37 protein-coding genes are annotated in these 45,569 nt (G+C 73.4%); 17 read left to right on the top strand and 20 right to left on the bottom strand.

Going from position 1 to position 45,569, the window contains the following annotated elements; all coding sequences use genetic code 11:
• A partial coding sequence (locus C229_RS0128025; RefSeq protein ID WP_476692139.1) for a DNA-directed RNA polymerase subunit beta occupies positions 1–414 on the top strand: 414 nt, incomplete at its 5' end.
• Here the strand turns inward: C229_RS0128025 and C229_RS0128020 are convergent.
• Genes C229_RS0128020 through C229_RS0127980 form a run of 9 tightly spaced genes read right to left on the bottom strand, consistent with a single transcriptional unit; the run spans position 415 to position 9,395 of the window.
• A complete protein-coding gene (locus C229_RS0128020; RefSeq protein ID WP_018658444.1) occupies positions 415–1,515 on the bottom strand; it encodes an alcohol dehydrogenase catalytic domain-containing protein in 1,101 nt (366 codons plus the stop codon).
• On the bottom strand, positions 1,512–2,231 hold the full coding sequence (locus C229_RS0128015; protein WP_018658443.1) for a dienelactone hydrolase family protein: 720 nt from the start codon (positions 2,229–2,231) through the stop codon (positions 1,512–1,514). Before C229_RS0128015 ends, C229_RS0128020 begins: the two co-directional genes overlap by 4 nt.
• 13 nt (positions 2,232–2,244) lie before the next feature.
• Entirely contained in the window at positions 2,245–3,201 is a 957-nt protein-coding gene (locus C229_RS0128010; RefSeq protein WP_018658442.1) for a TAXI family TRAP transporter solute-binding subunit, read from the bottom strand.
• Positions 3,198–4,814: a bifunctional 3-(3-hydroxy-phenyl)propionate/3-hydroxycinnamic acid hydroxylase gene (locus C229_RS0128005; protein ID WP_018658441.1), complete on the bottom strand. Its 1,617-nt coding sequence runs from the start codon at positions 4,812–4,814 to the stop codon at positions 3,198–3,200. Before C229_RS0128005 ends, C229_RS0128010 begins: the two co-directional genes overlap by 4 nt.
• A 1-nt stretch (position 4,815) precedes the next feature.
• Entirely contained in the window at positions 4,816–5,505 is a 690-nt protein-coding gene (locus C229_RS0128000) for a class II aldolase/adducin family protein (protein WP_018658440.1), read from the bottom strand.
• The gene (locus C229_RS0127995) at positions 5,502–6,599 is read right to left on the bottom strand and encodes an alcohol dehydrogenase catalytic domain-containing protein (protein ID WP_018658439.1); all 1,098 of its coding nucleotides are present in this window, start codon (positions 6,597–6,599) and stop codon (positions 5,502–5,504) included. The genes C229_RS0128000 and C229_RS0127995 overlap by 4 nt, the downstream gene beginning before the upstream one ends.
• Positions 6,596–7,576 carry a hypothetical protein gene (locus C229_RS0127990; RefSeq protein WP_018658438.1) on the bottom strand — a complete coding sequence of 327 codons (981 nt, stop codon included), beginning with the start codon at positions 7,574–7,576 and terminating at the stop codon, positions 6,596–6,598. The genes C229_RS0127995 and C229_RS0127990 overlap by 4 nt, the downstream gene beginning before the upstream one ends.
• A gap of 2 nt (positions 7,577–7,578) precedes the next feature.
• Complete coding sequence (locus C229_RS0127985; RefSeq protein WP_026314232.1) at positions 7,579–8,559, bottom strand: TAXI family TRAP transporter solute-binding subunit; 981 nt, start codon at positions 8,557–8,559, stop codon at positions 7,579–7,581.
• 14 nt (positions 8,560–8,573) lie between these two features.
• Positions 8,574–9,395 carry a fumarylacetoacetate hydrolase family protein gene (locus tag C229_RS0127980; RefSeq protein ID WP_018658436.1) on the bottom strand — a complete coding sequence of 274 codons (822 nt, stop codon included), beginning with the start codon at positions 9,393–9,395 and terminating at the stop codon, positions 8,574–8,576.
• Positions 9,396–9,547: 152 nt separating this feature from the next.
• On the opposite strand from C229_RS0127980, the gene C229_RS0127975 reads away from it, so the two are divergent.
• Positions 9,548–10,042 (top strand): VOC family protein, encoded by a 495-nt coding sequence (locus tag C229_RS0127975; RefSeq protein ID WP_018658435.1) that lies wholly within the window; start codon positions 9,548–9,550, stop codon positions 10,040–10,042.
• A gap of 68 nt (positions 10,043–10,110) precedes the next feature.
• Here the strand turns inward: C229_RS0127975 and C229_RS0127970 are convergent, their stop codons facing one another.
• The 4 genes from C229_RS0127970 to C229_RS0127955 form a co-directional block, all read right to left on the bottom strand.
• A complete protein-coding gene (locus tag C229_RS0127970; RefSeq protein WP_018658434.1) occupies positions 10,111–11,190 on the bottom strand; it encodes an ABC transporter ATP-binding protein in 1,080 nt (359 codons plus the stop codon).
• Positions 11,187–12,953 (bottom strand): ABC transporter permease, encoded by a 1,767-nt coding sequence (locus tag C229_RS0127965; protein WP_018658433.1) that lies wholly within the window; start codon positions 12,951–12,953, stop codon positions 11,187–11,189. The genes C229_RS0127970 and C229_RS0127965 overlap by 4 nt, the downstream gene beginning before the upstream one ends.
• A complete protein-coding gene (locus tag C229_RS0127960) occupies positions 12,950–14,101 on the bottom strand; it encodes an ABC transporter substrate-binding protein (RefSeq protein ID WP_240487409.1) in 1,152 nt (383 codons plus the stop codon). Before C229_RS0127960 ends, C229_RS0127965 begins: the two co-directional genes overlap by 4 nt.
• A 258-nt stretch (positions 14,102–14,359) precedes the next feature.
• Positions 14,360–15,145 carry an IclR family transcriptional regulator gene (locus C229_RS0127955; RefSeq protein WP_026314231.1) on the bottom strand — a complete coding sequence of 262 codons (786 nt, stop codon included), beginning with the start codon at positions 15,143–15,145 and terminating at the stop codon, positions 14,360–14,362.
• Positions 15,146–15,333: 188 nt separating this feature from the next.
• Between C229_RS0127955 and C229_RS0127950 the strand changes: the two genes are divergently transcribed.
• Complete coding sequence (locus tag C229_RS0127950) at positions 15,334–16,572, top strand: lipase family protein (RefSeq protein ID WP_018658430.1); 1,239 nt, start codon at positions 15,334–15,336, stop codon at positions 16,570–16,572.
• Positions 16,573–16,785: 213 nt separating this feature from the next.
• Positions 16,786–17,619, top strand: coding sequence for a sugar phosphate isomerase/epimerase family protein (locus C229_RS0127945; RefSeq protein WP_018658429.1), 834 nt, complete (start codon positions 16,786–16,788; stop codon positions 17,617–17,619).
• Here the strand turns inward: C229_RS0127945 and C229_RS0127940 are convergent.
• A complete protein-coding gene (locus C229_RS0127940; RefSeq protein WP_018658428.1) occupies positions 17,610–18,374 on the bottom strand; it encodes an AraC family transcriptional regulator in 765 nt (254 codons plus the stop codon). The two genes, C229_RS0127945 and C229_RS0127940, sit on opposite strands and share 10 nt — an antisense overlap.
• 149 nt (positions 18,375–18,523) lie before the next feature.
• On the opposite strand from C229_RS0127940, the gene C229_RS0127935 reads away from it, so the two are divergent.
• The 8 genes from C229_RS0127935 (at position 18,524) to C229_RS0127900 (ending at position 27,514) form a co-directional block, all read left to right on the top strand.
• On the top strand, positions 18,524–19,609 hold the full coding sequence (locus C229_RS0127935) for an ABC transporter substrate-binding protein (RefSeq protein WP_018658427.1): 1,086 nt from the start codon (positions 18,524–18,526) through the stop codon (positions 19,607–19,609).
• A gap of 85 nt (positions 19,610–19,694) precedes the next feature.
• Positions 19,695–20,762: a FecCD family ABC transporter permease gene (locus C229_RS0127930; protein WP_155885094.1), complete on the top strand. Its 1,068-nt coding sequence runs from the start codon at positions 19,695–19,697 to the stop codon at positions 20,760–20,762.
• Positions 20,759–21,832: a FecCD family ABC transporter permease gene (locus C229_RS0127925; protein WP_018658425.1), complete on the top strand. Its 1,074-nt coding sequence runs from the start codon at positions 20,759–20,761 to the stop codon at positions 21,830–21,832. The genes C229_RS0127930 and C229_RS0127925 overlap by 4 nt, the downstream gene beginning before the upstream one ends.
• A 26-nt stretch (positions 21,833–21,858) precedes the next feature.
• On the top strand, positions 21,859–22,764 hold the full coding sequence (locus tag C229_RS0127920; RefSeq protein ID WP_018658424.1) for an ABC transporter ATP-binding protein: 906 nt from the start codon (positions 21,859–21,861) through the stop codon (positions 22,762–22,764).
• Entirely contained in the window at positions 22,761–23,642 is an 882-nt protein-coding gene (locus tag C229_RS0127915) for a siderophore-interacting protein (protein ID WP_018658423.1), read from the top strand. Before C229_RS0127920 ends, C229_RS0127915 begins: the two co-directional genes overlap by 4 nt.
• The gene (locus C229_RS32070) at positions 23,632–25,377 is read left to right on the top strand and encodes an ABC transporter transmembrane domain-containing protein (RefSeq protein ID WP_018658422.1); all 1,746 of its coding nucleotides are present in this window, start codon (positions 23,632–23,634) and stop codon (positions 25,375–25,377) included. Before C229_RS0127915 ends, C229_RS32070 begins: the two co-directional genes overlap by 11 nt.
• Positions 25,370–27,124, top strand: a complete 1,755-nt coding sequence (locus C229_RS0127905) for an ABC transporter ATP-binding protein (protein WP_018658421.1) — start codon at positions 25,370–25,372, stop codon at positions 27,122–27,124. Before C229_RS32070 ends, C229_RS0127905 begins: the two co-directional genes overlap by 8 nt.
• 24 nt (positions 27,125–27,148) lie before the next feature.
• Entirely contained in the window at positions 27,149–27,514 is a 366-nt protein-coding gene (locus C229_RS0127900; RefSeq protein WP_018658420.1) for a VOC family protein, read from the top strand.
• A gap of 31 nt (positions 27,515–27,545) precedes the next feature.
• Here C229_RS0127900 and C229_RS0127895 read toward each other — a convergent pair whose 3' ends face one another.
• From C229_RS0127895 to C229_RS0127880, 4 genes are read right to left on the bottom strand one after another with little or no spacing between them, the layout of a single operon-like run.
• Positions 27,546–28,142, bottom strand: a complete 597-nt coding sequence (locus C229_RS0127895; RefSeq protein ID WP_155885093.1) for a hypothetical protein — start codon at positions 28,140–28,142, stop codon at positions 27,546–27,548.
• The gene (locus C229_RS32065; protein ID WP_051109161.1) at positions 28,139–29,029 is read right to left on the bottom strand and encodes a DUF6286 domain-containing Asp23/Gls24 family envelope stress response protein; all 891 of its coding nucleotides are present in this window, start codon (positions 29,027–29,029) and stop codon (positions 28,139–28,141) included. Before C229_RS32065 ends, C229_RS0127895 begins: the two co-directional genes overlap by 4 nt.
• Entirely contained in the window at positions 29,026–29,217 is a 192-nt protein-coding gene (locus C229_RS32060) for a hypothetical protein (protein ID WP_018658418.1), read from the bottom strand. Before C229_RS32060 ends, C229_RS32065 begins: the two co-directional genes overlap by 4 nt.
• Entirely contained in the window at positions 29,217–29,717 is a 501-nt protein-coding gene (locus C229_RS0127880) for an Asp23/Gls24 family envelope stress response protein (RefSeq protein WP_018658417.1), read from the bottom strand. Before C229_RS0127880 ends, C229_RS32060 begins: the two co-directional genes overlap by 1 nt.
• 114 nt (positions 29,718–29,831) lie before the next feature.
• On the opposite strand from C229_RS0127880, the gene C229_RS0127875 reads away from it, so the two are divergent.
• The 5 genes from C229_RS0127875 (at position 29,832) to C229_RS0127855 (ending at position 33,642) form a co-directional block, all read left to right on the top strand.
• Positions 29,832–30,446, top strand: a complete 615-nt coding sequence (locus C229_RS0127875) for an RNA polymerase sigma factor (protein WP_240487408.1) — start codon at positions 29,832–29,834, stop codon at positions 30,444–30,446.
• Entirely contained in the window at positions 30,443–31,030 is a 588-nt protein-coding gene (locus C229_RS0127870) for an Asp23/Gls24 family envelope stress response protein (RefSeq protein WP_018658415.1), read from the top strand. The genes C229_RS0127875 and C229_RS0127870 overlap by 4 nt, the downstream gene beginning before the upstream one ends.
• Positions 31,027–31,326, top strand: a complete 300-nt coding sequence (locus C229_RS0127865) for a hypothetical protein (RefSeq protein WP_018658414.1) — start codon at positions 31,027–31,029, stop codon at positions 31,324–31,326. The genes C229_RS0127870 and C229_RS0127865 overlap by 4 nt, the downstream gene beginning before the upstream one ends.
• A gap of 134 nt (positions 31,327–31,460) precedes the next feature.
• Positions 31,461–32,399 (top strand): RNA polymerase sigma factor SigJ, encoded by a 939-nt coding sequence (gene sigJ, locus C229_RS0127860; protein ID WP_018658413.1) that lies wholly within the window; start codon positions 31,461–31,463, stop codon positions 32,397–32,399.
• A 4-nt stretch (positions 32,400–32,403) separates the two neighbouring features.
• The gene (locus C229_RS0127855) at positions 32,404–33,642 is read left to right on the top strand and encodes an NAD(P)-binding protein (RefSeq protein WP_018658412.1); all 1,239 of its coding nucleotides are present in this window, start codon (positions 32,404–32,406) and stop codon (positions 33,640–33,642) included.
• A 99-nt stretch (positions 33,643–33,741) separates the two neighbouring features.
• Here the strand turns inward: C229_RS0127855 and C229_RS0127850 are convergent, their stop codons facing one another.
• Together C229_RS0127850 and C229_RS32055 are read right to left on the bottom strand one after the other, a co-directional pair.
• Positions 33,742–33,978: a phosphopantetheine-binding protein gene (locus C229_RS0127850; RefSeq protein ID WP_018658411.1), complete on the bottom strand. Its 237-nt coding sequence runs from the start codon at positions 33,976–33,978 to the stop codon at positions 33,742–33,744.
• Positions 33,975–45,569, bottom strand: an 11,595-nt coding sequence (locus C229_RS32055; RefSeq protein WP_018658410.1) for a non-ribosomal peptide synthetase, incomplete at its 5' end; no start/stop codon positions are given. The genes C229_RS0127850 and C229_RS32055, both read right to left, overlap by 4 nt.

Raw genomic sequence — 45,569 nt, 5'->3', positions numbered from 1 at the left:
GCGCGTTCGACGGGTCCGTACTCGATGATCACGCAGCAGCCGCTGGGCGGTAAGGCCCAGTTCGGCGGCCAGCGGTTCGGCGAGATGGAGGTGTGGGCGCTGGAGGCATATGGCGCCGCCTACGCCCTCCAGGAGCTGCTCACCATCAAGTCCGACGACGTCCTGGGCCGCGTGAAGGTGTACGAGGCCATCGTCAAGGGCGAGAACATCCCCGAGCCCGGCATTCCCGAGTCCTTCAAGGTGCTCATCAAGGAGATGCAGTCGCTGTGCCTCAACGTCGAGGTGCTCTCCAGCGACGGCATGTCCATCGAGATGCGCGACACCGACGAGGACGTCTTCCGCGCCGCCGAAGAACTCGGCATCGACCTGTCCCGCCGCCCCAACGAGGGGACGATGAGCGTCGACGAGGTCTGATCAGGGATTGACCACCGCCATCCAGATCGGCTCGTCGCGGGAGCGCATCGCCGCGACGGCCCGGTCGGCCTCGGCCAGCGGGAAGCGGTGGGTGATCAGGTCGTCGGCGTGCAGCGTGCCGCGTCCCAGCAGGTCCAGGACCTGCTGGGCGTCGGCGCGCGTGCAGGAGCGGGTGCCGACGAAACGCCAGCACTTCGCCATCCAGACGCGCGCCGGGACGGGCAGCGGTGCCGGGTTGGCGCCCATATGGACGAGGGTGCCGCCCGTCGCCATCGCCGCCGTCGCCTGCGTCAGGACGGGGCCCTCCGGGACGAAGTCCAGCACGGCGTGCGCGCCGTCCGGGACGAGCGCGCGCAGCCGCCGGGTGAGGCCCTGCGTCTGCGCCCAGTCGTCCGGCAGTTCGTCCAGCGCGACCGTCTCGACGGGCACGCCGCCCGCCAGCGGCGCGACGGCGGCGAGCCGGTCCGCGCTGCGGCCCACCAGGACGAGCCGCGCGACGCCGAAGTGCGCCGCGAGCCGGATCGTGGCGGTGCCCATCGTGCCGGTCGCGGCGGTGACGACGAGCGTCGCGCCCAGCGGCAGATCGGCGCACTTGAGCGCCCGCACGGCGTTGGCCAGGTCGTGCACCTTCGCGCCGACGTCGAAGCCGACCCGGTCCGGCAGCGGGTCGAGCAGCCAGTGCGGGACGCGCACGTACTCCGCGAGGCCGCCGTCGTGGTAGGCGTCGTAGAGCGGCATCGGCACGTCACCGAACGCCGCGTGCCCGATCATGGCCTGCTGCGCGCACATCATCTCGCGGTCGGTGCGGCAGTACACGCAGCTCCGGCACGTCAGGTTGGGATGCACCCGCACCCGGTCGCCGGCCGCGAACCCGGGCACGTCCGCGCCGACGGCCGCGACCGTCCCGGCGGCCTCGTGCCCGAGCGTGGTCGGCAGCCGGGTGAACGCGCCGAGTTCGAGCAGCTTCATCATGCCGGGCGCGAGCCCGGCCGACGCCACCCTGACCAGGACGTCGGCCGGACCCGGCTCGGGCACCGGCGTCTCCACCAGGTGCAGCGCGGCCGAACCCTCCAGCGCCCGCGCGGCGAGCATGCCGGTCATGGCGCCGTCACGCCCAGGTGACGGTCCAGGAACGCGTGCGTGCGGCCCCAGGCGGCGGTGGCCGCGTCCGCGCGGAACATGTTCGGGCGCGCGTCGCAGGCGAACGCGTGCCCGGCCCCCGCGTACACGTGCTGCTCGAACGCGACGCCCGCCTTGCCGAGGGTCTCGTCGATCGCCGCGACCTGGTCGGCCGGGATGGTCGGGTCCTCGCCGCCGACGTGCAGCAGCAGCGGCGCGTCGATGGACCCGGCGCGGTCCAGCACGGCGTGCGGTCCGGCGGCGATGCCCGGCCCGTAGAAGACGACCGTCGCCGCGAGCCCCGGAATCGCGGTGGCGGCCGTGAACGCGGCCCGTCCGCCGAAGCAGAAGCCGACGACGGCGGTGCGCGCGGCGCCGACGCCCTCCTCGACGGCCAGGTGGTCCAGGACGGCGCGGACGTCGGTGGTGATCGCGTCCGGTCCGATGGCGCCGATCAGCGGCATCGCCTCGGCGTGCTGGTCGTAGCCGAGCGTCCCGGCGCCGGTGCGGTGGAAGAGGTCGGGGGCGAGCGCGAGGAACCCGCGCGCCGCGAACCGCCGCGCGATGTCCTGGATGTGCTCGTTGACGCCGAACGCCTCCTGGAGCACGACGACGGCGCGGTCGGCCGGGGACGCGGGCCGCGCCGCGTACACGCGCATCGGCCCGTCGCCGGTCTCCACGGTGATCCAGTCCTGCATGGGTGGTCCTCCTTCAGCCGTTGGTCAGCGCGTCGTAGTAGCGGGCGGCGCCCGGGTGCAGCGGAATGGGCGCGCGGCCCATCGCCACCGGGTCGAGCGGATAGGTGATCGGGCTGCGCTCGGGCGGGATGTGGCGGTACTGACGTTCGATGAGGTCGCGGGTCTCGCCGAGCACCCAGGCGATGGCGTAGGCGACGTCGTCGGGCAGGTCGGCCCGCGTCACCAGCAGGAAGTCGGAGAAGTCGAGCGTGGTGAAGCGCGGGCAGCCGGGGAAGAAGCCCTCCTCGACGACGGCGGACGGCCACCCGAGGTCGTTGCGCAGCCCGGTCAGGACGTCCGGCTCGACCTCCAGGAAGTGCAGGTCGCCGCCGAACTCCTGCCAGTACGGCAGCATGACGGCCTCGTGCACGATCGCGTCGGCGCGTCCGGCGAGCACGTGCCCGAAGCTCTCGAACGGCCGCTCGTCCGCCAGGAACGTGCCGCCCCACGCGCGGACGTCCACGCCGGACCGTTCCAGCAGGGCGTGCGCGGCGACCCCGACGTGGTTGACGCCGTCGTTCACCGACGTCGCCACCGTCAGCGCGGGCGCGGCGGCGCGCAGCTCGGCGAACGAGGTGACGCCGAGCGAGCGCCGCACGCCGACGACGAGCCGGTCGCGCTGCGGGACGACGCCGAGCGCCCGCAGGTCGGGGTAGTGCTCATCGGCGTAGACGCCGCGTCCGTCCAGCGCGGCGGCGGCGAACGCGGCGGGCGTCGTCAGCGCGGCGTGCACCTCGCCCCGGCCGACCGCGCGGACGGAGTCGGAGAAGCCCCGGCCGGTCCACGTCGCGACGCGGGTGTGCGGGCCGCACCGGTCGGTCAGCTCCTGGGAGATCCAGCCGCAGACGCGGTGCAGGTTGGCCATGCCCCAGTCGCCGCGCAGGTGCAGGGTGAGCGACCGTTCGATCCTCGGTTCGGGCGGGCGGGTCATGCGGTCTCCTCTCGTGGCCGCGACGGCGCGACGCCGTGACGGCCCAGGACGGTTCCGACGCGGGCGGCGTCGGCGGCGGCGAAGACCGCCGCGACGTAGCGGTCGGGTTTCACCAGGACGAACCGGCCCCGCGCCCCGGCCAGGGCGGCCTCCAGCCGCCCGTCGGCGTCCGCGACGGCCTGCCGGGACGCGTGCGGCCGGGGAAGCCGTTCACCGAGCCGCACGTCCACGTGCGTCAGGTGCGCGGACGCCGGGAGCGCCGCCGCCGCGCGCTCCCAGTCGGCGGCGCCGACGTCCACGCCGAGCAGCGCCAGGCCGGTGCCGAGCACGTCGTCGAGCAGGCGCGGGTGCAGGCTCGGCGGCACGAGCACGCGCGGCTGGGGGAACTGGGCGCCGGTGAGCCGTTCGTCGCCGGAGCCGGTCCGGACGACGAGCCCGGCGGCGTGCACGGCGCGGGGCCGGAACCGCATCTCCGCGAGGTAGCGCCGCCCCCACGGGGTGAGCAGCAGCGTCCGGACGGCGGCGTCGCGGAGCCGTCCCCGCATCGGGTCGACGGTCATGACGACCCGGCCGAGCCGCTCGGAGAACGCGACCATCGCGGTGGCGTGCGGGCGGCGCTCGGGCTCGTAGGTGTCCAGCAGGGACGCGGCGGCGCGGCCGTGCCACACCTCGGCCAGCTTCCAGGCGAGGTTGGCGGCGTCGCGGACGCCGGAGTTGAGGCCCTGCCCGGCGAACGGCGGCATCATGTGGGCGGCGTCGCCGAGCAGGAAGCAGCGTCCGTCGCGCCACCGGTCCGCGACGACCGCGTTGAACGTGTAGTTGGTGCAGCGTTCGACCTGGTCGGGGGTGATGTCCCGGTACGGGGCGACGAGCCGCTGGATCGTCGCGAAGTCGGGCCGGGTGCCGCCCGCGCCCTCGCCGGGCCGGAGCCGGAACTCGTAGCGGCACCGCCCGTCGCGGCCGGGCACGATCACGGTGGGCCGGTCGGGGCGGCCCAGGTGCATGCCGTAGCGCTCGTCGTGGTCGTCGCCCACGGTGTCCGCGACGAGCCACACGTCGCGGTGGCTGGTGCCGGTCATGTCGATGCGCCGCAGCTCGCGGACGGTGCTGCGCCCGCCGTCGCAGCCGAGCACCCAGCTCACCCGCAGGTCGGTGACGTCGCCGTCGGCGCCGCGCAGGTGGGCGAGCGCGCCGTCGGCGGTGTCCGCGACGGCGACCAGCTCGGTCGCGAACCGCACGTCCACGCCGTCGCGCTCCTTGAGCGACTGGAGCAGCAGGCGTTCCAGCTCGGGCTGGGCGAACTGGTTCTTGAAGGTGTAGCCGAGCCGGTAGGGCTCGGGGCCGCGCGCGTGGAACAGCGGACGGCCCTTGCGGTCGTAGTAGCGGGTGCCGGTGCCCGGCACGACGATGCCGAGCACGGCCTCGGCCAGCCCGGCGGCCTGGAGGGTGCGCAGCGACTCGTCGTCGAGGCTGATGGCCTTGGCCTCGTCGCTGGTGGTCGCGTTGCGCTCGACGAGGACGACGGGCACGTCCCGGGCGGCGAGCAGGTTCGCCATCGTCAGCCCCACGGGACCGGCGCCGACGATGAGAACGGGGAGGACGGGGAGGGGCATGTCAGACGTCCTTCCGCGCGAGGTGGTCGAACCCCGCGTCGAGCTGGGCGGGGGGCCAGCACTCGGTCCGCTTGGCGGCGGCCTCGGCGGCGTCGGACCACACCCGCACCGGCCCGGCCGCCATCGCGGCGAGCTGCACCTGGCAGGCGCGGTCGAGCAGCACGGCGTGCATCACCGCGGCCTGGACGGTCGCGCCCGCCGCGACCAGGCCGTGCTTGGGCAGCAGCGCGGCGGGCGCGTCGCCGAGCGTCTCGGCCAGCGCGGCGCCGAGCGCGGGCGTCCGCACGAGGCGGCCGGTCAGCGTGAAGCGCGGGACGTCGGCGCCGCCGAACAGCGCGCCCTCGTGCGAGATCGGCAGCAGCGGCGTGCCGAGCGCGGCGAACGCGACGGCCGCCTGCGCGTGGGTGTGGACCGAGGCGTGCAGGGCGGGGTTCCGGCGCAGGATCTCCAGGTGGATGTGGCACTCCTTGTGCGGGGCGCCCTCGCCCTCCAGGACCTCGGCGTCGAACGAGACGAGCTGCGTCCGGTCGTCGTCCACCTCCGCGAAGCCCCAGCCCGGCGCCTTGGTCCAGACGCCGCGGCCGCCGGGGTCGCGGACGGCGGCGTGCCCCCACACCAGGTCGGACTGGCCCGCGGCGGCCAGCGCGCGGTGCGCCCGCACGGCGAGGGCCCTGGCCTCTTCCGGCGTCACGGCCGCACCACCGCCATCCAGATCGGCTCGCCGCGCCGGTCGAGCGCGGTCAGTGCGTCGTTGACGTCGGCGAGGGCGTACCGGTGCGTGACCAGGTCGGACGCCTCCAGCGCGCCGGACGCGAGCAGGTCCAGCACGGCGCCGGTGTCGCGGCGGGTGCAGCCCCGGGTGCCGGCGACGCGCCAGCAGTGGTGCTGGAGGTCGCGGGCCGAGTAGGGGAGCGGCGTCCGGTTGCCGCCCATGTGGACGAGCGTCCCGCCGGGAGCCAGCGCCGCCAGCGCCTGGGCGGTGCCCGCGCCGTGCGGGAGGAAGTCCAGGACGGCGTCGGCGCCGTCCGGGACGAGCGCCCGCAGCCGCGCGGTCAGCGCGTGCGCGCTCTCCCAGTCGCGGCCCAGCTCCTCCAGCGCGACGGTCTCGGCGGGCAGCGTGCTGAGCGCGCGCACCGGGGCCAGCCGCTCGGCCGAGCGGCCGACGAGCACGAGCCGTCCCGCGCCGAAGAACGGCGCGAGCCGGACGGTCGCGGTGCCCATCGTCCCGGTCGCGGCCGTGACGACGAGCGTGCCGCCGGGCGGCAGGTCGGCGCAGCGCAGCGCGCGGACGGCGTTGCCGAGGTCGTGGACCTTGGCGCCGACGTCGAAACCGACGCCGTCCGGCAGCACGTCCACCAGCCACGACGGCACCCGCGCGTACTCGGCGAGGCCGCCGTCGTGGTACCGCTCGTACAGCGGCATCGCGCCGTCGCCGTGCGCGCCGTGGCCGATCATCGCGGCCGACCGGCACATCTGCTCGCGGTCGGTGCGGCAGAACCGGCACGTCCGGCAGGCCAGCACCGCGTGCACCCGCACCCGCGCGCCGAGCAGCGCGGCGTCGGCCGCCGCGCCGACCTCGGCGACCGTGCCGGCGATCTCGTGCCCGGGGACGGTCGGCAGGTGCCGGAACGACCCGCGCGCGAGGAGCTTGGTCAGGCTCGGCGCCAGCCCGGCCGCCGCGACCTTGACGAGCACGTCGTCCGGGCCGGGCGCCGGGACGGGCACCTTCTCCAGCCGCAGCGGCCCGGTCCGGCCGTGCGCGCGGGCCGCGAGCATGAGCGTCATCGCAGTTGCTCGATCTCGTCGGCCGACAGCCGCTCGGCCTTCTTGGTGGTCTCGGAGACCTGCGGCGCCTCCCGCGCGGACACGACCGTGATGTGCGCGCTCGGCTCGTGGTGAACGCTGGTGAACGCCAGGCCGACCGGGACGCGGACGAAGTCGCCGGGCTCCAGCAGCACGGTGCCGCGCTGGGTGACCAGCGTCCGCTGCCCGCTGATCTGGTACTGGATCTCCTCGGCGTTGCGGATGCGCCGGTACACGCGGCCGTCGGACGCCTCGGCGAACGTCCGCCCGATGAAGACGTGCGACGACCGGTAGAGCCAGGTCGTGCCGGGGGTGTCGTCCGGCTTGAGGACGCGCAGCCGCTCGGGCTCCTGCTTGGCGTGCTCCAGCAGCGCCAGTTCGTCGGTGGGGGCCATGACGACGTCGTGGCCGGGCCCGCCGAGGCACTCGGTGATCAGCTCGTTGGTGATGACCGGCTCCCAGCCGTCGAACGGCGGGATGACGACCTCCGACGTCCGGTACTCCGCGTACGCCTCGGTGACCGGGGCGGGCACGTAGAACAGGATGTGGATGTCCTCGCGGCCGAAGTTGTCGTGCGCGACGCCGACGGGCAGCCGGGAGAAGTCGCCCGGCTGAAGGTCGACGCTGCCGAGGTCGGTCATCAGCGACCGCACCCCGGTGACCTGGAAGGACATCTCGTCCACGTCGCAGTTGCGGTGGTAGAACGGCTGCCGGTTGTTCATCGTCTGCCACTCCAGCCGGATGAACTCGCTCTCGTAGACGCCGCGCGGGTGCGCGAAGGGCTGCTCGACGTAGTGCGGCGGGAAGTGGACGACCTGGATCTCGGGGTGGTCGCGCCAGCGCTTGCGCCCGTCGGGCGGCAGCAGCGGTTCGCTGAGCAGCAGGTCCTCGCGGCGCTCGAAGACGCGCGGCGGCGCGTCGAACGGGAAGGTCTCGAAGTGCTCGTGGACGGTGCCCATGGTCAGTCCTCCTCGATAACGGCGGTGTCGTCCAGGTGGCCCTGTTCGCGGTAGTACGCCGCGGCCCCGGGGTGCAGGGGCACGGGCAGGTCGCGGCCGGTCGCGCGCAGGTCGACCGGGGCGGTCATGGCGCGGGTCGGGCCGGTGAAGCGGGCGGAGATGGTCTCGCGCTGCTCGTCGATGGCGCGGACGGCGAGGTGGGCCAGCTCGTCGGGCAGGTCGGCGGCGCAGTAGAGGATCCAGCCGGAGAAGTCGAGGGTGGGGACGTCGCGGTCCAGGCCGCGCAGCCGTCCCTTCTCCAGCACCCCGGCGGGCATGCCCAGGGCGGCGCAGTGCGCCAGGACGTGCTCCTCCAGCGGCAGGAACCGCAGGTCGTACTGCGTGGTGAGCTTCCGCCAGCGGTGCGTCATGATCGCCTCGTCGAAGACCGCGTCGAACGAGGGGTCGGCGGGGACCGCGTCGGGGGAGTTCTGCGAGCGCGGCCGGTCGCGCAGCACCTCGCCGCCCCAGCTCTCCAGGTCCTCCTGGGAGAAGCCGTGGCAGGCCAGGATCTCGTCCATGACCCAGCGGGCCGGGTGCCCCATCTCCCGCGTCGGCATCGAGATCTTCAGCGGGAGCCGCCGGGCGGCGATGTCGGACAGGCTCGTGATGCCGGTCTCCGCGCGGACGGCGAGCGCGAGCCGGTCGTCGTGCGGGAACGCCGCGACGGCGCGCAGCGGCAGCGGCTCGGTGTAGGGGCCCTTGCCCGCGCAGGCCAGGGCGAGCGCCCAGTTCGGCGTGGTGATGCCGAAGTGGTAGCGGCCCCGGGCGACCAGCCGGGGGCCGTCCATGCCGAGCGCGGCGGGCGGCGTGCCGGTGACGGCCGCGATCGTGGAGCCGTCCGGCAGCGGGCTGCCGTAGCCGCCCATGCCGTTCGCGATCAGGCTGCCGATGTTCATCCAGTTCTGGCCCGGACACAAGATCCGGACGTCCACTGCCCGCATGTCCCGTCCCCTCCTCATGCCTCGGCGCGCACGGGGTTGCGCAGCGTGCCGATGCCGTCGATCTCCACCTCGACGATGTCACCGTCGGTGAGGAAGACCTGGGGATCGCGACGGTACCCGACGCCGCCGGGGGTGCCGGTCAGGATCACGTCGCCGGCCTCCAGCCGGGTGAACTCCGAGGTCACCCGGATCAGCTCGGCGACGTCGAAGATGAGCCGGTCGGTGGTGGACGACTGGAGCTCGCGGCCGTTGAGCCGGAGCGCGATGCCGAGCTCGGCGGGGTCGATCTCGTCGGGGGTCACCAGGACGGGGCCGAGCGGCGTGCAGGCGTCCCACGCCTTGCCCTGCATCCACTGGTGGGTCCGGTACTGGAAGTCGCGCATGGTGACGTCGTTGCAGATCGTGTAGCCGAGGACGTGGCCGAGCGCGTCCGCGCGGGAGATGCGGCGGCCCGGAGTGCCGATGACGACGGCGAGCTCGGCCTCGTAGTCCACCTGGTGCGACTCGGGCGGCAGCGTGATGGGGGCGCCGTGGCCGATCAGGCCGGAGGCGAACTTGGGGAACAGGACCGGGTACGTGGGCAGGTCGCGGCCGGTCTCGTCCACGTGCGAGCGGTAGTTGAGCCCGACGCAGAAGATCTTCTCCGGGCGGGCGACGGGCAGCAGTTCCAGGTCGTCCAGCTCGACGCCCGCGCCGTCCGCGCCGGCCTCAGCGAGCGCGCCGGGGGCGAGGTCCCGGTCGATCCGGGCGACGTCGCGCAGCCGGTGGACGCGCGTGCCGTCGAGCCTGCCGACCGCCTCGGCGCCGTTCTCGTCCCGATAGGCGACGAACCGCATCCCGGGCCCCCGTTCTCGTTGGTGTCCTGTTTTGCAGGGCGAGCATCCTGTATATCGAAACAGCTTAGGTCTGGAGGCCGCCCGGGTCAATGCGTTAGCCTTGTTTCAGAAATCAGGATTTGACTCCTGAAATTCAGGACAAGGAGGGTTCCATGGCCATCGCCGAACTGGGACACACCGGCCTGTGGGTCGACGACCTCCCGCTGATGCGGGACTTCTACGAGCGCGTGCTCGGCCTCACCGTCACCGACGAGGACGCCGGCCTCGGCATCGTGTTCTTCAGCTCCCGCCCCGAGGAGGAGCACCACGAGTTCGTCCTCCAGAAGGGCCGGACCGCCGCGCCCGGCGCCAAGCAGCAGCACCAGATCTCCTGGCGGGTGGAGTCCCTGGAGGACATCCGCGCCTTCCACCGGGCGTTCCAGGAGCAGGGCATCGAGGTCCAGCAGGAGGTCACCCACGGCAACGCCTTCGGGATCTACTTCTTCGACCCCGAGGGCAACCGCAACGAGGTCTACCTGCGCCTCGACCGCGACGTCCGGCAGCCGTTCCGCAAGAGCATCGACTTCGGCCTGCCCGCCGAGCAGATCTACGCCGAGGCCGACCGGCTGCTCGCCGACGACGGGCCGGCGTACCAGCCCGTCCAGTGAGCCACCGGAACTGAAGGCGCGGTGCCACCGGCACCGCGCCTTCCGCCTTTCCGGCACCGTCCGGCCCGTCAGGCGATGACCGAGATCCGGTCGGCGGGCAGCTCCAGCCACACGCCGTCCCCGCTGCGGGCGGCCAGCCCCGGGTCCTGGCGCGTCACCCACACCGCGTCCCCGACGCGGACGTGGCAGTCCACGCACTCGCCCACGAACATCACCCGCTCGACCTCGCCCTTCACCACGTTCGGCGTGCCGACCGGCTCGTCGGTGTGCAGCCGGACGGACTCGGGACGGACCGCGAGCACGACGTCCGCGCCCGCCCGCCCGCCGTCCCCGGCGACGTCGAACGCGCCCACGGTCGTCTCGACCCGGCCGCCCGCCGCGCAGGTGCCGTCCAGGAAGTTCGTCGTCCCGACGAAGTCGGCCACGAACCGCGTCGCCGGACGCTGGTAGACGTCGCGCGGCGTGCCCTCCTGGACGATCCGTCCGGCCTGCATCACCGCGATCCGGCTGGACATGCTCAGCGCCTCGTCCTGGTCGTGCGTGACGAACAGCGTCGTGACGCCCAGCTCCTGCTGGAGCGTGGCCAGTTCGGCGCGCATCGCCTGGCGCAGCTTGGCGTCCAGGTTCGACAGCGGCTCGTCCAGCAGCAGCAGCTTCGGGCGGCGGACGAGCGCGCGGGCGAGCGCGAGGCGCTGCTGCTGCCCGCCGGAGAGCTGCGTCGCCATCCGGCCCTCGTAGCCCGCCAGGTGCACGGCCGCCAGCGCGCTCTCCACGCGCTGCCGGACCTCCTTCTTCGGCACCTTGGCGCGGCCGACCTTGAGCGGGAACGCCGCGTTCTCGAAGACGTTCATGTGCGGCCAGATGCCGTAGCTCTGGAACACCATGCCGATGTCGCGCCGCTCGGGCGGCACGAAGCAGCCCGTCTCGGTCACGACCGTGCCGTCGATGACGATGCGGCCCTCGTCCGGGCGCTCCAGCCCGGCGACGGCGCGCAGCGTCGAGGTCTTGCCGCAGCCGGACGGGCCGAGCAGCGTGTAGATCTCGCCCTCGCGGACGTCGAACCCGACGTCGTCGATGGCCTGGACGGTCGTGCCGCGGTCGGCGAACCCCTTGCGCAGCCCGTGGACCGCCAGCGGCGTCCCCGTCATGAGATCGCCTTCCCTTCGTTCTTGCGCGTGAGCAGCAGGAACAGCACCACGACCGGGGTCATGAGACCGATCATCAGCAGGGTCAGGGCGGACGAGGCGCCCACCTGACCGGTGTTGAAGAGCGTCCACGACGCCACCGAGAGCGTGAGCGTGTCCTGCCCGCCGATCAGTGTCGGCACGGTCAGGTCGCGGAGGCTGAGCAGGGCCAGCCACAGCCACGTGTAGGTCACGACGGGCCGCAGCAGCGGCAGCGTGATGCGGCGGACGGCCGTCCAGGTGGACGCGCCCGACATCGCGGCGGCCTCCTCCAGCTCGGTGTGGATCTGGAGCAGCCCGGCGTTGAACATGCGGGTGCCGAACGCGAGCTGGATCAGCGCGGTGACCACGACGAGCAGCGTCAGCGTGCCGTACAGGCCGTACCAGCCCTGCGTCCAGTACAGCGCCGCGATCATCGCGCCGAACGCGAAGACCGTGCTCGGCACCGCCTGCGGCAGGAACGCGACCAGGTCGTAGACGAACCGGCCGCGCGACCGCGACCGGACGACGACGAACGCGAACGCCAGGCTCATCAGCACCGCCAGCGTCGGCGCCAGCACCATCAGCTTGATCGACGTGGTGAGCCCGCGCCCGACGAACGACCAGTCCAGGTTCGCGTAGTTGTCCAGCGACACCACGTTCATCGCGGCGGCCGACGGCTTCTGCACGAACGGCAGCAGCGAGATCCAGACGACCATGAGCATCGGCAGCACGATCGACCAGAGCACGTAGCCGCCGACGAGCAGCCACGCGGCCCAGCGCCACCGGCCGAGCCGGACGCGGGCCGGGCGGTAGCCCTTGCCGGAGACGACCTGGTACTTGCGGCCCGCGCGCAGCGTCCGCTGGTACCAGAGGCTGAACCCCAGCGCGAGCAGGATCATCACGGCGCTGAACGCCGCCGGGACGCCGTACTCCGGCTGGCCCGCCGAGGGGTTCGTCGCGACGTACAGGTAGCTGCTGAACACGTAGATCCGGTTGGACAGGCCCATGATCAGCGGGATGTCCAGCGACGAGATCGCGATGGTCCCGGCGAACAGCCCGGCGCCGAGCAGGCTCGGGTAGATCAGCGGCAGCGTGACGCGGCGCAGGACCGTCCACGGCCGGGCGCCGGACGCGCGCGCCGCCTCCTCCAGCGACCCGTCCAGCGAGCGCAGCCCGGACGACACCATGGTGAAGACGAGCGCCGACAGCGCCAGCCCCTCGACGACGCCCATGCCGACGAGCGAGACGATGTTGATCGGCGCGCTCGCCAGCCCGAGCCCGTCCATGGCCCACTGGTTGATCGCGCCGATGCGCGGGTGGAACAGGAAGATCCAGCCCATCGCGGTGAAGAAGCCGGGGATGAGCAGGCGCAGCACCATGATGGTGCCGATCGTGCGCTCCCAGCCGAAGTCGGTGCGCTCCACCAGCAGGGCGATGGCGGTGCCGAAGAACAGCGCCACGACGAGCGTCACGCCGACGTAGACGACCGTGTTCTGCACGACGTCCCACACCTGCGCGTTCCCGAACAGCGCGCGGTAGTTTCCCAGCGTGAACGCGCCGTCGGGCGAGCCCTGGACGCGGAAGCCGAGGTAGCCGACGAGCGCGAGCAGGCCGACGACGCACAGCGCCGGGATGCTGATGAGCGCGGTGAGGACGCCCAGGGCGCCGGGGCGCCGCCGGGACGGCCGGGTGTCCGGCGGTTCCGGCGGCGCCGCGGGAGCGGGGGCGGTGGTGAGCTGCGTCATTTGACCGTCAGGAGTTTGACCAGCTCACCCTTGAACTTCGGGTTGTACACCTTGGGGTGGGACAGGGCGAACTCGTAGTCGACCCGGGTGAACTTCACGCCCTGCGCCTCGTACTCGGCGAACTGCTGGGCGGTCCGGCTGCCGGGGATCCGGGTGTTGTCGGCGAAGTCGTGCTCGAAGACGATCTTCTGCGCCTCGGGCGTCAGCAGCCACGTCACCCACAGCTTGGCGGCGTTCGGGTGCTGGGCGTGCTTCGGCACGGCGACGTACCGGGTGGAGGTGATCCCCGCGTCCTTGAGCACGGCCGTCTTGAGCGGCGCCCCCTGCGCGGCGAAGACCTCCGCGATGTTCTTGCCGCACGAGATCCACATCGCGGCGAACTCGCCGGAGGCGATCCGGTTCAGCTCGCCGCAGCCGAGGAACCCGGCGGCCTTGTAGTTCCTGAGGTAGGTCCGCAGCTTGTCCGGGCCCATGATCTCGTCGGTGGCGAGCACGTTGAACTGCGCGGCGTAGGGGGTGCTGGCGACGGGCTTGGTGACCTTGAGGACGTCCTGCGCGGTGGCGGGCACCTCGTTCTCGGGGAGCTGCGTGGTGTTGTAGGTGAAGCCGGGGATCAGGTCCACGAACGTCAGCGCGGCGCCGTTGTCGCTCGCCAGGCCCTTGGTCCAAGGGGCGAACGACGCCCAGTCGACCTTCTCCAGGACGTCGTCGTTCTCCGGGCCGAGGCCGAGGACCAGTTCGGGGCTGCCGACGTAGGCGTCGGTGGAGGCGGGCGACTTGGCCTTGTACTCCTGGGAGAGCTTGGCGGCGTTGCCCGGCTGGTTCTGGTTGGGCGTCAGCGTGACCTTGATGTCCAGGCCGTACGCCTTCTTGAACATGTCGATCAGGACCTTGCCGGTGTCGCGGCCGTCGAAGCCCCAGTTGAGGTTGAGCGCGCCCTCCTTCTTGGCGGCCTCGACGAGTTCGGCGAGGGCGGGGTTGTCGGCGAGCCGCGCCTTGGCGGCGTCGGCCGCCTTGGCGATGGCGGCCTCGTCCCCGCCGTCCGAGCCGCAGGCGGCCGTGGCCCCCGCGAGCAACGTCAGCAGTGTCGCCGCGACGACGGGCTTCCACGGCCGGCGCGTGCCCGGCCGCATGGGGTGGAGCCTCATCCGATCCCTCCTCCTCGGACGTGTCTCGCTTTGCGGGACACTGGTCCTGAATTATGCAACTGGGATGAGGTCGCGACAAGGGGTCGCTGTTGTCCGCGTCACATGACCATGTGACGGGGGACACGCGTCCAAAATAGGCGATAAGCCGCTGAGCTGGTAAGACGTGCCCTTCGCGCTGGTCCGGAGGGGGTCGGCGCGAGGACCGAAAAAAAGACCCCGGAGAGGGCTCTCCGGGGTCTCGGCGGGGGTGCCCGCAGGTCAGGACGCGACGACGGCCAGCCGCTCGGTGATCGTCGCGGCGGCGGCGCGGACGGCCGCCGCGACCTCCGGCACCCGCTCCTCGGGCACCCGGTGCGACAGCGCGGCGATGCTCACCGCCGCGACGACGTCGCCCCGCTCGTCCCGGATGGGCGCGGCGACGCCGAGCACGTCGGCGTCCAGCTCGCCCCGGGTGACGGCGACGCCGGACGCCCGGATCTCCGCGAGGCGTTCGCGCAGCACGTCGGCGTCCGTCACGGTGGCGCCGGTGAAGCGCGGCAGCCCGCTCTGCTCGATGACGTCCGCGACCTCCTTCTCGGGCGCCCAGGCCAGCAGCACGAGCGCCGCCGCGCCCGCGTTGATCGGCAGGACGTGGCCGCGCTCGTAGGAGAGACGCACCGGATGGTCGGTCTCCTCCCGTTCGAGGCAGACGACCGTGGCGCCCGCGCGCCGGGTGAGCAGCGCCGCCTCGCCCACCGTCTCGACCAGGTCGCGCATCACCGGACGGGCGATCTCCGACAGCCCGACCCCCTTGCGGGCCAGCCGCGCCAGCTCGAACACCCGCGGCCCCAGCCGGTATCCGGCGGGCCGCTGTTCCTCGATGAACCCCGACGCCACCAGGCTCTGGAGATACCGGTACGCCGTCGAGCGCGCGACGCCGAGCTGGTCGGCGACCTCCTGCCCGCCGACCACGAGCCGTCCGTCGTCGAAGAGCAGGAGGATGTCGAGGGCGCGATCGGCCGTCGAATTGCGCTCTCGGTACCCGCTCGCCCGCTGTCCTGTCATGCAGGAGACTTTACACGCGGGTCAGGTCAGGGGAGGTGGGGCGGGAAACTTCGTCGCCGTATTATTAGAGGCACGTCCAATTTGGTTCCTGTGTGCCTAGTCACACCGCGAGGGATGCCCGAGAGTACGTCTGCGTCTCTGGTGCCCGGCCGTTCCCGGGTGCTCCCTCCCCCGAAGGGCCGAGTTCCATGAGCAACCACCCCGTGCGGCGCCGCCGCGTCTCCCGTCTGGTGCAGGCGGCCGTCCTGGCCTTCGGCACGGCGGCGGCCGTGCTGCCCGCGACCTCCGCGTCCGCGGCGCCGGAGCCCGTCCTGCCCCAGGACGACCCGTTCTACCAGCCGCCGTCCCCGCTCCCGGCGGGCAAGCCCGGCGACGTCATCCGGTCGCGTCAGGCCAAGTTCGCGCTCGCGCCCTCGGTCAAGTCGTGGCAGGTCCTCTACCGCTCCGAGGACGCCAAGGGCGCGCCGACCGCCGTGTCCGGAACCGTCCTGGTGCCCGACAAGCCGTGGACGGGCAAGGGCAAGCGGCCCGTCGTCTCGTACACGGTCGGCACGCGCGGCATCGGCGACCAGTGTGCCCCGTCCTACACGATGACGACCGGCCTGGACTACGAGCAGTTCACCATCAACGACCTGGTCAACAAGGGCTGGGCCGTCGTCGTCACCGACATGCAGGGCCTCGGCACCCCCGGCCCGCACCCCTACATCGTGGGCCGCGCCGCCGGACGCAACGCGCTGGACGTCGTGCGCGCCGCGCAGCGCCTGCCCGAGGCCGGGCTCGACCCGGCCGGGCCGGTCGCGGTCGCGGGCTACTCCCAGGGCGGCAGCACCGCCGGATGGGCCGCCGAGCTGGCGGGCAGCTACGCGCCCGAACTGAACCTCAAGGGCGTCTCGGCGGGCGGCGTCCCCGCCGACCCGGTCGCCATGGGCAAGTTCCTCGACGGCGGTCTGGGCGCGGGCCTGATGTTCATGGCCGGTCTCGGCTTCGACGCCGCCTACCCCGAGCTGAACATCGACGGCGCCCTCAACGACGCCGGCAAGAAGCTGAAGCAGGACTTCCAGAACCTCTGCCTGGTCAGCTTCGACGTCGTCCCGGCCCTCGGCGCCACGGTCTTCCGCCGCATCGCGGACTTCTCCACCCGCGACATCCTCAACGACCCGGCCTGGAAGGCGCGGTTCAACGAGAACAAGCTCGGCACCGTCAAGCCCACCGTGCCGGTCTTCCAGAGCCACGCGTTCGTGGACCAGCTCGTCGGCTTCGAGCAGGGCGACGCCCTGCACCGCGACTGGTGCAAGCTCGGCACCAACCTCACCTGGAAGACCTACGGCGCCGCCGAGCACGCCACCGGCTTCCTCCGGGCGTGGCCGGACGCCGTCAACTTCCTGACCGACCGCTTCCAGGACAAGCCCGCCAAGAGCAACTGCTAGTCCGCCCGGCCAGAGCCCGCCTCCACCGCAGCCCGGTGGGGGCGGGCTCTTCTCATGCCCGCCTTCGTCCGCTCGGCCTCTGGACATCCGGCGCAGTTAGGTTAGGTTAACCTCTGTTAGGTTAACCTAACCTAACTGCGCCAGCATCCGTCGGGCACTCGTGGAAACCCCCCGTTCCGTGACAAGTGAGGCTGAGAAACGATGAAGTTGTGCGTGGCGACCGTGTCCCTCGGCGGAAGTCTCCTTGAGAAGATCGACGCCATCGGGGCGGCGGGCTTCGACGGCCTGGAACTCCTCGACGACGACCTGCGCAAATCCGGCATGACGCCGCGCGAGTGCGCCCGCCGCTGCGCCGACCAGGGCCTCACCATCGACCTCTACCAGCCGTTCCGGCGCGCCGAGGGCGTGTCCGCGCAGGAGTTCCGCGGCGTCCTGACCCGCTTCCGGGGCGAGCTGGACGTGATGCGCGCACTCGGCGCCGACGCGATCTTGGTGGTGTCCAACACCGACGCGGACGCCGACCCCAGCCGCGACCTGACGGCGGGCCAGCTCGCCGCCCTGGGCGACGCGGCGGCCGAGCACGGCATGACGGTGATGTTCGAGGCGCTGGCCTGGGGCACCCACATCAGCCGGGTCGCCGACGCCTGGGACGCCGTCCGGCGCGCGGACCACCCGAACGTCACCCTCGTCGTGGACACCTTCCACCTGTACGCGGCGGGGGAGGACGCGTCGGTGCTGACGGGCCTGCCGCGCGACGCCGTGAGCTTCCTCCAGGTGGCCGACGCGCCGTGGCTGGAGATGGACGTCCTCCAGTGGAGCCGCAACCATCGCTGCTTCCCCGGCGAGGGGGAGTTCGACGTGCTCGGCCCGGTCGCGGCGGTGGTCGCGTCCGGCTATCGCGGGCCGCTGTCGCTGGAGATCTTCAACCCCGGCTACCGGGAGCGTCCGGCGGCCGAGATCGCCAAGCTCGGCGCCGACTCCCTGCGCCACCTCGTCGGCGAACTGGAGCGGGCCGGGACGATCGTTCCCGGCGACGCTCACCGCTGAGCCCGGTAGCGGTCGAGGTATTCGGCCGGCGAGATGCCGAAGTGGCTCTTGAACACGCGGCGGAACGCGTTCGCGTTCGTGTAGCCGACCCGGTGCGCGACCGCGCCGGGGGAGGCGTTCGAGCGCAGCAGGATGGCGGCGGCCTCCATCCGGTTGCGGATGCGCCACTGCCGGAGCGTCATGCCGGTCTCGGCCTGGAACATCCGCTCGACGGTGCGCACGGACGTGTGCACCGACTCGGCCAGCTTCTCCACGCTGCGGATGTCGCCCGGGTTGAAGCGCAGCGCCTCGGCGATGGTCCGCGCCGGTTCACCCGACGGCATCGGGAGCACGGCGGACAGCACCGGGCTCTCCTCGATCAGGGCGAGGATCTGCCGGGCCAGGTTCGGCGTGGGTTTGATGATCGTGTTCCACGACACCGTATACGCCAGCATGAGCGTCTGGAGGTCGCGGTCGACGGTCACCAGCGTGGGCTCGGTCAGCGTGGTGGCGGTGTTGGCGGCCTCGAAGAACAGCGGCATCGTCACCGAGTTGGCCGCGACCGTGAACTCGTGCCGCACGCCGACCGGAATCCACAGCGCGTGCCCGGCCGTCAGCGCGTGACCACGGCCTCCGACGACGAGATCGGCGTCACCGCACACCTGCCACAGCAGGACGTGCAACTGCTTCTCGTGCTGCTCGGGGACGGCGACCGCCGGCATCCAGATGCGCCAGGGCGCGGCCGAGTCCCCGTAGGTGCGCTGAAACACGTCCACCCGCCTCTGGATCGGTCCTGTCGCATTCTGCGCGACGTCTGTCGGAATCGGTGCACCGGAGAAGTTAGGTTCGCCTAACCTTAGACGGGCGCATGTCGCGTGCGTACACCCCGCCCCCGCTGCCCGACCCCGAGAGGACACATCCCCCCATGCACAGCTCCACCCTGCGCCGCGGCAGACGATGGCGACTGGCCCCGGCCGTCGCGCTGACGGCCCTCCTCGCGCTCACCGGCTGCGCCTCGACCGACGACGGCCCGGCCGCCGCCAAGAGCAGCGGACCGCAGGGACCGGTCCCGGCGGCCGAGGGCACCACGACGTACCCGCTCAAGCTGACGACGTGGGCGGGGGAGACGACCCTTCCGAAGCGCCCCGAGCGGATCGCCGTCATCGGCATGTCGCCCAACGCCGACGCGCTCCAGGCGCTCCAGGTGACCCCGGTCTACGCCCTCACCGACGAGCCCCGCGTCGGGTGGCGCGACGCGGCCTGGGTGAAGAAGATCGAGAAGGTGGACGAGGCCACCCGCAAGGACCCGATCAACTTCGAGGGCATCGCCGCGGTGAAGCCCGACCTGATCGTCGCCCTGGGCGCGATCTTCGAGAAGCCCGAGTTCAAGAAGCTGGCCGACATCGCGCCGGTGCTGGACGCCCCGAAGAACGAGGAACTGCCCTGGCAGGAGGTGCAGCGCCTGGTCGGCAAGACCCTGGACCTCGGCGCCGCCGCCGACAAGGCCGTCACGACGGCGGAGCAGGCGCTCGCCGACGCCGCCAAGGCGCACCCGCAGTTCGCCGGGAAGACCATCACCATCGCCAACGACTACGGCGCCAACGGCGGCCTGTCCTACTACACCGTGGCGGGCAGCATCACCGAGGGCGTCATGACCAAGCTGGGCTTCACGCCCAACCCCAACGCGAAGAAGTTCGTCGACGAGGACGTCGTCCCGGACGAGAACCTGAGCCTGCTGGACGCCGACCTGCTCGTGGTCACCTACAGCAGCGAGGCGGTCCGCAAGGCCCGCGAGGCCAAGCCCCTCTTCAAGGCGCTCAAGCCGGTCACCGAGGGCCGCTACATCGCGCTCACCCTGGTGGAGAACGACCCGACCAAGCTCACGACCGCCGACGGCAAGCAGGTCGAGAACGCGGTCTGGATGCTGCGGATGGGCGCGAGCCCGGCCAGCCTGACCTGGGGCGCCAAGGTCCTCAGCGAGCAGTGGCTGGCGGGCGCCAAGCTGTCCTGACCGCAGCCCGCCGCCGAGGACGCGGGGACCGGGGCCGCGCGCGGCCCCGGTCCCGGCGCCCGTCCACGATCCGTAGAGGAAGTCCGTGCCGCCAACCCCCACCCGGCAGCAGCAGCCCGCGCGGGCCGTTCGCGCCGACGCCCCGTCCGGGAGCGTGCTGTACCGCCGCCGCGCGGCGGGGCTGCTGGTCATCCTGGCGGCGCTCGCGATCGTCGCGCTGTTCAGCGTCTCGTTCGGCGCCAACCCGCTGTCCCCGGCGGAGGCGTGGCGGGTGCTGTGGGAGCGGGACGGGAGCGAGGCGTCCGACATCGTGTGGACCGTCCGGCTGCCCCGCACCCTGCTCGGCGTCCTCGTCGGCGCGGCGTTCGGGGTGGCGGGCGCGCTCATCCAGGCGCTGACCCGCAACCCGCTGGCCGACACCGGCGTCCTCGGCATCAACTCCGGCGCCGGGTTCGTCATCACCGTCGGCGTCGGGATCTTCAGCCTGTCCAGCATCCAGGGCTACATCTGGTTCGCCTTCCTCGGCGCGGCGGCGGCGACCGTCCTGGTCTACCTGATCGGCTCCGCCGGGCGGGCCTCGGCCGCGCCGGAGACGCTGGTGCTGGCGGGCGTCGCGCTGAGCGCCGTCCTGGACGGGGTCTCGACGTTCCTCATGCTGATCGACGAGGAGACGTTCCGGGCCCTGCGCGCCTGGGGGCTCGGCTCGATCGCCCGCACCGGCGCGGACGAGACCCTCGCCGTGCTGCCGTTCATCGCCCTCGGGCTGGTGCTCGCGATCCTGCTCTCCGGATCGCTGAACTCCATCGCGCTCGGCGACGATCTGGCGGCCTCGCTGGGCACCCGGGTCGTCCGGGTCCGCGTCCTCGGCATCACCGCGGTCGCCCTGCTCGCCGGGGGCGCGACGGCGCTGACGGGCGGGATCGTGTTCGTCGGGCTGATGGTGCCGCACGTCGTCCGCTGGTTCACCGGCCCGGACCAGCGGTGGATCATCCTGTACTCGGCCCTGGCCTCGCCGGTCCTGGTGCTGGCGGCGGACGTCCTCGGGCGGGTGATCGTCCGTCCCGGGGAGATCGAGGCGGGCATCATCACGGCGGTGATCGGGGCTCCGGTGCTGATCGTGCTGGTACGGCGACGGAATGCGAGCGGCCTGTGAACAAGGAGAGCGTCGCCTTCGGGTACCGCACCCGGACCCTGCGGTTCCGCTGGGGCTCCGGCCGCGTGGGCGTCCGGCTGCTGACGGTCTCGGCCGTCCTGTTCCTGACGGCCGTGGTCCTGGCCACGGTCTCCCTGACCTACGGCGACTATCCGCTCACCCTCCAGCAGGTGTTCGCGACGCTCACCGGCGGCGAGCAGGGCTTCGAGCGCACCATCGTCGTCAAGTGGCGGCTGCCGATCGCGATCGCCGCCGTCGTCTTCGGGGCGCTGCTCGGGATCGGCGGCGCGATCTTCCAGTCGCTGACGCGCAACCCCCTCGGTTCCCCCGACGTGATCGGGTTCGACTCCGGCTCGTTCACCGCCGTCGTGCTCGCCATCATCGTGGTCGGGACGAACAGCTACTGGTGGCTCGCCTTCGCGGCGATCGCCGGTGGGCTGGTGACCGCGTTCGCGGTCTACGTCCTGTCCTACCGGCGCGGCATCCAGGGCTTCCGGATGATCATCATCGGCATCGCCGTCTCGGCCATGCTCGTGTCGGTGAACCACTACCTGATCTCCCGCGCCGAGATCAAGGACGCGATGACGGTCGGCCTCTGGAAGGCCGGCACCATCTCCCGCGTCACCTGGCCCCCGATGATCCCCGCCCTGGCGGTCGCCGCGCTGATCGTCGTCGCGGCGGCCCTGCTCGCCCCCGCGATGCGGCGGCTGGAGCTGGGCGACGACGCCGCCGTCACGCTCGGCACCCGGTCCGGGCCGGTCCGGCTGGGGCTGATCGTGGCGGGCGTCTCGACGGTCGCGGTCGTCACCGCCGCCGCCGGGCCGATCAGCTTCATCGCCCTGGCGGCCCCCCAGCTCGCCCGGCGGCTGACCCGCTCGGCCGGGGAGAGCCTGCTCGCGTCGGCCGGGATGGGCGCCGCCCTGCTGGCCGGCGCCCACCTGCTCTCCCTGTACATCGCCCAGTTGTACCGGCCGGTGCCCGTGGGGCTGATCACGGTGTGCCTGGGCGGCGGCTACATGATCTGGCTGTTGCTCCGCGAGGCCCGCCAACGGTACGGGCTCGTCCGATGAACCCCGCGAAACCTGTGAGGGACGAGATGAAGGACCCATCCGGAACGGCGGACCCCGCGCCCGGCCGTCCCCGCGTCGTCGTCGAGGACGCCACCATCGGCTACGACCGGCGCACCATCTCCGAGCGGCTGTCCGTGGCGATCCCGGACGGCTCGTTCACCGCGATCATCGGCCCCAACGGCTGCGGCAAGTCGACCCTGCTGCGGGCGCTCGCCCGCGTGCTCACGCCCAGCACCGGGACGGTGCTGCTCGACGGCAAGGAGATCGGCGCCTACAAGCCCAAGGAGGTCGCCCGGCGCATGGGGCTGCTGCCGCAGACGTCGCTGGCCCCGGACGGCATCCGCGTGGCCGACCTGGTGGCCCGGGGCCGCGCGCCGTACCAGAACCTCATCCACCAGTGGCGTCCGTCCGACGAGGCCGCCGTGGTCGCGGCGCTGGCGGCGACGCGCCTGACCGAGCTGTCCGGACGGCTGGTGGACGAGCTGTCGGGCGGCCAGCGGCAGCGGGTGTGGGTGGCGATGCTGCTGGCCCAGGACACCCCGATCATGCTGCTCGACGAGCCCACCACGTTCCTGGACATCGCCCACCAGTACGAGCTGATGGAACTGCTCCGCACGTTCCACGACGAGGGCAAGACCGTCGTCTGCGTGCTGCACGACCTCAACCAGGCCGCCCGCTACGCCGACCACCTGATCGTCATGCGCGACGGGCGGATCATCACCGCCGGGGCGCCGCACGACGTCATCACCGCCGAACTCGTCGAGGACGTGTTCGGGCTGCGGGCGCTGGTCACCCCCGACCCGGTCACCGGCACGCCCAGCGTCATCCCCCTCGACCCCCGCACGGCGGCGGTCCGCCCGGTGGAGCCCGACGACGATCCGCACGGCGAACCGGCACTGCCGCGCCGACACGAGAAGGAGAACATCCGTTGAACCGCGACAAGCTCCCGAGGTTCACCGGCCCGAACCGGACCGGTGAACTCCAGTTCAACTACATGGACCGGCTCGTCCGCCGCGACCTGCGGGTGGCGCGCACCGAGGACATCACGCCCCGGTACCGGCGCGTCGTCCTGGTGGGCGACGACCTGGCCGACGGGTTCCCGCTCGCCAACTTCGCGCCCGACCACGTCCGCTGCTTCTTCCCCAACCCCGAGACCGGGGAGCTGGTCGCGCCGCGCGAGCAGCCCGACGGGAGCTGGCCCAACGAGGGCGGCACCGGCGACCCCATCCACCGCGACTACACGGTGCGCGGCTGGGACCCGGCGACGCGCGAGCTGTCGCTGGACTTCGTCCTGCACGGGCACGGGTTCGCGAGCCGGTGGGCGAGCCGGGCGACGGCCGGTGACCCGCTGGTGGTGAACGGCCCCAGCTCGAACTGGCTTCTCCCCGAGGACTACCCGCGCTACCTGGCGCTCGGTGACGAGACCGCCCTGCCCGCCATCGCGCGGATCATCGCCGAGGCGCCCGCAGAAGCCCACGTCACGGCGCTGATCGAGATCCCGGACGCCACCGAGGAGCAGAAGCTGACCGGCGCCGCCGACCTCGACCTGCACTGGATTCACCGCGACTCCGCCCCGGTGGGCGACGGGCACCTCAGCGCCCTGGAGACCGCGCTGCGGGCGTGGGAGCCCCCGGCGGACCCGGCCACGCTGTTCGTGTTCGCGGCGGGGGAGACCGAGTCGATGAAGCCGATCCGGCGGTTCCTGCGCCGGGAGGCCGGGCTGACCAAGGACCAGGTCGTCGTCGACGGGTACTGGCGGCGCGGCGTGGACGGCTTCGACCACCACGACGCCGACATCGATGACAACTGACACCCGGGAGGAGCGGCGGTGGGGCCGGTTCGAGGCCCCCGCCGTCCCCGACGACGAGCCGCGGCTGCGCGTCGACCCGTCCTGGTCGCCCGCCCGGCTGACCCGGGCGATCATCGCGTCGGTGTGGCGGTACGTGCTGGCGGGCGCGAGCCTGCGGACGCTGTTCAACGTGACGAGCGTGCTGCTGCCCGTCGCGGTCGGCAAGCTCATCGACACCGTCATCGCCCCGGCGGTCGGCGGCGCGAGCGCCGGGGACGTCGCCGGGCCGCTGGCCGTCTGGACGAGCGCGCTCATCGCCCTGTACGCGCTGATGAACCTCGGCTTCCGCTTCGGCGGGCGCCTGGGCTGGTACGGGGTGCAGCGCGCGCAGTTCGAGCTGTCCCAGCACACGCTGAAGCGGGTACTGGACGAACGTGACCTCGGCACGGCGGCGCACCCGCCGGGGCGGCTGCTGTCGCTGACGACGTCGGACACGTTCCAGGCGTGCCAGGCGGTGTACGTGGCCGTCTACCCGCCCGGTGAGCTGGTCGGGCTGCTGGCCGCCGCCGGGGTGCTGTTCTGGGTGCATCCCGCGCTCGGCGTCGGCGTCATCGTGGTGCTGCCGATCGTGCTGGGGCTGATGCACCTGGCCGCCTATCCGCTGCGCCGCCGCAGCAAGACCGAGCAGGCGGGCCTGGCCGACGCCGCCGCCGAGGCCGCCGACCTGGTCGCGGGCTTCCGCGTCGTCCAGGGCCTGCACGCCCAGCGCACCGCGACCGGCCGGTACCGCAAGGTCAGCCGGGACGCGCTCCGGGCGAGCCTGGCGGCCCGCTCCACCGAGGCGGCGTTCGACGGCGCCAGCGCCGCGATCGGCAACCTGTTCGCCGCCGCCGTCGCGGTCGCGGCGGCGCTGCTGGCCTTCGGCGGGCACATCACCGTGGGGCAGGTGGTCATGGTGTCGTCCATCGCCATCACGCTCATCGGCCCGCTGGACGCGCTGATCTCCGTCCAGCAGGCGATGTGGGCGATGTCGCAGGCGTCGGCGGAACGCGTGCTCGACCTGCTGCGGACGCCCCGCAAGACGGCCGGTCGGGCGACCGCCGCGACCGGTCCCGCCGACGCGCCGGTCCTGGAGTTCCGCGACCTGGCGCTGGCCGACGGCGTCGTCCTGGACGGGCAGGTCGAGCCGGGGGAGTTCGTCGTCCTGGACCTGCCGCACGCCTCCCGCCGCGCCCTCGGGGACCTGCTGTCGCTGCGGGCCGCGCCCGCCGCCGGGACGCTCACCTACGCGGGCCTGCCGCCGGTGGAGCACGTCGAGCCCCGCTGGCGCGAGCGGGCGCTGATCGCCCCGCACACTCCGGCGCTGCTGCCCGGGACGGCGCTGGACAACGTCCGCGCCACCGGGGACGAGCCCGTCCCGGCCGACGCCGCGCGGTCGGCCCTGGAGGTCGCGGCGCTGGGCGCCGCCGAGCTGCCCGACGGATACGACACGTCCGTGGGCTACGGCGGCTGGCAGCTCTCGGGCGGGCAGCGCCAGCGCATCGCGCTGGCCCGCGCGGTCGCCGCCGAGCCCGAACTGCTCGTGCTCGACGAGCCCACCACCTCGGTCGACGCGGTCACCGAGCACGCGATCGCCCACGCCGTCCGGGCCCGCCGGGCCGGACGGACCACCCTCGTGCTGACCTCGGCGCCCGCGTTCCGGGCGGCGGCCGACCGGGTCATCACCGTCAGACGGGAAACGACGAGCGATGTCTGAGCCGATCACCGCGGACGCGCACCGGATGCTGCCGGTCGCGTCCGGCCGCACGGTCGCGGCACGCATCTGGGCGATGCTCGCCGGACGCCGCCTGGCGCTGTGCGGCATCGTGACGCTCTTCCTGGCCGAGGCGGGTCTCGCGCTCGTCTTCCCGCTGGTGGTCGGCAACCTGGTCGACACCGTGGACGACGCGGGCGGGTCCGGCGTGCCGGGGTCGTTCTGGTGGCAGGTCGCCCTGCTGGCCGCGACCGCGATGGCGGCGGGCGCGGTCGCCTGGGTCGCGATGCGCGCGGTGGCGCGGCTGGCCGAGACCGTCGTCGCCGAGCTGCGCGAGGAGTACGTCGGGGCGGCGCTGGACCTGCCGCGCGCCACGCTGGAGGCCGCGGGCACCGGCGACGTGGTCACCCGCGCGTCCGACGACATCGCACAGGTCTCGGGCACGCTGCCCGAGGTGCTGCCGCAGCTCAGCGTCTCGGTGCTGACGATGACGCTGGTCGCGGCGGCGCTCGTCGTCCTCGACCCGTGGTTCCTGGTGGGCTTCGCCCTCACCGTCCCGCTGTACGCCGTGACCGTCCGGTGGTACCTGCGCACGGCGCCGGGCGTGTACGTCGCCGAGCGCACGGCGGAGTCGGCCCGGGGGCACGACGTCCTCGGCACGCTGACCCAGTTGCCGACGGTGACGGCGCACCGGCTCGAACGCCGTCAGCTCAACCGCATCAAGGCCGCGACCTGGCAGACCGTCCGCTGGGCGATGCGCACCCGGATCGTGCAGAACCGGCTGTTCGGGCACCTGAACGTCACCGAGGCCCTCGGCCTGCTGGCCGTGCTCGGCATCGGCCTGCGCCTCGCCCTCACCGGCGAGACGACGACGGGCGAGGTCACCGCCGCCGCCCTCCTGTACCTGCGCACGGTGGCCCCGATCGCGGAACTGCTGTTCCTGCTGGACGAACTCCAGTCGGCCCTGGCGTCCCTGGCCCGCATCATCGGCGTCACGTCGACCCGCGCGGCCGACGCCGCCGATGAACCCGCACGGACGGAGTCCGGCCCGGCCGTCGAGCTGTCCGGCGTCCATTTCGCCTACCGCCCGGACCGCCCGGTGCTCAACGGCATCGACGCCCGCATCGACACCGGCTCCGTCCTCGCCGTCGTCGGCGCGACCGGCTCCGGCAAGTCCACCCTGGCGGCACTGATCGCGGGGGTGCACGACCCGACGTCGGGCGAGATCGTCCGCCGTGTCGACCGGCGGCGGATCGTCACCGTCACCCAGGAGACGCACGTGTTCGCGGGTACCGTCCGCGACAACCTCACCCTCGCCGCCCCCGAAGCCACCGACGACCAGGTGACGATGGCGCTGAAGCAGGTCGGCGCCGACCACATCGTGGAGTCGCTGCCGGAGGGCCTGGACACCGAGGTGGGCGACGGCGGCCACCCCGTCACCCCGGCCCAGGCCCAGCACCTGGCCCTGGCCCGCCTGGCCCTGGCCGACCCGCTCCTGGTCATCCTGGACGAGGCCACGGCCGAGGCCGACACCGCCGACACCGCCGTCCTGGACCGCGCGACGGCCGCCGTGACGGCCGACCGCTCCGCCCTGGTCATCGCCCACCGCCTCTCCCAGGCCCGCACGGCGGACAAGATCATCGTCTTGGACGGTGGTCACCTGGCGGAAACCGGTACCCACAACGCCTTGGTCGCCGAGAACGGCCGCTACGCCGCCCTGTGGTCGGCCTGGGACACCGGCCGCTCCTGACAGCGGGCGGAGTAGGGTGGTGCGGTGACCTTGAACTCGGCCGGGCTGATGGCGTTCCTCCCCTCGTCGGACCTGGACCGGGCCCGTGCGTTCTACGAGGGGGTCCTGGGCCTGACGGTATCGGGCACCAACCCGGCCGCGGTGGTCTTCGGCCGCCTCCGAGTCACGCTGGCCGGCGCGTTCACCCCGCAGCCCTTCACCGTCTTCGGCTGGGAGGTCACGGACCTCCACGCCGACCTGGCCCGCCTCCGGAACCAGGGCGTGACCTTCCTCCGCTACGACGGCCTGGAACAGGACGACGACGGCGTGTGGACGGCCCCGAACGGCGACCGGATCGCATGGTTCCACGACCCCGACCACAACGTCCTCTCCCTGGCCCAACTGGCCTGACCCCGCCTGAGCGACCGCCGAGCCCACCGCCTCACCGGACGCCACGGGCTCTGCGGGGACGTCCGGGCCCGTCCAGGCGGGCGTGCACGCGGACCGTCAACGGGGCCACGCTGCGGCGGACCTCGTCGACGAGCCCGGGCAGGGCGCCCAGGACGGGCGCGGGCGACGCGCGCACACGGACGCGGAGTTCGACCTCCAGCGCCCTGCGGCGGCGGCGCACGACGGCACGGCACCCGGCGACGCCCTCGACCGTCCGGACGCGCGCGGCCAGGGCGTCCGACAGCGCGGACACGCGCAGGAGCCGCGAGTCGCGGGCGAGCGGAACGGTGCCGCCCCGGGCCGCCAGGCGGCGGACCACCCGCAGCAGCACGCCGACCGCCACCGCGAGCACGACGCAGCACACCGCGACGACTGCCGGCGTCCACCAGTCCTGCGCCCCGAGACGTTCGAGCAGCGCGCGGTCGGCGAAGACACGTCCCGTGGGGGCGGCCGGCCAGCCGGCGGGCAGGCGCTCCGCCACCGGCGTCCACGCGGTGAGCAGCCAGCCGCCGCCGCCGAGCAGTGCGGCTCCGACTCCGCCGAGCAGCGCCCGGTTGCGCACCATGGGAAGGGGAGAGGGATGGGTCACGTGTCCTCGTCCTCCGTCGATCGGGTGGGCTGCCATGACGGCGCGGGCCGCACCGACACCCGCAACCGGGGCTCGGCGCCCAGACGGCATTCCGTCAGGGCCTCCCGGGCGGCGCCCCGGACCCGCTCGCGGGCCGCGTCCCGGTCACCGAACGTCAGCGACGCCCGCACGCGCACCTTCTTCCGGCGCACGCGCACGTTGGCCGCGTTCACCCCGGGCACCTGCCGGACCTCGTCGCCGACCAGTGCCGCCACCGTGCGGCGTCCGACGTCGGCGCGCACCGCGTCCGGGCCCGCGGCGAGCCGCCCGCGCCCCGGCGTCACGGCCAGCGCGACCAGCCAGCACCCGACGGCGACCATGACGACGGCCGCCACCGTCACGGCCGCGTCCCCCGGCCCGTACCGGTAGAGCAGATCGACGGCGGCCGCGCGCCCGCGCCAGGGCCGGTGGCCGGGCAGGCGCGCCACCAGCACCTCGACCGCGAGCAGTGCGACGGCGACTCCGGCCGGCACGGGCACGACTCGCGCCGACGGGCGGGCCGACCACCAGCGCCGCCGCGCCACCCCCGGCGCGGCCGAGGGCCGCGTCCTGCGGACGTTCCCCTCCCGAAGGTCCAGACGGTCCACCGTGACCTTCGCAGCGCGGACGTCCAGGCCCGTCAGCCGTCCGGTCCGTTCCCGCACGTGGTCGCGCACCCGTCCGGCCTCCGGTCCCAGCCGCGCCGGATACGGCAGGCCGACCCGCACTTCCACGCGGGCACGGCGGCCGGTCACCTCGGCATGGGCGCCGGTGGCCCGCACGCCCGCCTCCGACGCCGCGCCCTCGGCGATCCTCCGGACGGCGCGCGGCGCGATCTCGGTCGCGCCGCGCTCGGCGGGCGCGGTCACCGCGGCCTCCGGCCCAACGCGTCCCGGAGGGCGGCGACGCGTCCGGGTTCGTCCAGCCACAGCCCCGCGGCCAGACCCGCGCCGCCCAGACAGGCCACCAGCAGGAACCCTCCGAAGCCGCCGACCAGGACACCGAAGGCCAGCGCGATCCCGGCCACCATGCCGGTGAAGGCGTTCGACGGGGACATCACTCGACGCGGGCCGTCTGCTCGGCGGCCTCGTCGTCCCCGGGAAGGTGGACGTCGTTGACCATGATGTTGACCTCCACGACGTCCAGGCCGGTGATGCGCTCAACGGCGTCGATGACGTTCTCCCGGACGGCCCGCGCCAGTTCGGCGATCTCCACGCCGTACTCCACGACCAGGTCCAGGTCGATCGCCGTCTGCCGCTCGCCCACCTCGACCTTCACGCCGCGCCCCACGTTCGGGCGTCCTCCCGGAACCCGGTCGCGGACCAGGCCGATCGTCCGCGACAGGCCACCGCCCATGTCGTACACGCCGGGGATCTCCCGCGCCGCCATACCGGCGACCTTCACCACGACGGTCCCCGCGATCGAGGTCTGGCCACGGGTCGCCGCAGGCTGATCGGCCCCGGAGGTCCCGGTGACGATCGCCGCGTCGGTGCCCGCCCGCTGGACGGCCGTGCCGCCCGCGGGTGTCGTCGTCGTGGACGTCGGTGCGGTGTTCATGACGCTCTCCTTGGTCTTCGGGGGGTTGCCGAACGTAGGACACGGCCCGGGGCAGGCCCGTTACGCGTTCGTTCCGAACTTCCCGGGAGACGCGTAACAGAACGGGGAGACCAGGTGTCCAACGCACAGACCATGACGACGGCAGGAGACGCGACGGTGATCCAACCCGCAGCGGACGCGGTCGGCTCCGGGCACGACGACGTCCTGCTGACCGCCCGTGCCGCCGAAGGAGACCAGGACGCGTTCGCGGTCCTGGTCACCCGGCACGCCCCGCGCCTCGTCCGGCTGGCCGTCCGGCTGCTCGGCGACAAGGCCGAGGCCGAGGACGCCGTCCAGGAGTCGTTCATCAACGCCTGGCGGCGGCTGCCGGACTTCCGGGGCCATTCGGCCTTCGGTACCTGGATGTACCGCGTGGTCACGAACCGCTGCCTGAACGCGCTGCGCGCCCGTCGCCCCACGACACCGCTGCACGAGGTCCTGGACGTGGCGGCCGCCGACCACTCGTCCTCCCCGTCGCGCATGGCCGAGTCCCGGGCCATCGCCGCCGACCTGCGGACCGCGCTGGCCGGTCTCTCCGCCGAGCAGGCCGTCTGCTGGGTGCTGCGGGAGCTGGACGGACGGTCCTACGAGTTCATCGCCGACGCCGTCGGCATCACCGAGAACGCGGCCCGCGCCCGGGTCTTCCGCGCCCGGCGCGGCCTCACACACGCACTGGGGGACTGGCGATGACCACCGACCCGGACCCGGCGGCCCGGCGGCCCGGCCCCGACGAGGAACAACTGCCCTGCGGACGGCTGCTGTCGCAGGCGTGGGACGCCGACCCCGGCGACGACCATCCGGCGCACTGCCCGTCCTGCGCCGACGCGCGGCGGCGGCTGGCGGGCCTGCGGCAGGCGGTGCTGCACCTGCGCGACGCGTCGGGCCCGGCCCTGCCGGACGCGGGCGACGTGCTGCGCCGCGTCATGGACGTGGTCCGCCTGGAACTGCGACCGGGTGCCCCGCTGCCCCTCGGCACGCCCGACGAGGACATGTGGATCATGGAGAGCGCGGCGGCGCGGGTCCTGCGTTCGGCCGCCGAGAACGTCCCCGGCGTCCTGGCGGGCTCGTGCCGGCTCGTGCCCGGCGACCGCCGCCCGGACGCGACGGCCGACATCACCGTCACGATCTCGATCCACGCCCCCGCCACCGCCCACCTTCCCTCGGTGGCCGACGACGTCCGCCGCGCCGTCGCCACGGCCGCCACCGACCGCCTCGGCCTCGGTCCGACCCGCGTCGACGTCCACGTCACCGACCTGACCGAGGAGGACCGATGACCGCCCCCCGCGACCACGCCGACGCCGAATCCCTCGCCGCCGCCGTCCTGTCGATCCCCGGCGTGGCCTGCCTGAAGCCGGGCGTCAAGAGCCTCCTGTTCTCCCACCGCGACCGCACCGACCTGACGGGCCTCCGCATCACCGAAGGACCCGGGACGACACGAATCGACGTCCAGATCATCGCCCACACGAACCGCCCGATCATCGCCACCACCCGCCACGTGCGCCAGGCCCTGCTGACCCGGACCGCTCCCGACACCCACGTCACCGTCACCGTGACCGGCACTCTCGAATAACGGCCAGAACTGGCGGACGGGTCTCCGAAGGCGTCCGGCGGGTTCGACCGTGGCGGGGGCGTCGGTCGGTCGTGGCACCGTGGTGACACTCTTTGGGGGGATCGCGGTGTGCTGTCGGTGCGGAGGGGCGGCCGGTGGAGGTGGGTGAGGGGGCGTTCGCCGAGCATCGTGAGCTTCTGTTCGGGGTCGCGTACCGGGTGCTCGGGCGGGTCGTGGACGCCGAGGACGTCGTTCAGGAGTGCTGGTTGCGGTGGGCGAAGGTCGATCCGGCGGAGGTCGGGGACGCGCGGGCGTTCCTGCTGACGGTCGTCACCCGTCTGTCGGTCGACCGGCTGCGGCGGGTGAGGGCTCGGCGGGAGTCCTACGTCGGGGAGTGGCTGCCCGAGCCGGTGCCGACGATCGCGGGTCCGGACGGGCTCACCGACCCGGCCGAGTACGTCGTGCGGGCCGAGTCGGTGTCGTTGGCCCTCCTGGTGGTGCTGGAGTCGCTGTCGCCGCTGGAGCGCGCGGTGTTCGTGCTCCGGGAGGTGTTCGCGTTCGGGTATCCGGAGATCGCGCGGCTGCTGGACCGGCGGGAGGCGGCCGTCCGGCAGCTCGCGGTGCGGGCGCGGGCGCACGTCCGGGAGCGGCGTCCGCGGTTCGAGGTGGACCCGCTGGTGTGGCGGCGGCTGACCGACCGGTTCGCCGCCGCGTGCCTGGAGGGGCGGATCGAGGGCGTGATGGAGCTGCTCGCGCCCGACGTACGGCTGGTCGCCGACAGCGGCGGCAACGCGGTCGCGCCGCGCCGCGTCATCGTCGGCCCCGAGCCGGTCGCCCGGTTCGTGTTGCAGGTCATGCGGCTCCGGAAGCCGTTCCTGTCCTCGGTCGGCGTCGACGGGGACACCCAGACCGTGGAGTACCGGCTGGTCGAGGCCAACGCCGGTCCGGCCCTCCAGGTGACGGCGGACGGGCGCCCCATCGTCCACTTCCAGCTCCAGGTGGCCGATGGACGGGTCGTCGCCTGCCATCTGGTGGTCAATCCGGAGAAACTCGGCGCGGTGATGTCACAGGACGGCGCGGTGCTGCGTCTTTGACGGCATGACCACGACCATCACTGTCATCGGCGGCGGACTCGCCGGTCTGACCGCCGCCATCGCCTGCGCCGAGACCGGCGCCGACGTCGTCCTGCACGAGGCCCATCGGACGCTCGGAGGACGCGGCCGGGCGACGCCCTCCCCGTACGTCGCGCACGAGGGCGCGCACGTCTTCTACGCCGACGGCCCGCACTACCGGTGGCTCGCGCGGCGGGGCCTGGTGCGGGGGCTCGGCTGGCCGTCACCACTCGCCGCCGCCCGGCTCGGCTTCCGCGTCGACGGGCGGGTCCGCCGGACCCCTCCGCTGCGGATGCTCGCCGCTCAGACGCGGTCGCGGCTCGCCGCGCCCGTCGACCAGGACTTCCACGGGTGGGCGTCCGGCCGCTGGGGCGAGACCACCGCCCGCCACATGGCGAACGCGATCAGCGTCGTGACCTACGACGCCGACACCGGACGGCTGTCGGCGGCGTTCGTCTGGGACCTGTTCCAGCGGGTCCTGGGCCCGAGGCCACCCGCCGTCCGGTGGGTACGCGGCGGCTGGCAGACCGTGCTGGACCGCATGGCCGCCCGCGCCGCGGAACTGGGCGTCCGGATCGAGACCGGCTCGCGCGTGGACGTCCTGCCCGGCGCCGGTCCGGTCATCGTCGCGACCGACCCGGCGTCGGCGTCCCGGCTGCTGGCCGACGACCGCCTGCTGTGGACCTCCGGCCACTGCGCCCTGCTGGACGTCGCCGTCCGCGCCGACCGCCGGGACCGCACCCTGGTCTTCGACCTGGACGAGGGAGGCTTCCACGAGTCCTACACGATGCAGGACGCCTCGATCGCCCCGCCCGGCGAGTCGCTGTACCAGCTCCAGATGCCGATCCGGGCCGATGAGTCCCGCTCGTCGGCGCACGCCCGGCTGGACGCCTTCGCCGACCTCCTGCTGCCCGGACGCGCGGACCGGACCACCTTCCGGCGCACCGCCACCGCGAAGGACCGCAGCGGCGCCCTGGACCTCCCCGGCCAGACCTGGCGAGACCGCTCCCCGATCGACCGGGGCGACGGGGTCTACGTCGCCGGGGACACCGTGGCGGCACCCGGAATGCGCGGCGAGATCTCCATCAACAGCGCCATCGAGGCCGCCCACCTGGCCACCGCCCAACCCGCCACCGCGGCACACCCAAGTCGCCCTCCCTCCCGCAGGGCGGCCACCCGACGTGGTGCGGGGTCTGATCAGCGTCGGAGCCGGTGGACGGGTTGATCGCCCGGTTGTGGCTCGCTGAGGGCGCCTGCGTCGAGTGGCAGCGGGGCACGGCGGCCTCAGCGGCACCGTGCACCGAGGCCGACCCGATGGCTTCCGTTAGGCGCCCTGGAGCTTGTGCAGGAGGGTTAGCCAGGCTTCTATGCGCTGGTCTTCGGCGAGCATGATGTAGTCGATTTCTGGGATGCCTGCTGCTCGCCAGGTTTCTACCAGTTCCATGAGGCGGACGGAGTCCATGCCCTGGTCGCGTAGATCGGTGTCCTGTTCCAGGTCGCCGGGTTCTACGTAGAGGGCGTCGGCTATGTCGGCCAGGGCCTGGTCGGTGGTGACTTTCATTTGGTCTCTCCTTCGGTGAGTAGTTCTACGAGCTGCGGCACCCAGCGGCGGGTGTGCTCGTCCTCGACGACGACCTCCAGGTGCCCGGCCGCGACCGGGATCGTGCGCAGGTCCGGGAGGAACGTCGACCACATGCCGGCGAGCTGTTCGGGGTAGTCCTCGTGCTCGCCGTCCTCGGTGGCCGCGACCAGGAGGGCCGGGACGTCGAGGACGCCCTCGGTCGGGGTGAGCAGCAGCGAGTCGGTGCGGGCGGCGGCGACGGCGACGGCGCGGCGCTGGGCGGTGCTGAGGTCGCCGAAGATGCGCTTGCCGAGGTCCAGGCCCTCGTTCGCCTCCAGCTCGTCGGCGACGCGGTCCTGGAGGTCGACGTCGGAGATCAGGTCGGCCATCTTCACGCCGACGACGTCGACCTCCTCCTGGAGCGGGCCCGCGGCGATCGGGATCGCGTCGACGATGCCGAGGCCGCGCACCCGGTGGCCGCGCGCGATCAGCTCGCGGGCCACGCCGTAGGCCAGGTGCCCGCCCCACGACCAGCCGAGCAGGTCGTACGGGCCCTCCGGCCGCGTCTCGACCACCACGTCCGCGTAGGCGCGGCACATGTCCGGGAAGTCGGAGAAGTCGACCTGCATGCCGCCGTGGGCGGGGTCCTGGAGGCCGTAGACGTCCCAGTCGGACGGCAGCAGGTCGAGCAGCCGCCGGTACATCGTCGCCAGGCCGGTGTACTCGTGGAAGCAGAACAGCGTCCGGCCGCCCGCCCCCTCGCGCAGCGGGAGCGCCACGGCGTCGTGCAGGGTGGGGCCGGGCGACGCCGCGCGCTCGTCCATGCTCGCGGCCAGCTCCGTCACGGTCTGGTGGGCGAAGACCTGCTTGACCAGCAGTTCGTGGTCGCCCGTGGCGTTCACCCGCGCGACCAGGCGCATCGCGAGCAGGGAGTTGCCGCCGATCTCGAAGAAGTTCGCCGCCACCGACACCCGCTCGACGCCGAGGAGTTCTGCGACGGCGTCCGCGAGCAGGGCCTCGGTGCCGGTGGCCGGCGCGACGTACTCCGCCCCGGCGGTCTGGATCTCCGGCAGGGCCCGCGCGTCGATCTTCCCGTTCACGGTCAGCGGGATGTCCGCGACCGCCGCCAGGCCCGCCGGGACCATGTAGTCGGGCAGCACCCCGCGCGCCCGCGCGCGGACGGCGTCCAGGTCCACCGCGTCGGGGTCGCCGGAGGCGGGCACCACGTAGCCGTAGAGCTGCACGGCACCGGACGCGTCCTTGCGGGCGATCACGGCCGCGCGCACGACCTGCGGGTCGGCGGCGAGGACGTCCGCGACCTCGCCCGGCTCGATCCGGTAGCCGCGGATCTTCACCTGGTCGTCGGCGCGGCCGAGGAAGTCGATGTTCCCCTCCGGCGTCCAGCGGGCCAGGTCGCCGGTGCGGTACATCCGCTGGCCGGGCTCCCACGGGCAGGCGGTGAACCGCTCGGCGGTCAGCGCCGCCTGCTCCCAGTAGCCCCGGGCGATGCCGTCGCCCGCCAGGTACAGCTCCCCGGCGACGCCCGGAAGCGTCGGCTGGAGGTTCTCGTCCAGGATGTAGGCGCGCGTGTTGAAGATCGGCTTGCCGACGCTGGACGTGGGGCTGTCGGCCAGGTCGGCGCCGAGCGCGTTGATCGTGTACTCCGTGGGCCCGTACAGGTTGTACGACTCGACGCCCGGCGCCTCGCGCAACTGCTGCCACAGCCGCTCGGGCACCGCCTCGCCGCCCAGCGACACGAACACCACGCCGGGCGCGTCGGCCGCCACCGACCGGCCCGCCGGACGGTCCCGCTCCAGCAGGCCGTCGTCCACGAGCAACTGCCCGTAGGACGGGGTGACGTCGAAGCCGTCCATCCGCGTCCGGTCGTAGTAGGCCAGCAGGCGGGCGGGCTCGCGGCGCAGCTCCTCGTCGATGACGTGCACCTCGTGCCCGTTGAGCAGCCAGAACAACTGCTCCCAGGACGCGTCGAAGGAGAACGACGTGGTGTGCGCGATCTTCATCCGGCGGCCGCCCTGGTGGGCGACGACGCGGTCGAAGATCTCCTCGACGTGGTTGGCGTACATGTTCGTCAGCCCCCGGTAGCCGACCGCGACGCCCTTGGGGCGCCCGGTCGAGCCGGAGGTGAACAGGACGTAGGCCAGGTTGTCCAGCGAGACCGCGCCGCCGCGTTCGGCGGACGTGATCGGGCCGGTGCCGTGCCGGGCGATGCCGTCCCGGACGGCGGCGTCGTCCAGGTTGACGGCGCGTCCGGCCGGTGCGCCGATGCGGTGGGCGTCGCGGTCGGTGACCAGCGTGACCGTGGGACGGGCGATCTCCAGCATGTAGCCGATGCGGTCGTCGGGGTGCTCGGCGTCGACCGGGACGTACGCCGCGCCGACGGCGAACACCGCGAACATCGCGATCACCATCCGCTCGTCGCGCGGGAGCAGCAGCGCGACGCGGTGTTCGGGACGCACCCCCTGCTCCAGCAGCATCCGGGCGTACCGGTGCACTTCGGCGGAGAACTCGGTGAAGGTGTAGCGGCGGTCCCCGGCGACCAGCGCCGTCTCGTCCGGCGACACCGCGACCTGCCGGGCCAGCAGGTCACCGACCGTGACCTCCTCGACGGAGCGCGCCACGCCGTGGCCCCCCGGCGCGTCCGCCTCGCCCGCGAGCAGCGCGGGAACGCGGCCGACGGGTTCGGCGAGATGCCCGGCCAGGTACCGCAGCACGTGCAGATAGCGGTCCAGGACGGTACCGGCGGCGTCCGGCGCGTAGGCGTCACGGCGGAACGAGAGCCGCACGTGCACCGACGGCGCGTCCCCCGACTCCCACGGGTTGACCGCGAACGTCAGGGGATAGTGCGTCGCGTCGTTCAGGCCGCCGCCGGTCACCTTCGTGTCCGACCCGGCGTCGTCGTCCACCTCGTAGGGGAAGTTCTGCACGACGAACAGCGTGTCGAAGAGGGTGCCGAGGCCCACGTCGTCCTGGATGCGGCTGAGCGAGGCGTAGGCGTGGTCGACCACGGCCGCCTGCTCGATCTGCATCCGGGACAGCAGGCCGCCGACCGTCTCGAACGGGTCGAGGCCGACCCGCAGCGGCAGCGTGTTGAACAGCAGCCCGACGATCCGCTCGGCCCCGGCGAGTTCGGGCGGACGGCCCGAGACGGTGTTGCCGAACACCACGTCGCCGCTGCCGGTGAGGCGGCCCAGCGTGATCGCCCACGCCGCCTGGAGCAGGGTGCCGACCGTACTGCCCGCGCTCCGGGCGGCGGCGAAGACGCGGGCCGCGTCCGCCGGGTCCAGGTCGTGGTGCAGGTCGCCGGTCTCGACGCGGCCGTCCGCGTCGCCGGCGGGCCACACGATCGACGGGCCCGCCAGGTCGGCGAGGTAGTCCCGCCAGGCCGTGTGCGTGGCGTCGGCGTCGCGGCCGGCGAGCCAGTCCAGGTAGGCGCGGAACGGCACGGGCGGGACGGCGTCCGCCTGCGCGGGCTCGTGGTAGGCCGCGATCACCTCGGCCATGACGAGGTTCAGCGACCAGCCGTCCATGAGGATGTGCTCGAACGTCATCGCGAGCGTCCACGACGACGGCGCGACCTCCAGCAGCACGAACCGCAGCAGCGGCGGCCGCTCGTGGTCGAACGGCGCCTCCCGCTCGGCCGCCAGGAACGCCGCCGGGTCGGCCGCCTCCGCCCGCCACGCGTCCCGGGTGACGACCCGGTACGGCAGCGGCGTCTCCGCCGGGACGACCTGCACCTCGCCCGCCCCGAGCGCGACGAAACCCGCCCGCAGGTTGGGGTGGCGCCGCAGCACCGCCGCGACCGCCGCGCCCATCCGGTCCGGGTCGACGGCACCGGACAGGTCCCGGGTCACCTGCGAGACGTAGGCGTTGTGGTCGTCGGTCTCCCGCGAACGGACCATGTGGTAAAGAAGCCCGCTCTGCAACGGCGAGAGCGGCATCAGCTCGGCGTCGGCCCCGTACCGGTCGCGGACCTGCGCGGCCTCGGCCGCCGTGAGCGGCAGCCGATCGGCCCGCCGCAACGCGGGCGCGGCGGACGCACCGTCACCGACGAGCACACCGATCGCCGCGAGGTCGTCAAGAACCGCCCCGGCGACCCGCGCCGCGTCGATCCCGGTCCCTCCGCCCGCCTCGACGCGCACCGAAACCCGCCCACCCGACGCGGCGAGCACCGTGACGGCCACCGGCACGCCCCCACCCGGCACGGCCCCGCCCGAGGCGGTGCCGGGTGGCACGGCCCCGCCCGGGGTGGTGCCGCCTGGGGTGGTGGCGCCCGGCACGGTGCTGCCCGGGGTGGTGGCGCCCGGCACGGTGCTGCCCGGGGTGGCAGCGCCCGGCACGGTGCTGCCCGGGGTGGTGCTGTCTGGGGTGGTGGTGCTCGGGGTGGTGGGTTCGGCGTTGGTGTGGAAGAGGGTGATGCGTACGGTCGGGTCGGGGACGTCGTCCAGGAGGCGGTTCAGGGTGGTGTCGCGGAGGACGGCCGCGTACTCGTCGGCGCGGTGGGTGTCCCACGTCAGGGCGGATTCCAGTTCCGGTGCCGCGTCTTCGCCGTCCGAGAGGCGTTCGCACAGGTCGGCCGGGACGACGGACGGGAAGCGCCGCAGCGCACCGGCCGGGCCGGGCTCGGTGAACTCGATCACCAGGTCGTCGGTGATCTCCAGGGCGCGCACCACCGCCGCCGCGAGGCGGGCGCGGACGGCGGGCAGGGTGCCCGGACGCACCGGTGCCGGGGCCGTGGCGGTGCCGGTCGTGCCGGGGGTTCCGTCGTCGGACGGTTCCCAGGGTTCGGCGTCGGCTAGGGCGTCCAGGTGGTCGTCCCAGAACGGGTCCTCCAGCGCCTCGCGCAGCGCGTCGCCGTCCGGGGCGGCGGGCCGTTCCGCCGGGACGACCGTGTGGACGGCGCCCTCCCGGTACGCCTCGACCAGCCGGGCGGCGGCCGGGAGCAGCGCGTCCAGCACCTCGGGGTTCGGGTGCGCGGTGGTGAGCCCGCCGCGTCCCGCGTCGTCGATGCCGACGGCCAGCGGCCCCGTGCCGGGCGACGCCAGCGACAGGTGCTCGGCGGCGGCCCGCCACAGCGGCGCGTCCGCGATGTCGAAGCCCGGGATCGCGTGCCGGTAGACGGGGATGAAGCCCGCTGCGGGAGCGGCGTCAACGCCGTCGCGGGCCAGCCGCACCAGCTCCGCGAGCTGCGCCACCGGCAGCGACGGGTGACGGCCGCCGAGCACCAGGAACAGCCGCGCGGTCGCCAGCAGCCGCCGCGTCGTCGCGGCGGACAGCAGCTCGCGGACGGCGTCCAGGTACAGCCGGTACCCGCCGCCGGTCTCCCGCGCGAACGCGAAGACCAGGTCGAACAGCGCGGGCGGGGCGTTGTCGTCGTCCAGTTCGGTGTACGCGGCCTCGTCGGGCGTGTACGGCATGAGGTGACGGCCCGCGACGGCGTTCGACTCGTCGGCGAGGTCGAAGAACGCGGCCATCACCTGGAAGAGCGGGCTCACCCCCGGCAGGCGCGGCGGGTTCACGGCCTCCACGACGCTCTCGAACGGCACCAGCTTGTGCTCGCCGGCCTCGATCGCGCGGTCGCGGACGGCGCGCAGCGTCCGGTCGAAGCCGCCGTCCGCCGCGATGTCGGCGCGGACGACGGCCGTGTTCACGAAGTAGCCGATCAGGTCGTCGAGCCCGGGGTCGTCGCGCAGGTCCACCGGGGTGCCCACGGGGACCGTCGTGCCCGCCCCCTCGGACCAGAGGGCGAGCGCGAGCGCGCTGACGAGGGCGTGCAGCGGCGTGGCCGCGCGCTCCGCGAGGAGGTCCAGCAGGTCCCCGATCTCGTCGGCGGCCAGCTCGACCGAGACCGACCGGACCGTCCGGTTCTCGACGTCGGCGCGTGCGGCGTCGAGGGGCAGCGGCGTCTCGGCGGGCAGGCCGTCGAGGGTGTCGCGCCAGTGGGCCAGCTCGGCGGCGAACAGGGAGCCCGGGTCGTCGCGCTCACCGAGGACCTGCCGCTGCCACACGGCGAAGTCCGCGTACTGGCCGGTGAGCGGGGCGAGGGCGGCGGGTCCGCCGCCGGTCTCCTCGGTGTAGAACGCGTCGAGGTCGCGCAGCAGCGGCGCGCTGGACTGCTCGTCGGTGACGATGTGGTGGCCGTGCACGGCGAGGACGTCGGCCTCGCCCGTCCGCAGCAGCGTGAACCGCATCCCGAACGCGGCGGTGATGTCGACGGGTTCGTCCAGCAGGGCCGCCATCCTGTCCTGGACGGCCTCCGGCGCGACGTCCTCCACGCCCAGCAGGCCGGACGCGGGCGCCGGGTGCACGACCTGCGTCAGCGCGCCGGACCCGTCGAACGCGAACGTCGTCCGCAGCACCTCGTGCCGTTCGACCAGACGGACGATCGCCCGCTCCAGCGCGTCGGCGTCGGCCTGGTCCCGGAACCGGAACGCGTCACCGGCGCGGTAGGCGCTGTCCCCGGAGACCTGCTCGGTGACCCAGAGCGCCTGCTGTCCGTAGGAGGCGGGCGGCTCGGCGGGACGGGCGACCTCGGTGAAGCGCAGCGTCGGGGCGGCCGCCGCCGACGCCTGCGGGAGGGCGGCGAGCTTGGCGATGGTGGGGTGGTCGAACAGGTTGCGGAGGGTGAAGGACGCGCCGAGGCGGGCGTTGGCGCGGGTGACGGCGCGGGTCGCGAGGAGCGAGTGCCCGCCGAGGCGGAAGAAGTCGTCGTCCGCCGAGACGGCGGGGACTTGCAGGACTTCTTGAAACACTTCGGCGAGCAGGTGTTCGGTCTCGCCCTGGGGGGCTCGTCCGGTGGTGTCGCCGAGGTCGGGGGTGGGGAGGGCGCGGCGGTCGAGCTTGCCGTTGGCGGTGACGGGAAGGGTGTCCAGGTGGGTGATGGCCGTGGGGACCATGTATTCGGGGAGGCGTGCTTCGGCGTGGGCGCGGAGGACTTCTTCCGGCGCGGATGCGATGACGTAGGCGGCGAGGTATTTGCCGCCTGCGGGGTGGTCGAGGGCGATGACGGCTGCGGCGGAGACGTCGTCGTGGTTCTCCAGGACGTTGCGGATCTCATCGAGTTCGATGCGGAATCCGCGGATTTTCACCTGGTCATCGACGCGGCCGAGGAATTCCAGTTGTCCCTGGTCGTTCCAGGCGGCCAGGTCGCCCGTGCGGTAGAGACGTTGACCCGAGTCGTGAGCGATGAAGCGTTCGGCCGTCAGGCCGGGGCGGCCGATATAGCCGTCGGCCAGTTGGACGCCGCCCAGATACAGTTCGCCCACGACGCCGGGTGCGGTCGGGCGCAACCAGGAATCCAGCACGATCGCCCGCACATTGGCGACCGGGCCACCGATGGGGACGACGGGAATGCGGCTCAGGTCAACGTCGGTGAGGTCGATTCCGGTGGCGTCCACGGCGGCTTCGGTGGGGCCGTAGGTGTTCCAGACGTTGACGCCGGGAACCGTTTGCAGGCGGCGGCCCAGCGCGGTGGGCAGGGCTTCGCCGCCGACCGACAGGTGCCGCAGCGGTGAGGCGACGAGGTCGAACCCGCCGTCCAGCATGGCTTGCAGAACGGTCGGGACCAGCTCGACGAACCCGATCGGCTCGCCGGTGAGGATCGTGGAGAGGTAGTCGGGATCTCTTTCGCCCTCGGGCCGGATCAGGCGGACCGCCGCGCCGATCGTGAGCGGCCAGAAGAATTCCGGAACGGCGACGTCGAAGCCCACTGACGTCTTCTGGAGCACGCGTTCCGTGGCGGCGATCGGGAACGTCTCCTGCCGCCAGGCGATGAGGTTGACGATCGCCTGATGCGAGACCGCCACGCCCTTCGGCCGCCCGGTCGTCCCGGACGTGAAGATGACATACGCGGTGTCGAGCGGCGACAACGCCCGCGACAGAACCGGCTCTCCCGGCAGACCCGGCAACGGTTCTTCGATCACCAGGGCCGGGGAGGCGTCTTCCAGAATGGCCTGAATCCGCCCCGCCGGATAGGCGGTGTCGATCGGCACGAACGCCGCGCCCACGCGCACGACGGCCGCGAGCGTCACGACCAGATCCACCGATCGCGGCAGGATCACCGCCACCCGGTCCCCGATCCCGACACCCCGCTGGATCAACGCCTGCGCCGTGGCGTCTACGCGCGCGTCGAACTGCGCGTACGTCAGCTCGGCGCCGTTGTCGTCGAGCACCGCGATGCCCTCGGGCGTAGCGGCGACCTGCCGCCGGATCAACCCGTCCAGCGTCAGATCCGGCACCGCCAGCGGCGTCCCGGCCCGCTCGATCGCGGTGTCGGCGGGCAGCAGCGCGAGGTCCGCGACCCGCACGTCCGGCGTGGTCGCCACGGCCGTCAGCACCCGCTCGAACATCGCGGCGAACCGCTCCACCGTCGCCCGGTCGAGCAGGTCGGGCCGGTGGGAGAACTCCAGGACGGTCGAGTCGGGGCCCGGCGTGACCGAGAGCGCGAGCGGGTGCGTGGTGGCGTCCCGCCCTTCGACGTCGCGCAGTGTGACGCCGGTGCTCCGCTGCGCCTCGTTGAGCTGCTCCTCGTCCACGGGGTAGTTCTCGTAGACGACGAGCGTGTCGAACAGCGGGTTGAAGCCGGTGGCCCGCTGGACGTCCGCGAGCGGCACGTGGTGATCGTCCAGCAGGGCGGTGTTCTGCTCCTGGACCCGGCCGATCAGCTCGCGGAGCGTCGGGTTGCCGGTCAGCGTGACGGGCGTCGGGACGGTGTTGATGAACAGCCCGACCGCGTCCTCGATGCCGTCGATCTCCGGCGGGCGGCCGGACACGGCGGTGCCGAACACGACGGTCTCCCGGCCGGTGACGCCGTTGAGCAGGACGCCCCACGCCACCTGCACGAGGCTGCTGAACGTGGCGCCGGTGGCCTGGGCGACGCGCTGCAACGCGGCGTGGGTCTCGGGGCCGACGACGACCTCGAACTCGTCGGGGAACGCCGGGGAGGTGAGCGAGGCGCCGGGGGCGACGAGCGTCGGTTCGTCCACGGCCGCCAGCGCCGCCGCCCAGCGCGCCAGCGAGGCCCGCTCGTCCCGGGCCGCCAGCCACGACAGGAACGCCGGGTAGACGCGGTCGGGCTCGGGCCGCGCGGCGGGATCGCGGTAGGCGTCCAGCAGCGCTTCGACCAGCCGGGGGCTGGACCAGCCGTCGGCCAGCACGTGGTGCATCGTCCAGACGAGGGTGTGCCGACCGGGCGCGGTCGTCACCAGGACGGCGCGGGTCAGCGGCGCCGACCGCAGGTCGAACGGCTCGGCCCGGTCGCGGTCGAGCACGTCGTCCAGGGAGACGCCGGGGCCGACCGCCGTGAACGGCGTCGTCGCGGTCGCGGGGAGGACGGCGACGAGTTCCCCGGCGGCGGTGGGGACGATCGCGGCCCGCAGGTTCGGGAACCGTTCGAGCACCCGGTCCAGGGCGGCCCGCAGCCGGCCGGGGTCGATGTCGCCGTCGAGGTGCAGGACGTTCTGCGTGACGTAGACGTCCACGGCCCCGTCGTCGGTGCCGAGCAGGGTCTCGAACGTGATGCCGCGCTGGAGGGCCGTGAGCGGCTGCACGTCGGTCAGCTCGCCGTGCCGCGCCTCCCACCCGTCGATGTCGGCCTGGGTGAGGCCGGGGGCGGTCAGGTCGGAGGGGGAGCGGCGCGGGTGCGCGGCCGCGTCCGCGTAGCGGGCGAGGGCGGTCAGCGCGGCCGTCCACAGCTCGACGAGTTCGCGGACGTCCCGCTCACCGATGACGCCGGGGGCGTAGGCGAACGTGCCGTCCAGGACGAGCCCGCCGTCGCCGGGGACGGCGGCGGTGTTGATGTCGATCGCCGCCGCGAGCGGCAGTTCGGCGGGGGAGTGCCCGTCGAGGCCGCCGGTGCCGGGCGCCGCGTCCCACGCGACGGCCCGCTCCGGCTCGTCGGCGCGGAACTGGCCCAGGTAGTTGAAGCCGAACTGCGGGACGTTCCCCGCCGCGAGCGCCGGGGCGGGGCCGAGGTGGCGGAGCAGTCCGTACCCGGCGCCGCGCTCGGTGACGCGGCGAAGCTGCTCCTTGACGCGCAGCACCGCGTCGGCGGCGAGCCGGGGGTCGTCCAGCGCGAGCGCCGGGTCGACGTCGTCGCTGGACAGCGCGGCCGGGTACCAGCTCGTGAACCAGCCGACCGTGCGGGACAGGTCCGCGCCGGGGACCAGGGCCTCGTGACGGCCGTGCCCCTCCAGCCCGACGACGGCGCGCCGGTGGCCGGTGCCGCGCCGGGCGCGCCAGGCGCCGATCGCGATCGTGAGCGCGCCGAGCAGGACGTCGTCCACCTCGGCCGACAGCAGGCGGGGCACGTCGGTCAGGACGGCCCGGGTCACGTCCGCCGGGACCGCCACCTCGACCGTTCCGGCGGTCCCCTCGGTGTCCCGTGCGGGGTCGAGGGGGCGTGAGCCGATCAGGGGGTCGTCGGCCTGGACCACGTCCGTCCAGTAGTCGAGCTGCGCGGTGACGTCGGCGTCGGCGGCGCGCTCGGTGAGGGCGTGCGTCCACGTCGGCACGCCCGTCCCGGCGGGTGCCAGGGGCTCGGCGGTCCGGCCGGTCTCCAGCTCCCACGCGTGCTTCAGGTCGTCGCCCAGGATGCGCCAGGACACGCCGTCGACCACCAGGTGGTGGATCACCCACACCAGCCTGCCGCCGGACGCGGCGTCGCCCGGGAACCAGCGGGCGCGCCAGAGCACGCCTGCCGTCAGGTCCAGCGACTCCGACAGCTCCGCCAGGTCGGACGGGGCCTGCCCGCTCGCCGTGGACGTCTGGCGGGCGACCGCCTCGGCGTCGAACGGCCGGACCTCGAAGCGCCATCCGTCGCCGCGCGCGAGCCGTCCGCGCAGCGCGGGATGGTGCTCGACCACGCGGCCCAGGACCCGGTGCAGGGCTTCCTCGGTCAGGCCGGGCGGGGTGACGAACGTGAACGCCTGCGTGAACGCCCCGAACCCGGGCAGATCGACCTCGGCGGCGGCGATCGGCCACAGCCCCGACTCCGCCCGCTCGGTCAGGGTCACCTCCGGCCCGGCCGACGCGGCGTGCCGCTCGGCCGCCCGCGCCAGCGCGGCGACCGTGCGGGCGGTGAACATCTCCGCCGCCGTGACCGTCACCCCGGCGCGGCGGGCCCGCGACACCGCCTGGATCGACAGGATGCTGTCCCCGCCGAGACGGAAGAAGTCGTCGTCGGCCGACACCGACGGCACCTGGAGGACGTCCCGGAACACGTCGGCGAGGACCTGTTCGGTGCGGGTCTGCGGTGCCCGTCCGGTGGTGCCGCCCAGCTCTGGGGTGGGGAGGGCGCGGCGGTCGAGCTTGCCGTTGGCGGTGACGGGGAGGGCGTCCAGGTGGGTGAACGTGGTGGGGACCATGTATTCGGGAAGGCGTGCTTCGGCGTGGGCGCGCAGGGTTTCCGCCGATGCCGATCCGATGACGTAGGCGGCGAGGTATTTGCCGCCTGCGGGGTGGTCGAGGGCGATGACGGCTGCGGCGGAGACGTCTTCGTGGGTCTCCAGGACGTTGCGGATCTCGTCGAGTTCGATGCGGAATCCGCGGATTTTCACTTGGTCGTCGACGCGGCC

Origin of the sequence: Actinomadura flavalba DSM 45200, assembly GCF_000374305.1 — a bacterium.
Taxonomy (GTDB): domain Bacteria; phylum Actinomycetota; class Actinomycetes; order Streptosporangiales; family Streptosporangiaceae; genus Spirillospora; species Spirillospora flavalba.
This window is presented reverse-complemented; position numbering and strand designations above follow the sequence as displayed.

What these genes read in the sequence shown, in the direction of transcription:
- C229_RS32070 (WP_018658422.1), top strand. Translation starts at nt 23,632, where the DNA reads ATGACAACTGACACCCGGGAGGAGCGGCGGTGGGGCCGGTTCGAGGCC.
- C229_RS0127855 (WP_018658412.1), top strand. Translation starts at nt 32,404, where the DNA reads ATGACCACGACCATCACTGTCATCGGCGGCGGACTCGCCGGTCTGACC.
- C229_RS0127985 (WP_026314232.1), bottom strand. Translation starts at nt 8,559, where the DNA reads ATGCGGGCAGTGGACGTCCGGATCTTGTGTCCGGGCCAGAACTGGATG.
- C229_RS0128010 (WP_018658442.1), bottom strand. Translation starts at nt 3,201, where the DNA reads ATGACCCGCCCGCCCGAACCGAGGATCGAACGGTCGCTCACCCTGCAC.
- C229_RS0127990 (WP_018658438.1), bottom strand. Translation starts at nt 7,576, where the DNA reads ATGGGCACCGTCCACGAGCACTTCGAGACCTTCCCGTTCGACGCGCCG.
- C229_RS0128005 (WP_018658441.1), bottom strand. Translation starts at nt 4,814, where the DNA reads ATGCCCCTCCCCGTCCTCCCCGTTCTCATCGTCGGCGCCGGTCCCGTG.
- C229_RS0127935 (WP_018658427.1), top strand. Translation starts at nt 18,524, where the DNA reads ATGCACAGCTCCACCCTGCGCCGCGGCAGACGATGGCGACTGGCCCCG.
- C229_RS0127980 (WP_018658436.1), bottom strand. Translation starts at nt 9,395, where the DNA reads ATGCGGTTCGTCGCCTATCGGGACGAGAACGGCGCCGAGGCGGTCGGC.
- C229_RS0127920 (WP_018658424.1), top strand. Translation starts at nt 21,859, where the DNA reads ATGAAGGACCCATCCGGAACGGCGGACCCCGCGCCCGGCCGTCCCCGC.
- C229_RS32060 (WP_018658418.1), bottom strand. Translation starts at nt 29,217, where the DNA reads ATGTCCCCGTCGAACGCCTTCACCGGCATGGTGGCCGGGATCGCGCTG.
- C229_RS0127965 (WP_018658433.1), bottom strand. Translation starts at nt 12,953, where the DNA reads ATGACGCAGCTCACCACCGCCCCCGCTCCCGCGGCGCCGCCGGAACCG.
- C229_RS0127905 (WP_018658421.1), top strand. Translation starts at nt 25,370, where the DNA reads ATGTCTGAGCCGATCACCGCGGACGCGCACCGGATGCTGCCGGTCGCG.
- C229_RS0127975 (WP_018658435.1), top strand. Translation starts at nt 9,548, where the DNA reads ATGGCCATCGCCGAACTGGGACACACCGGCCTGTGGGTCGACGACCTC.
- C229_RS0128015 (WP_018658443.1), bottom strand. Translation starts at nt 2,231, where the DNA reads ATGCAGGACTGGATCACCGTGGAGACCGGCGACGGGCCGATGCGCGTG.
- C229_RS0127870 (WP_018658415.1), top strand. Translation starts at nt 30,443, where the DNA reads ATGACCACCGACCCGGACCCGGCGGCCCGGCGGCCCGGCCCCGACGAG.
- C229_RS0128020 (WP_018658444.1), bottom strand. Translation starts at nt 1,515, where the DNA reads ATGACCGGCATGCTCGCCGCGCGGGCGCTGGAGGGTTCGGCCGCGCTG.
- C229_RS0127950 (WP_018658430.1), top strand. Translation starts at nt 15,334, where the DNA reads ATGAGCAACCACCCCGTGCGGCGCCGCCGCGTCTCCCGTCTGGTGCAG.
- C229_RS0127955 (WP_026314231.1), bottom strand. Translation starts at nt 15,145, where the DNA reads ATGACAGGACAGCGGGCGAGCGGGTACCGAGAGCGCAATTCGACGGCC.
- C229_RS0127865 (WP_018658414.1), top strand. Translation starts at nt 31,027, where the DNA reads ATGACCGCCCCCCGCGACCACGCCGACGCCGAATCCCTCGCCGCCGCC.
- C229_RS0127970 (WP_018658434.1), bottom strand. Translation starts at nt 11,190, where the DNA reads ATGACGGGGACGCCGCTGGCGGTCCACGGGCTGCGCAAGGGGTTCGCC.
- C229_RS0127880 (WP_018658417.1), bottom strand. Translation starts at nt 29,717, where the DNA reads ATGAACACCGCACCGACGTCCACGACGACGACACCCGCGGGCGGCACG.
- C229_RS0127960 (WP_240487409.1), bottom strand. Translation starts at nt 14,101, where the DNA reads ATGAGGCTCCACCCCATGCGGCCGGGCACGCGCCGGCCGTGGAAGCCC.
- C229_RS0127995 (WP_018658439.1), bottom strand. Translation starts at nt 6,599, where the DNA reads ATGACGCTCATGCTCGCGGCCCGCGCGCACGGCCGGACCGGGCCGCTG.
- C229_RS0127850 (WP_018658411.1), bottom strand. Translation starts at nt 33,978, where the DNA reads ATGAAAGTCACCACCGACCAGGCCCTGGCCGACATAGCCGACGCCCTC.